General features: G+C 73.9%; 47 protein-coding genes and 2 pseudogenes (1 of these 49 only partly in view). 30 read left to right on the top strand and 19 right to left on the bottom strand.

What is annotated here, in order from left to right; genetic code table 11:
- Positions 1-146, top strand: the 3' portion of a protein-coding gene (locus ACWCYO_RS12615; protein WP_449784232.1) for an alpha/beta fold hydrolase. It extends 613 nt beyond the left edge of the window; only the last 146 of its 759 coding nucleotides appear in the window; its start codon lies off the left edge, out of view; the stop codon is at positions 144-146.
- Positions 147-295: 149 nt separating this feature from the next.
- Here ACWCYO_RS12615 and ACWCYO_RS12610 read toward each other — a convergent pair whose 3' ends face one another.
- Positions 296-1804, bottom strand: a complete 1509-nt coding sequence (locus tag ACWCYO_RS12610; RefSeq protein ID WP_449784231.1) for a PQQ-binding-like beta-propeller repeat protein — start codon at positions 1802-1804, stop codon at positions 296-298.
- 135 nt (positions 1805-1939) lie between these two features.
- On the opposite strand from ACWCYO_RS12610, the gene ACWCYO_RS12605 reads away from it, so the two are divergent.
- From ACWCYO_RS12605 to ACWCYO_RS12565, 9 genes are all read left to right on the top strand, one after another.
- The gene (locus ACWCYO_RS12605) at positions 1940-2680 is read left to right on the top strand and encodes a dienelactone hydrolase family protein (RefSeq protein WP_270142483.1); all 741 of its coding nucleotides are present in this window, start codon (positions 1940-1942) and stop codon (positions 2678-2680) included.
- A gap of 413 nt (positions 2681-3093) precedes the next feature.
- The gene (locus tag ACWCYO_RS12600) at positions 3094-3519 is read left to right on the top strand and encodes an urea transporter (protein WP_449784230.1); all 426 of its coding nucleotides are present in this window, start codon (positions 3094-3096) and stop codon (positions 3517-3519) included.
- A 98-nt stretch (positions 3520-3617) separates the two neighbouring features.
- Positions 3618-3923 carry an urease subunit gamma gene (locus ACWCYO_RS12595; protein ID WP_033349169.1) on the top strand — a complete coding sequence of 102 codons (306 nt, stop codon included), beginning with the start codon at positions 3618-3620 and terminating at the stop codon, positions 3921-3923.
- Positions 3924-3926: 3 nt separating this feature from the next.
- Positions 3927-4745, top strand: coding sequence for a sirohydrochlorin chelatase (locus tag ACWCYO_RS12590; protein ID WP_449784229.1), 819 nt, complete (start codon positions 3927-3929; stop codon positions 4743-4745).
- Between the two features lie 23 nt (positions 4746-4768).
- Positions 4769-5212 (top strand): urease subunit beta, encoded by a 444-nt coding sequence (locus ACWCYO_RS12585; protein ID WP_449784228.1) that lies wholly within the window; start codon positions 4769-4771, stop codon positions 5210-5212.
- Positions 5212-6936 (top strand): urease subunit alpha, encoded by a 1725-nt coding sequence (ureC, locus tag ACWCYO_RS12580; protein WP_270142475.1) that lies wholly within the window; start codon positions 5212-5214, stop codon positions 6934-6936. The genes ACWCYO_RS12585 and ureC overlap by 1 nt, the downstream gene beginning before the upstream one ends.
- Positions 6933-7637: an urease accessory protein UreF gene (locus tag ACWCYO_RS12575; RefSeq protein WP_270142473.1), complete on the top strand. Its 705-nt coding sequence runs from the start codon at positions 6933-6935 to the stop codon at positions 7635-7637. Before ureC ends, ACWCYO_RS12575 begins: the two co-directional genes overlap by 4 nt.
- A gap of 26 nt (positions 7638-7663) precedes the next feature.
- A complete protein-coding gene (gene ureG / locus ACWCYO_RS12570; RefSeq protein ID WP_449784227.1) occupies positions 7664-8284 on the top strand; it encodes an urease accessory protein UreG in 621 nt (206 codons plus the stop codon).
- On the top strand, positions 8281-9249 hold the full coding sequence (locus tag ACWCYO_RS12565; RefSeq protein WP_449784226.1) for an urease accessory protein UreD: 969 nt from the start codon (positions 8281-8283) through the stop codon (positions 9247-9249). Before ureG ends, ACWCYO_RS12565 begins: the two co-directional genes overlap by 4 nt.
- Here the strand turns inward: ACWCYO_RS12565 and ACWCYO_RS12560 are convergent.
- Complete coding sequence (locus ACWCYO_RS12560; RefSeq protein ID WP_270142470.1) at positions 9246-9716, bottom strand: MarR family winged helix-turn-helix transcriptional regulator; 471 nt, start codon at positions 9714-9716, stop codon at positions 9246-9248. The two genes, ACWCYO_RS12565 and ACWCYO_RS12560, sit on opposite strands and share 4 nt — an antisense overlap.
- 68 nt (positions 9717-9784) lie before the next feature.
- Between ACWCYO_RS12560 and ACWCYO_RS12555 the strand changes: the two genes are divergently transcribed.
- Together ACWCYO_RS12555 and ACWCYO_RS12550 are read left to right on the top strand one after the other, a co-directional pair.
- The gene (locus tag ACWCYO_RS12555; protein ID WP_449784225.1) at positions 9785-10660 is read left to right on the top strand and encodes an NmrA/HSCARG family protein; all 876 of its coding nucleotides are present in this window, start codon (positions 9785-9787) and stop codon (positions 10658-10660) included.
- 22 nt (positions 10661-10682) lie between these two features.
- Positions 10683-11009, top strand: coding sequence for a hypothetical protein (locus tag ACWCYO_RS12550; protein WP_449784224.1), 327 nt, complete (start codon positions 10683-10685; stop codon positions 11007-11009).
- Positions 11010-11021: 12 nt separating this feature from the next.
- On the opposite strand, the gene ACWCYO_RS12545 is transcribed toward ACWCYO_RS12550, so the two are convergent.
- The 3 genes from ACWCYO_RS12545 to ACWCYO_RS12535 all read right to left on the bottom strand — a co-directional run bounded on the left by ACWCYO_RS12545 (position 11022) and on the right by ACWCYO_RS12535 (position 13078).
- Positions 11022-11447 carry a protein-tyrosine phosphatase family protein gene (locus ACWCYO_RS12545; protein ID WP_449784223.1) on the bottom strand — a complete coding sequence of 142 codons (426 nt, stop codon included), beginning with the start codon at positions 11445-11447 and terminating at the stop codon, positions 11022-11024.
- An 8-nt stretch (positions 11448-11455) separates the two neighbouring features.
- Complete coding sequence (locus ACWCYO_RS12540) at positions 11456-11677, bottom strand: SDR family NAD(P)-dependent oxidoreductase (protein WP_333493443.1); 222 nt, start codon at positions 11675-11677, stop codon at positions 11456-11458.
- Positions 11678-11743: 66 nt separating this feature from the next.
- Positions 11744-13078, bottom strand: coding sequence for a LuxR C-terminal-related transcriptional regulator (locus tag ACWCYO_RS12535; RefSeq protein WP_449784222.1), 1335 nt, complete (start codon positions 13076-13078; stop codon positions 11744-11746).
- A gap of 163 nt (positions 13079-13241) precedes the next feature.
- Between ACWCYO_RS12535 and ACWCYO_RS12530 the strand changes: the two genes are divergently transcribed.
- On the top strand, positions 13242-14171 hold the full coding sequence (locus tag ACWCYO_RS12530; protein ID WP_270142464.1) for an NADP-dependent oxidoreductase: 930 nt from the start codon (positions 13242-13244) through the stop codon (positions 14169-14171).
- A gap of 176 nt (positions 14172-14347) precedes the next feature.
- On the top strand, positions 14348-15124 hold the full coding sequence (locus ACWCYO_RS12525) for an SDR family NAD(P)-dependent oxidoreductase (protein ID WP_449784221.1): 777 nt from the start codon (positions 14348-14350) through the stop codon (positions 15122-15124).
- 43 nt (positions 15125-15167) lie between these two features.
- On the opposite strand, the gene ACWCYO_RS12520 is transcribed toward ACWCYO_RS12525, so the two are convergent.
- The gene (locus ACWCYO_RS12520; RefSeq protein WP_449784220.1) at positions 15168-16070 is read right to left on the bottom strand and encodes an NAD(P)-dependent oxidoreductase; all 903 of its coding nucleotides are present in this window, start codon (positions 16068-16070) and stop codon (positions 15168-15170) included.
- 77 nt (positions 16071-16147) lie between these two features.
- Between ACWCYO_RS12520 and ACWCYO_RS12515 the strand changes: the two genes are divergently transcribed.
- A complete protein-coding gene (locus ACWCYO_RS12515) occupies positions 16148-16531 on the top strand; it encodes a MerR family transcriptional regulator (protein ID WP_270142461.1) in 384 nt (127 codons plus the stop codon).
- A gap of 56 nt (positions 16532-16587) precedes the next feature.
- Positions 16588-17364, top strand: a complete 777-nt coding sequence (locus ACWCYO_RS12510) for a GNAT family N-acetyltransferase (RefSeq protein WP_449784219.1) — start codon at positions 16588-16590, stop codon at positions 17362-17364.
- A 79-nt stretch (positions 17365-17443) separates the two neighbouring features.
- Here the strand turns inward: ACWCYO_RS12510 and ACWCYO_RS12505 are convergent, their stop codons facing one another.
- Positions 17444-19300, bottom strand: a complete 1857-nt coding sequence (locus tag ACWCYO_RS12505) for a hypothetical protein (protein WP_449784218.1) — start codon at positions 19298-19300, stop codon at positions 17444-17446.
- Between the two features lie 633 nt (positions 19301-19933).
- Between ACWCYO_RS12505 and ACWCYO_RS12500 the strand changes: the two genes are divergently transcribed.
- Positions 19934-20065 carry a hypothetical protein gene (locus ACWCYO_RS12500; protein ID WP_449784217.1) on the top strand — a complete coding sequence of 44 codons (132 nt, stop codon included), beginning with the start codon at positions 19934-19936 and terminating at the stop codon, positions 20063-20065.
- 43 nt (positions 20066-20108) lie between these two features.
- Here ACWCYO_RS12500 and ACWCYO_RS12495 read toward each other — a convergent pair whose 3' ends face one another.
- The 4 genes from ACWCYO_RS12495 to ACWCYO_RS12480 all read right to left on the bottom strand — a co-directional run bounded on the left by ACWCYO_RS12495 (position 20109) and on the right by ACWCYO_RS12480 (position 23988).
- Entirely contained in the window at positions 20109-21224 is a 1116-nt protein-coding gene (locus ACWCYO_RS12495; protein ID WP_449784216.1) for a PP2C family protein-serine/threonine phosphatase, read from the bottom strand.
- A gap of 145 nt (positions 21225-21369) precedes the next feature.
- Positions 21370-21792, bottom strand: a complete 423-nt coding sequence (locus tag ACWCYO_RS12490; RefSeq protein WP_270142454.1) for a MarR family winged helix-turn-helix transcriptional regulator — start codon at positions 21790-21792, stop codon at positions 21370-21372.
- Between the two features lie 54 nt (positions 21793-21846).
- Complete coding sequence (locus tag ACWCYO_RS12485; RefSeq protein ID WP_449784215.1) at positions 21847-23121, bottom strand: M48 family metalloprotease; 1275 nt, start codon at positions 23119-23121, stop codon at positions 21847-21849.
- Between the two features lie 117 nt (positions 23122-23238).
- Positions 23239-23988, bottom strand: a complete 750-nt coding sequence (locus ACWCYO_RS12480; protein ID WP_449784214.1) for a universal stress protein — start codon at positions 23986-23988, stop codon at positions 23239-23241.
- 272 nt (positions 23989-24260) lie between these two features.
- On the opposite strand from ACWCYO_RS12480, the gene ACWCYO_RS12475 reads away from it, so the two are divergent.
- The 3 genes and pseudogenes from ACWCYO_RS12475 to ACWCYO_RS12465 all read left to right on the top strand — a co-directional run.
- A complete protein-coding gene (locus tag ACWCYO_RS12475; RefSeq protein WP_449784213.1) occupies positions 24261-25415 on the top strand; it encodes a CapA family protein in 1155 nt (384 codons plus the stop codon).
- A 240-nt stretch (positions 25416-25655) separates the two neighbouring features.
- A complete protein-coding gene (locus ACWCYO_RS12470; protein WP_449784212.1) occupies positions 25656-29207 on the top strand; it encodes an NB-ARC domain-containing protein in 3552 nt (1183 codons plus the stop codon).
- Positions 29208-29396: 189 nt separating this feature from the next.
- Positions 29397-29626 (top strand): annotated as a pseudogene (locus ACWCYO_RS12465) (DHA2 family efflux MFS transporter permease subunit); the annotation flags it as partial.
- Positions 29627-29632: 6 nt separating this feature from the next.
- Here the strand turns inward: ACWCYO_RS12465 and ACWCYO_RS12460 are convergent.
- On the bottom strand, positions 29633-29953 hold the full coding sequence (locus tag ACWCYO_RS12460; RefSeq protein WP_449784211.1) for a hypothetical protein: 321 nt from the start codon (positions 29951-29953) through the stop codon (positions 29633-29635).
- Positions 29954-30271: 318 nt separating this feature from the next.
- On the opposite strand from ACWCYO_RS12460, the gene ACWCYO_RS12455 reads away from it, so the two are divergent.
- Positions 30272-30823: a Uma2 family endonuclease gene (locus tag ACWCYO_RS12455; protein WP_449784210.1), complete on the top strand. Its 552-nt coding sequence runs from the start codon at positions 30272-30274 to the stop codon at positions 30821-30823.
- Between the two features lie 165 nt (positions 30824-30988).
- On the opposite strand, the gene ACWCYO_RS12450 is transcribed toward ACWCYO_RS12455, so the two are convergent.
- Together ACWCYO_RS12450 and ACWCYO_RS12445 are read right to left on the bottom strand one after the other, a co-directional pair.
- A complete protein-coding gene (locus tag ACWCYO_RS12450; protein ID WP_270142444.1) occupies positions 30989-31186 on the bottom strand; it encodes a DUF397 domain-containing protein in 198 nt (65 codons plus the stop codon).
- Entirely contained in the window at positions 31183-31998 is an 816-nt protein-coding gene (locus tag ACWCYO_RS12445) for a helix-turn-helix domain-containing protein (protein WP_449784209.1), read from the bottom strand. The genes ACWCYO_RS12450 and ACWCYO_RS12445 overlap by 4 nt, the downstream gene beginning before the upstream one ends.
- Before the next feature lie 278 nt (positions 31999-32276).
- Between ACWCYO_RS12445 and ACWCYO_RS12440 the strand changes: the two genes are divergently transcribed.
- The 6 genes from ACWCYO_RS12440 (at position 32277) to ACWCYO_RS12415 (ending at position 45915) form a co-directional block, all read left to right on the top strand.
- Positions 32277-33134, top strand: a complete 858-nt coding sequence (locus ACWCYO_RS12440; RefSeq protein WP_405000615.1) for a DUF4132 domain-containing protein — start codon at positions 32277-32279, stop codon at positions 33132-33134.
- Positions 33131-38200, top strand: coding sequence for a hypothetical protein (locus tag ACWCYO_RS12435; protein WP_449784208.1), 5070 nt, complete (start codon positions 33131-33133; stop codon positions 38198-38200). Before ACWCYO_RS12440 ends, ACWCYO_RS12435 begins: the two co-directional genes overlap by 4 nt.
- Positions 38197-39342 (top strand): ATP-binding protein, encoded by a 1146-nt coding sequence (locus ACWCYO_RS12430; protein WP_270142438.1) that lies wholly within the window; start codon positions 38197-38199, stop codon positions 39340-39342. Before ACWCYO_RS12435 ends, ACWCYO_RS12430 begins: the two co-directional genes overlap by 4 nt.
- A gap of 2 nt (positions 39343-39344) precedes the next feature.
- On the top strand, positions 39345-43388 hold the full coding sequence (locus ACWCYO_RS12425; RefSeq protein WP_449784207.1) for a DUF5682 family protein: 4044 nt from the start codon (positions 39345-39347) through the stop codon (positions 43386-43388).
- A complete protein-coding gene (locus tag ACWCYO_RS12420) occupies positions 43385-45361 on the top strand; it encodes a hypothetical protein (protein ID WP_449784206.1) in 1977 nt (658 codons plus the stop codon). Before ACWCYO_RS12425 ends, ACWCYO_RS12420 begins: the two co-directional genes overlap by 4 nt.
- 101 nt (positions 45362-45462) lie before the next feature.
- Positions 45463-45915 (top strand): MarR family winged helix-turn-helix transcriptional regulator, encoded by a 453-nt coding sequence (locus tag ACWCYO_RS12415; RefSeq protein ID WP_270142434.1) that lies wholly within the window; start codon positions 45463-45465, stop codon positions 45913-45915.
- 69 nt (positions 45916-45984) lie between these two features.
- Here ACWCYO_RS12415 and ACWCYO_RS12410 read toward each other — a convergent pair whose 3' ends face one another.
- From ACWCYO_RS12410 to ACWCYO_RS12390, 5 genes are all read right to left on the bottom strand, one after another.
- Positions 45985-46560 carry a GTP-binding protein gene (locus ACWCYO_RS12410; RefSeq protein WP_270142432.1) on the bottom strand — a complete coding sequence of 192 codons (576 nt, stop codon included), beginning with the start codon at positions 46558-46560 and terminating at the stop codon, positions 45985-45987.
- Positions 46561-46637: 77 nt separating this feature from the next.
- Positions 46638-47021 carry a DUF742 domain-containing protein gene (locus tag ACWCYO_RS12405; protein WP_270142431.1) on the bottom strand — a complete coding sequence of 128 codons (384 nt, stop codon included), beginning with the start codon at positions 47019-47021 and terminating at the stop codon, positions 46638-46640.
- Entirely contained in the window at positions 47018-47449 is a 432-nt protein-coding gene (locus ACWCYO_RS12400; protein ID WP_270142429.1) for a roadblock/LC7 domain-containing protein, read from the bottom strand. Before ACWCYO_RS12400 ends, ACWCYO_RS12405 begins: the two co-directional genes overlap by 4 nt.
- Positions 47449-49617: a sensor histidine kinase gene (locus ACWCYO_RS12395; protein WP_449784205.1), complete on the bottom strand. Its 2169-nt coding sequence runs from the start codon at positions 49615-49617 to the stop codon at positions 47449-47451. Before ACWCYO_RS12395 ends, ACWCYO_RS12400 begins: the two co-directional genes overlap by 1 nt.
- A gap of 444 nt (positions 49618-50061) precedes the next feature.
- On the bottom strand, positions 50062-51381 hold the full coding sequence (locus ACWCYO_RS12390; RefSeq protein ID WP_449784204.1) for an acyl-CoA dehydrogenase family protein: 1320 nt from the start codon (positions 51379-51381) through the stop codon (positions 50062-50064).
- A gap of 428 nt (positions 51382-51809) precedes the next feature.
- Here ACWCYO_RS12390 and ACWCYO_RS12385 point away from each other — a divergent pair, with 428 nt between their 5' ends.
- From ACWCYO_RS12385 to ACWCYO_RS12375, 3 genes and pseudogenes are all read left to right on the top strand, one after another.
- On the top strand, positions 51810-52886 hold the full coding sequence (locus ACWCYO_RS12385; protein ID WP_449784203.1) for a GAF domain-containing protein: 1077 nt from the start codon (positions 51810-51812) through the stop codon (positions 52884-52886).
- A gap of 330 nt (positions 52887-53216) precedes the next feature.
- On the top strand, positions 53217-54788 hold the full coding sequence (locus ACWCYO_RS12380; RefSeq protein ID WP_449784202.1) for a lipase maturation factor family protein: 1572 nt from the start codon (positions 53217-53219) through the stop codon (positions 54786-54788).
- 296 nt (positions 54789-55084) lie between these two features.
- Positions 55085-56979, top strand: a pseudogene (locus ACWCYO_RS12375) (hypothetical protein); the annotation flags it as partial.

Here is a 56979-nt window from a genome sequence, read left to right as displayed (position 1 = left end):
GGATCGCCGCCGAACTCCCGGCCCTCCTCCCGAACGCCCGGCACCTCGAACTGCCCTGGGCCGGCCACCTTCCGAACCTGGAACGGCCGGAGGAGGTGACCGCGCTCCTGACGGACTTCCTGCGGGAGTCGTCGGCGGAGCGGTAGGGGCGGGCGCGGCCCGGAGCAGGAAGTCGGCGGGGCCGACTTCCTGCTCCGCCGTCGTAGGCGGTTCGCCGGAATCCGGGCGGCTCGAGCCGCCGCTGCTCGGGAGCAGTAGCCCGCCGAAGTCCATTCGATGATGGGCGAGTTGGCCGTCAGCGCGCTCCCTGGGCGAGCGAGCAGTCCAGGATCCGGCCGTCGCCCGTGCCCACGAGCAGCCGTCCAGGTCCGGCGATGGTGAGGGCGGTCGGTACGGCCGTGACCGCGCCGATCGTGAGGTGGTGGCGTACGGCGGTGCCGTCCCGCAGGTCGAGGGCGACGAGTTCGCCGTCCTCGTAGCCGACGTACGCGAAGCGCTCGTCGGCGTCGAGCGCGGTCGCCTTCCGGTCGGTCCGGAAGACCCAGAGCGGTGCGCCGCCGACCGCCTCGCGCCGCACCACGAACGAGCCGCCCGGTTGCAGGCCGCGGCCGTCGTACACGGTGCCGGCGTGGACCAGGCCGCCGTCCGGGAGTTCGACGCCGGGGCCGGCGAAGTGGGTCTCGCCGGGCGTGAAGGCGTAGCGGTACTGCCGGCGGAACGCCGTCCGGCTGGGCTGGTGCGGGTCCTCGCCGGGCGGGCCGTTGCGGCGAGGGTTCGGCAGGCCGGCCGTGGCGAGCCACTCCGTGCGGCCGCTCGTCCGGACGTAGGCCCGGCTGCCGCGTCGCACGTGCAGGCGGCTGCGCCCGCCGTTGCCGCCAGCGGGGACGAGCGCCGGCCGGCCGTCCCGGCACCGCACCAGCGACACCGGACCGGAGGGCTCGATCCGGCCGAGTTCCGCGCCGTCCGTGAGCGAGAGCCGGACCACGGTCTGCGCGGGCGCGTCCCACCCCCACGGCACCGGACCGGCCGCCCACGCCGACCGCCCGTCCCCGGCCACCACCAGGTCGCGGCCGCCCCACTCGTCCGGCACGGCCCACTGCCGTTCCCCCGAGGGCAGCCAGGACTCCAGCACGACCGGGTCGAGCGCGGCGAGGATCCTGCCGTCCGGCAGTTCCTCGACCGCGCGGACGCTGTGCCGCGGATCCCAGTCGGCGCTCAGCCCGGACAGCGCCTGGCGGGCGTCCTCCCGGCGGTCGGGGCGCGGAGCGGGCACCCGGGGGCCGGCGAGCTCCTCCGCGGTGATCGACCCGGGCGGCACGGCCCGCCAGTCGGGCCGGCGCACCACCGCGACGTGCCCGCTGACGTGCGCCTCGTAGTCCTGCCAGTCGTCCGGTGGTGACATCAGCACCCGCAGCGCCTGTTCGTCGAGCCACTCCAGGTCCAGCACCTCCCGGCCGGCCCAGTGCTCGAGGAGCGAGTCGGCGGCGCCCGTCTCCAGGTCCAGCAGCAGCAACTCGCCCTGGAAGTGGTACCCGCCGTCGTAGCTTCCGGTGCCGACGGCCAGGAGCGGGAGCCCGGGGTGGAAGGCCATCGTGTGCACCGGGTACCGGGAGTGGAGCAGGGCCCAGCAGGTCAAGTCGTCGGTGCCGTAGACGCCGACCGGCGAGACGACCCGGTGTTCGCAGGATCCGGCCACGGCCAGCAGGCCGCAGGGCTGGTCGGCGACGGCGAGGGCGGGTTCGCCGACCTCGGCGAAGGGGCGGTCGCCGAGGATCCGGTCGATGCGCAGGAGCGGGGTGGTCATGCGGATGATCGTCTCAAGGGGCGTTGTGCTACGGGAGTCGGGCACGAACCACAGGCCGGCGCCGCGCCCCGGCGACTGCCGGCCAGGCGGTGGAAAGAGCGGACTCGAACGTGTGTCGGGCGCCATCATGGGTGGGTGCACTTCACTTCGGAGACCAGCTCGGACGGCGTCTCGGAACGCCGCTTCGTCCATGACGGTGTGCCCGGCGTGCTCTGGCACCCGGCCGGATCCGCCCTCGGCGCACGGCCGTTGGTGCTGCTGGCGCACGGTGGCGGGCAGCACAAGCTGGGGCCGCGGGACCGGGCCCGGCGGTGCGCGGCGCGGTACGGGTGGGCGGCGGTGGCGATCGACGCGCCCGGGCACGGCGAGCGGGAGCGCACCGCGCAGGACGAGCGGTTCGCCACCGAGGTCGGGGAGTTGCTGGCGGCCGGGCGGCCGATCAGCGCGTGGGTGGCGCGGCACACGGCGGCGCTCGCGGAGCGGGCCGTGCCGGAGTGGCGGGCGGTGCTGGACGCGCTGGAGGCTCTGGACGGCGAGGGCCTCGGGCCGGTCGGGTACTGGGGGCTGTCGCTCGGGACGGTGATCGGCATCCCGCTCGCGGCGGTCGAACCGCGGATCCGGGCCGCCGTGTTCGGGCTGGCGGGCCACGCCTCGCTGGTGGAGTCGGCCGGGCGGCTGAGCGTGCCGGTGCGGTTCGTCCTCCAGTGGGACGACGAACTCCAGCCGCGCGAGGCGGCGTTGGCGCTGTACGGCGCGCTGGGTTCGCGGGAGAAGACGCTGCACGCCAACCCCGGGGGCCACCTGGCGGTGCCCGAGTTCGAGGTGGAGTCCGCAGAGCGGTTCCTCGGGTGTCATCTGCCCTGTGGAGCCCGCTGACGGACTCCGGCGCGGCTGCGCCCCGGAGTCAGCACGTTTCCGTCACACGCCTCCCGCGCTTCACGGTGTTCTCACGGCTTCGGGGGTCCACATTGTCGTGGTGACGGGAATTTGTCACATATTGGCCGGCGTGCTCGTATTCCGGCATCTGTCAGCGGTGAGTAAAACTTCGCAAAGAATTGCCCTCCTCAAGCGCCTGTCCGGAAGCTTGATTCAACAGAATGTTGCAGCTCAGAGGGGCGGTGGTCACGCTACGTGGATTTGGCATAACCGTCAGTTCCCGTTTCGGTCGGCAATCCGCAGGAGTACGGTTCCCAACGAATCGCCGAACGTACCGGGAATTGGTGCGCTGCATGGGTCAACAAAAGGGTGGGGAAGGGGCCTTCGGGGCCACCCGTCCGATATCCGTCAAGTTGGTCGCCGAAGTCCTGCGCGGTGTCGCCCAGGTCGATTTCATGCCGTCCGCCGTGTGCGGGCTCTTCTTCGTCGCCGCACTGTTCGCCGCCGGCTGGCAGTACGGCCTCTGCAGCCTGCTCGGCAGCACCGTCTCCACCGCCGTCGGGTACGGCCTCGGGCTGCGGCGGGAAACCGTCGAGGCCGGTCTGGTCGGGTACAACGGGTGCCTGGTGGCGCTCGGCTGGGCGGTGTTCCTCGGCCCGGGCCGCCCCGTCACGGTCGTGGTCGCGGCGCTGGGCGCCGCCGTCGCGGCGGTGCTGACCGCGGGGCTCGGCGCGATCACCGCGCCGTTCGGCGGCCACGCCTTCACATGGCCGTTCGTGCTGACCACCATGCTGTTCCTGGCGGCGGTACCGGTGATTCCCCGGCTGCGCCGGGTCTGATCCCGCGAGCGCCTGAACCCGGCATTCCGCCACCCAACTGCCCGGCATTTCATCGGACTTGCAATTCGTCGGTTTCTCGGAAAGGAGGAGTGGTTCCCGTGAATCTCTCCCCGCGTGAGATGGACAAGCTCTACATCTACGTCGTCGCCGATCTGGCCCGCAAACGCCGTGACCGCGGCGTCAAGCTCAACTACAGCGAGGCCTGCGCGCTGATCAGCGAGGCCATCATGGAGGGCGCCCGGGACGGCCGCACCGTCGCCGAGTGCATGGAGATCGGCAAGCAGGTCGTCAGCAACGCCGACGTCATGCCCGGCGTGCGCGAGATGCTGCCGCTGCTCCAGGTCGAGGCCGCGTTCCTGGACGGCACCAAGCTGGTCTCCTGCCACGACCCGGTGGGTGCCTGAGCGATGACCGCACCTCAGCCTGCGGTGGTCGTCCTGGCCGGCGGGCACGAGAGCGGCGGCGGCCGCGACCTGGCCGCCCTGGTCCAAGGCGAGCCGGCGGGACACGCGCCAGTGGTGCTCGCCGCGGCGACCGCCGGGAGGCCGCTCGCCGAAGCCGTCCGCTCGGCCCTGGCGGCCGGCGACGCACCGGTGTGCGTCGTCCCGATGACCCTCGGACGGGACCCGAAACTGGTCGCCGACACCGCCCGCGCCCTGCGCTGGCTCGCCACCGGCGAGGGCCGCGGACGGCTCGCGCTCACCGCGCCCTTCGGCGCCGCCGAGCACCTGATCGGCTGGCTGCGCGCCGCCGCGGCCTCGGCCGGCAACGGGGACGCCGTCCTCGTCACCGCCCCGGCGGCCGGCCCCTTCGAGGACGCCGAACTGTTCCGGATCGCCCGCCTGGTCCGCCAGTACGGGCGGCACCGACTGGTCGAGGTGGCCCTCGCGGGCGGCGACCCGAGCCCGGCCGAGGGCGCCGAACGCTGCCGCCTGCTCGGCGCGGAGAGGATCACGGCCGTCCCGGCCTCCTTCGGCCCGGCTCTGCCCGCCGGCCCGCTCGAGGGCGTACGGGACGGCGGCCCGCTGCTGCGGCCGTCCGCGATCGGCGGCGTGATCGCCGCCCGCACGGCGGCCGCGCTGCACCTGCTCGGCCATGGCGAGGACGGCATCCGGGCCGGTCTGGACGCCGAGCACGGCCACGGCTACGCCCACAGCCACGGCCCGGGCGAAAACCACCATCACAGCCACAGCAGCAACCACCCCCACACCCACACCCCCCACTGAACCGGCAGAGAGGAAGGCCAGCCATGTCTGGTGGCGCCGCGTACCTGTACGGCGACGACCCGGTGGAGATCAACGCCGGCCGAGCCAAGGCCACCATCACGGTCAGCAACACGGGCGACCGGGCGATCCAGGTCGGTTCCCACTACCACTTCTTCGAGGCCAACCGGGCCCTCGACTTCGACCGCAACGCCGCCTTCGGCAAGCACCTCGACATCCCGGCCGGCACCGCCGTCCGCTTCGAGCCCGGCGACACCAAGGACGTCACGCTCGCCGAGTTCGGCGGGCACCGCCGCCTGGTCGGCTTCAGCAACCTCGTGGACGGCGGCATCACCGCGCGCGACACCCGCGCCCGCGCCATCGACCGGGCGATCGCCCTCGGTTTCAAGGGCGCCAACCTCGACCACAAGGACGACGAACCCAGCGCGGGGCAGTACCGCACACACCACCGGAACGAAGGCGACCGCTGATGGCCATCCTGTCCCGCAAGCAGTACACCGACCTCTTCGGCCCCACCGTCGGTGACCGCTTCCACCTCGCCGACACCAACCTCGTGGTCGAGGTCGAGCAGGACTTCAACCAGGGCCACTACGGCGACGAGGCCGTCTACGGCGGCGGCAAGGGCATCCGCGACGGCATGGCCCAGGACCCGGCCGCCACCGCCGGCCAGGGCGCGCTCGACCTGGTCATCACCAACGTCGTCGTGCTGGACCCGGTGCTCGGCGTCGTCAAGGGTGACATCGGCGTCAAGGACGGCTTCATCGCCGCCGTCGGCAAGGCCGGCAACCCGCACACCCAGAGCGGGGTGCACCCCAAGCTGGTGATCGGCCCCGGCACCGAGGTGATCTCCGGCGAGCACCTGATCGCCACCGCCGGCGGCATCGACACCCACATCCACTTCATCGCCCCGCAGCAGGCGCAGGAAGCGCTGAGCAACGGCATCACCACCCTGATCGGCGGCGGCACCGGCCCGTCCGACGGCACCAACGGCACCACCTGTACGCCCGGCCCGTGGAACATCGGCCGGATGTACCAGGCGGTCGAGGACCTCCCGGTCAACGTCGGCCTGCTCGGCAAGGGCAACGGCTCGCTGCCGGGCGCGCTGCGGGAGCAGGTCGAGGCGGGCGTGTGCGGGCTCAAGGTGCACGAGGACTGGGGCAGCACCCCGGCGGCCATCGACAGCGCGCTGAGCGTCGCCGACGAGTACGACGTGCAGGTGGCCATCCACACCGACACCCTGAACGAGTCCGGCTTCTTCGAGGACACCCTGTCCGCGATCGACGGCCGCACCATCCACACCTTCCACACCGAGGGCGCGGGCGGCGGCCACGCCCCCGACATCATGCGGATCGCCGGCGAGCCCAACGTGCTGCCGTCCTCCACCAACCCGACCCTGCCCTACACCGTCAACTCGGTCGACGAGCTGCTGGACATGGTGATGGTCTGCCACCACCTCAGCCACGACATCCCCGAGGACGTCTCCTTCGCCGACTCCCGGGTGCGCGCCGAGACCATCGCCGCCGAGACCGTGCTGCACGACGAGGGCGTCATCTCGATCTTCTCCTCCGACTCCCAGGCCATGGGCCGGATCGGGGAGTCCTTCACCCGCGCCTTCCAGACCGCCCACCACTGCAAGGAGCAGCGCGGCAAGCTGGCCGGCGACACCGAGCGCAACGACAACTTCCGGGTGCTGCGCTACCTCGCCAAGCTCACCATCAACCCGGCGATCGCCTCCGGCACCGCCGAGCACATCGGCTCGCTGGAGCCCGGCAAGCTGGCCGACATCGTGCTCTGGCCGATCAACTCCTTCGGCGCCAAGCCCAAGATGGTGATCAAGGGCGGCGTCATCAACTGGGCCCTGATGGGTGACCCGAACGCCTCGCTGCCCACCCCGCAGCCGGTCTACTACCGCCCGATGTACGGCGCGTTCGGCCGGGCCAAGCAGGCCACCCGGATCAGCTTCATGTCCCAGGCCGCCGTCGACCTCGGCGTGCCGGCGCAACTCGGCCTGGACAGCCGGGTGTTGCCGGTGCGGCACTGCCGCTCGGTCGGCAAGCAGCACATGCTGCGCAACGACGCCCTGCCGAAGATCGCGGTCGACCCGGAGACCTACAAGGTCACCCTGGACGGCGAGCCCGCCACCATCGAGCCGGCCCGCGAACTGCCGCTCAACCACCTGTTCTACCTCGCGTGAGCAGCCTCCCGGGAGACGGGCTGGACGCCCTGCTGGTCAGCCTCCAGCTGACCGACTCCGCCTTCCCCAGCGGCTTCTACACCCTCTCGCACGGCCTGGAGGGCTACGCCCAGGCGAAGGCCGTCACCCCCGACACCGTGCCCGAGCTGCTCGCCGACCTGCTGCGGCACGGCGTCGGACCGTCCGACGCGACGGCGCTGGCGCTGGCCCACCGGGCCGCCTCGGAAGGCGACTGGGAACTGCTGGTCGAGCTCGACCAGCGACTGCACGCCACCAAGCTCAACCGCGAGCTGAGGCTCGCCGCCACCCGCACCGGACGCCAACTCCTGGACATCGCCCGGGAGTCGGTGGGCGGCGAGCCGCTCGAGCGGTACGCGGAACTGGTCGCCGCCAAGCGCGCCCCCGGCTGCCAGGCGGTGGCCGCCGGGGTCGCCTACGCCTCGGCCGCCGTACCGGTCGAACAGGCCGTCGCCAGCGACCTGTTCGCCTTCTGCGCCAGCTTCGTCGGCGCCGCGCTGCGGCTGCGGCTGACCGACCACCGCAGGGCGCAGGTGGTGCTGCGGGCCGCCGCCCCGGTGATCCGGGAGGTGGTGGCGGCCGCGCTGGTGCGGGAGCCGGCCGACCTCGGCGGCTGCGTACCGATCGCGGACGCGATGTCCGGGCGGCACGAGCGGGCCGAGGCCCGGCTGTTCGCGAGCTGAACACCCCTACGACCGAAGGAAATCCCATGACCGACAACGTGCTCCGGGTGGGCATCGGCGGACCGGTCGGCTCCGGCAAGACGGCGCTGATCGAGGCGCTGGTGCCGGTGCTGATCGCGCGCGGCCACCGCCCGGCGGTCATCACCAACGACATCTACACCCAGGAGGACGCCCAGCACGTCCGCCGCACCCTCGCCGGGGTGCTCGACCCCGAGCGGGTGGTCGGCGTCGAGACCGGTGCCTGCCCGCACACCGCCGTACGGGACGACCCGACCATGAACCTCGCCGCCGGGGCCGAGATGCTGGAGCGCTTCCCCGACGTCGACACCCTGCTGTACGAGTCCGGCGGCGACAACCTCACGCTGACCTTCAGCCCGGTGCTGGTCGACCTCTTCCTGTTCGTCCTGGACACCGCCGAGGGCGAGAAGATGCCCCGCAAGCGCGGCCCGGGCATCACCGAGTCGGAGCTGCTGGTCATCAACAAGATCGACATCGCCCAGTACGTCCGCGCCGACCTCGGCATCATGGAGTCCGACGCCCGCCGGGTGCGCGAGGGCGGGCCGGTGGTGCTCACCAACTGCCTGACCGGGGAAGGGCTGGAGTCCATCGCAGCCTTCCTGGAGACCTTCCGGAAGGTCGCGGCGTGACGGCTGGTCGCGGCGTGACGGCTGCACCGGTGGCCGCCCCGCCCCGGCTCGACCCCCGGCACTACGAGCCGGCCCGCGTCCCGTACGAGGTCCGCCGGCACGCCGGGACGCCCGACACCCTCGCGGTCGGGCGCCCCGGCAAGGTCGGGCTGCTGGAACTGGCCTTCGAGCGGATCGGCGGGCGCACCGAACTCACCGGCCACTACCAGAAGTCGCCGCTGCAGATCATGCGCCCGCTCCACTTCGACCCGGCCCGCCCCGACCTCGCCGTCACCCTGCTGATGTCCACCGGGGGCGGCATCCTCCAGGCCGACCGGCTGCGCACCGACATCCGCTGCGGCGCCGACACGGCCGTCCACCTGACCACCCAGGCGGCCACCAAGGTCTACCGGATGGAGCACGACTACGCGACCCAACTGGTCAACCTGGCGGCCGGGCCGGGCGCCTACGTGGAGTACCTGCCCGAGCCGGTGATCCCCTTCGTCGACTCGCGCTTCTACCAGCGCACCGTCCTGACCGTCGACGCCGGGGCGACGGTGCTGGCCGGCGAGACCGTGCTGGCCGGCCGCCTCGCCCGGGGCGAGCGCAACGCCTACCAGGTGTTCGCCTCCGACCTCGAAGTGCGGCGCCCGTCAGGAGAGTTGGTGGCCCTGGACACGGTACGGCTGGAGCCTGCCGGGGGCGGCGTGGCCGGCCCGGCCGTGCTCGGCGGGCACGACGTGATGTCCAGCCTGTACGTGCTCAGCCCGCTCGCCCCGGCGGCCCGGATCGCCGACGTGCTGCACGAGGCGCTGGCGGGGAGCGGACTGCTGTACGGGGTCAGCGTGCTGCCGCAGGACAGCGGCGCCTGGCTGCGGCTGCTCGACTCCGACACCCGGGCCTGCGCGGCCGCCCTGCGGGCGGCCTGGGACGCGGTGCGGCGGCTGCTGATCGGGGCGCCGGCGCCGGACCTGCGGAAGACCTAGCGGTCCTGGTCGGCGAGGCGGGCGATCTGCCGGTGGCTGAGCTCGACCGTACGGTTCATGTGCCTCAGCAGGAAGGCGAGTTCGTCCTCGCTGTCCTCGGCGAAGACGGCCGCCCAGTCGGCGCCGAGGCTGCGCCACACCTCCCCGAAGCGGGTCAGCGCCTCGGGGAGGACGGCGACCAGCACCCGGCGGCGGTCCGCCTCGTCCCGCCGCCGGACCACCAGGCCGGCCTTCTCCAGCCGGTCGACCAGGCGGGTCGCCGAGCCGCTGGTGAGCCCGGTCAGCTCGGCGATCCGGCCGGTGGTGACCGGGCCGTCCTCCAGGGTGAGCAGGTTGAGGCACTGGACGTCGGTCGGGTGCATGCCGAGGTGGTCGGCGACGGCCTGGTTGAACAGCACGTAGGAGGCCAGGTAGCGGCGTGAGACCGGCCAGAGCCGGGCCATCAGCTCGTCGCGGGTGGGCGTCATGGGGCCAGGGTAACCGGCCGACCGGAAATAAGTTGCGCCACGCAGAGATCTCTTCATATATTGACTGCATGACGCAGATAAATGCCAAGCTTCCCGTCGCCGTCACCGGCGCCACCGGCGCCCAGGGCGGCGCAACGGCCCGCGCCCTGCTCCGGACCGGATGCCCGGTCCGCGCCCTCACTCGCGACACCGACTCCGCATCCGCCCGCGAACTCTCCTCGCTCGGAGCCGAGTTGGTGCGCGCGGACTTCGACGACCCGGCCTCGCTGACCGCCGCCCTCGACGGCGCCGGCGCACTGTTCGCGATGTCCAGCCCGTTCGGGACCGACCTCGACACCGAGGTCCGCCAGGGCATCGCCCTGCTCGACGCGGCGGCCGCCACCACCGGCCTGCGGCACGTCGTGTTCACCTCCGCCACCAACGCCGACCGCTCCACCGGTATCCCGCACTTCGACTCCAAGCAGCGCATCGAACAGCACCTCGCCGGCCTCGACCTGCCCTGGACCGTCATCGGCCCGGCCGCCTTCCTGGACAACTACGCCAACGACTGGACCCTCGAGTCCCTGCGCGAGGGCGTCTTCCACCTCCCCATGCCGCCCGGCGTCCCCCTCCCGGTGATCGCCGCCGAGACCATCGGCGCCTTCGCCGCCCACGTCCTCACCCACCCGGACGCCTACGCGGGCAAGCGCATCGACATCGCCTCGCAGTGGTGCACCGGCGAACAGATCGCCGCAGCGATCACCGCCGCCAGCGGGCGGCCGATCCGCTGCCAGGAGGTGCCGCTGTCCGTCGTCGAGACCTACTCCGAGGACCTCGCCGCCATGTTCCGCTACTTCCAGGAGGTCGGCCTCGACATCGACACCGACACCCTGTACGCCGAGCACCCGACCGTCGAATGGCGCAGCTTGGAAGACTGGGCCGCCGGACAGCCCTGGGACCTGTGAGGCGCGGGCGTATCGTCGCCGGGTGAGATCGAAGAGAGCACGCCGCATCCACGTCGACGGCCATGACTACCGCTGGGTGGTCCGCCTCCGCGACACCGCCCACGTGGACGTGCGCATCTGGCTCGACCGGCCGGGCGGGCCGTACCGGCCGCTCCTCGCGACGCGGCGCTTCGACAACCCGTGGCTGCACTACGGGGTGCTGCTGACCGCCCCGCCCGAACGGATCGACGAGGTCTTCCGGTTGGAGCCGGTCAAGCCCGCCCTGGTCGCCGACCTGATCCGGGCTGGCCTCGAGGCCGGTTGGCGGCCGGAGGAGAGGGGCGCCGCGCTGGTCCTCGCGGAGGAGTGACGGGCATCGAGCCTAGGCCAGCCGTTCCACGAACTTCCGCTGCCAGGGCGTCTCCACCGCGTGCCGGCTGTAGTGCTCCCGCACGTACGCGACCGCCTCCTTCGCCAGTACGCCGTCCAGCACCGCGATGCACGCGAGCGCCGTGCCGGTGCGCCCCCGTCCGCCCGCGCAGGCGAGTTCGACGCGTTCGTCGGCGCACCGCTCCCAGGCCTGCCGGAAGGCGTCGGCCGCGTCCGCGCGGTCCGCCGGCAGGCGGAAGTCGGGCCAGCGGACCCAGCGGCTCTCCCAGGGCAGGGGCTGCGGCTCGCGCCCCAGCAGGTAGATGCCGAAGTCGGGCGGCGGCCCGGGCGGCAGCGGGTTGCGGACGCCGCGGCCGCGCAGCAGGCGGCCGGAGGGGAGTTGCAGCACGCCGGGGGTGGAAGGGTCCCAGGTGGTCATGTCAGCTCTCAGATGCCGGCGTGGCCGATGAGCTTCAGGCTGCGCTCCCACAGTTCCGTCCGGGCCCGCTGATCGGCGATCTCCTCGGCCGTGCGGTCGAGCCGGCCCTGGTCGCGGCCGTGCAACAGGACGGTGTCGCCCTCGGCGGCGAGGCGGTGGGCGAGGGCGCGGCCGAGGCCGTCGGTGGCACCGGTGATGAGGATGGTCCGCGGTGGGGCGGGCGGGGTCATCGGGACTCCTGTCATCGGCTGCCATCGGCTGTGGCGGCCGTCATCGGGCGGGGCGGCGGAACCGGTTCAGGATGCCACGTGCAGCCGCGCGGCGCCGGGCATCCCGGCGCGGTGGGCCAGCGCGGCCGCCTCGCCGCGCGAGCCGACGCCCAACTTGGCCAGGATGTTGGCGACGTGGAACTTCACCGTGGATTCGCTGATGTGCAGCGCCGCGGCGATGTCCCGGTTGCGGCGGCCCTGCGCCAGCTGGTCGAGCACCTCCAGCTCGCGGGGCTGGAGCCCGTCCAGCGGGTCGGTGGCGGCGGTGGGCGAGGGCAGGCCGAGCGGCAGGTCGACCGTCACCGTGGTTCCCCAGCCGGGGACGGATTCGACGTCGTAGCGGCCGCCGAGGGCGGCGATCCGGTCGGCGGTGCGGTGGACGGTGAGGGCGTCGGCGGCGAGCAGCCCGAGGCCGTCGTCGCGCACCACCGCGCGCAGTGCGCCGTCCGCCGCGAACTGCCAACTCAGGTGCAGCCGGGTGGGTTTCTCCTGGTCCAGCATCAGCATGACGGCGACCCGCACGGCGTCCCGGGCGGTGTGGGCGGTGTCCGCGGGGACGGACCGGGTGGCGTCCGCCGGGGGCGCGAGGTCGAGCCGGACCCGGGTGTGCCGCAGCAGCGGACGCAGTTCGCGGGCGAGCCGGGCGAAGGCGGCGTCGGCGGGTTCCTCGCTGAGGGCCCGGTCGAGGTCGGCGGCGCGGCGCAGGTCGAGCAGGGCGGTGACGGCGAGTTCGGTGGCGGCCCGGCGGGCGGCGGCGTCGTCCAGGTCGGTCGAGCGCAGCGGGGCGAGGACGGCGCTGAGCGCCGCGCCGTGGGTGCCGGTGAACTCGGCGATCGCCCGGGCGCGGGCGTTGGCGGCGGCCCGGGAGACCGCCGCGTGGGTGGGGGCGGCGTCGGTGGCGCGGTGGTCGGTGTGGGCGACGGCCAGCTCCCAGAACCGCTGGAGCAGGGCGAGCGCGCGCGGGTCCACCGGGTCGGCGTGCGCCCGGACGAGGACCAGGACGGCGCTGCCGTCGCTGCCCGGGCCGGTCGCGGCGGTCACCACCACCGGACGTACGCCTCCGGCGAGTTCGCCCTCACCCTGCCAGGGGTGACCGGTCGCGGTCGTTCCGGCGGCGTGCTCGGCCAGCCGGGACAGGTCCAGTCCGGTGACCTGGTCGGCCAGTTCGGGAGGCCCGTAGGCGTGCGTGGGGGAGAACGTGCAGATGCCGTTGAGCTGCGCGATCACCTCGTACGGCACGAGCGTGGCGATCACCTCGCCGAGCCGCCGCAGCACGTCCGGCCGGGGGGTGCGCAGCACCTCGACGGCCCGGGCCAGGGCGTCCTCGGGGCGGCTCCAGTGCTCCTGCCAGGTCTGGTCCATGCCTCGACCCTAACCCGTGGCGGCCGGCGGCGGCCCGTCCCTTCGGCCAGGTCGAACCGTCCGAAAGACCGGCCGGGCGCCGGGCCGTGACGTCGCAGCATGGAAGTCGTCGGAAGCAACCAACCCCCGGGACGACTCCCGGAAACCGCAAGGGATTCCTGCCATGACCAAGGCGATCGCCTTCCCGCAGTACGGCGGCGCGGACGTGCTGCGCACCATCGACGTCGAGCTGCCCGCCCCCGGGCCCGGCCAGGTCCGGGTCGCGGTCCGCGCGGTGGGTGTCAACCCGATCGACCACCGGCAGCGCAGCGGCGAGCTGCACTCGCTCTTCCCGGCAGTCTTCCCCGCCGTGCCCGGCTACGAGGTGTCCGGCGTGGTCGAGGCGGTCGGCGCGGAGGTGACCGGCTTCGCGCCCGGCGACGAGGTGTTCGGCGGCCTGATGGGCGGCGGCTACGCCGAGCAGGCGCTGCTCGACGCGGACGAGCTGGCGCTCAAGCCCGCCACGCTGAGCTGGGAGGAGGCCGCCGCGATCCCGGTGGGGGCCGAGACCAGCGAGCGGGCGCTGGACGTCCTCGGCGTCCGGCCGGGGGAGACCCTGCTGGTGCACGGCGCGGCCGGCGGGGTCGGCACGGTGCTGCTGCAGTTCGCCCGGGCGCGCGGCATCACCGTGGTCGGCACCGCGAGCGAGGCCAACCACGCCCACCTGCGCGAGCTCGGCGCGATCCCGGTGACGTACGGCGAGGGCCTGGCCGAGCGGGTGCGGGCGGCCGCCCCGGGCGGGGTGGACCGGGCGTTGGACGCGGTCGGGAAGGGCGACGTGCTGCCGCTGTCGATCGAGCTGACCGGCAGTGCGGACCGGGTGCTGACGATCGCGGACTTCGCGGGCGCCGCGCAGTACGGCGTCCGCTTCAACGGCGGTGCCGAGGGCGTCGAGTCCTACCACCGGCCCGCCTTCGCCGCCGCGCTCGCCCTGCACGAGGCAGGCACCCTGCGGCTGCCGCTGCACCGGGTGCTCCCGCTGGCGCAGGCGGCCGAGGCGCACCGGATCAGCGAGCACGGGCACCTGCGGGGGAAGATCGTGCTCACCGTCTGACCCGCGGGGCACGGGGGTCCCGACTGACCCGCGGCGCGGGTGCTCACCGACTGACCCTCGGCGCGGGTGGTCCCGTCCGACCAGCGGCGCGGATGGTCCCGTCCGACCAGCGGCGCGGATGGTCCCGCCCCGCCGAAACCCGGTGCCGCGCCGCCGCGCTCGGTAGAGTCCCGTCCATGGTGACTTTGAACGCGGCGGGGCGGCTGGCCGGCCGCTCCTGCGTGGTGACCGGCGCGGCCAGCGGCATCGGCCGGGCCGTCGCCGAACGCTTCGTCCGGGAGGGCGCGTCGGTGGTCGCCACCGACCTGGACGCGGAGGGGCTGCGCCGCCTGGCCGGGCGGTTCCCGGACGCCGTCAGCACGGTGGTCGGGGACGTGGCCCGAGAGGAGGACGCCCGACGGATGGTCCGGGCGGCCGTCGAGCGGCACGGGCGGCTCGACGTGCTGGTGGCCAACGCCGGGGTGATCCCGCTGATGGAGATCACCGAGGCCACCGCCGAGGACTGGGACCAGGTGATGGCCGTGGACGGTCGCGGCATGTTCCTCACCTGCAAGTACGCGATCGAGGCGATGACCGCCCAGGAACGGCCCGGCGGCTCGATCGTCTGCCTGTCCTCCATCTCCGGCGAGGCCGGTCAGCGCGGCCAGGCGGTGTACGGGCCCGCCAAGTTCGTCGCCTCGGGGCTGACCAAGCACCTCGCCGTCGAATGGGCGGATCGCGGCATCCGGGTCAACGCCGTCGCCCCCGGCACGATCGCCACCGAGCGGGTCGCCCGGCTGCGGGACGAGCCCGGCGGGACGGAGTACCTGGAGGCGATCGAGAAGCTGCACCCGATGGGCCGCCTCGGCGACCCGGCCGAGGTCGCCGCCGCCGTGCTCTTCCTGGCCTCCGACGACGCCTCCTTCATCACCGGGGCCGTCCTGCCGGTCGACGGCGGGTACCTGGCGCAGTAGCGGGCTGCTGACCGTAGGGCTCCTGACACTACGGCTCCTGACACTAGGGCTCCTGACGGGCGAGCAGTTCGACCAGCGCCGACACCCCGTCGGCCCCGTGTCCGGCCTCGACCGCCCGCCGGGTGACCGCGAGGGCGGCGTCCAGCACGGTGGTGTCCAGCCCGCGAGCCCGGGCGGTGTGGGCGACGTGGGCCAGCCCGGCCTCGGCGGAGGACACGCTGCTGCGGTCGCCGGGGTGGCGGCGCTCGTCCGCGCGCGCCGCGTAGTCCCTGATCAGCGGTGGTAGCAGCTGGGACAACCCCTGGGCGTACGGGACGAGTTCGGCGCCGCTGAGGCCCTCGGCGCGGGCCAGTGCGAGGGCGTGGACCCAGCCGTGCACGGTGGTCCAGAACAGGTCCAGCAGGGCCGCGTCGAAGGCCGCCGCCCGTCCCGGGTCCGTGCCGACGTGGCGAACGGTGCCCAGGGCGCGCAGGGTCGGCTCGTGCGCGGCGAAGGCCTCGGGGTCGCCGCTGAGCAGCAGGGTGCCCTCCGGGCGGCCGATGGTGGGGGTGGGGGTGAGGATCGCGGCGTCGAGGAGGCGGTGGCCCCGGGCGGTGGCGTCGGCGGCGTCGGCCCGGGCGTCCTCGGGGGTGATCGAGGTGGCGTTGACGACGGTCCGGCCGCGCAGCGCCTCCCCGGCGGCGGCCAGCACCGCCCGGGCAGCCGGCTGGTCGCGGACGCACAGCAGCACCAGTGGAGCCTCCGCCACGGCCTCGGCGGCGCTGCCCGCCCGCCGGGCGCCCAGCGCGAGCAGTTCGGTGTCCCGGCCCGGGGTGCGGTTCCAGACGGTGACGCAGTGGCCGGCGGCCAGCAGCGCCCCGGCCAGTGCCCGGCCCATCGGGCCCAGGCCCAGCACGGCAACGGCGGTGCCGGAAAAGGGGGTTGAGAAGGATTCTCGGTTCGGCATGGCGGTTACGCTAGACCCTCACGCCGACGGCAGAGTCAAGGCCGGAGCCCGTCGGCCGGTCGATCGGAGGTGCCGCGATGCGGATCGGAGAGCTCGCCCGGCGGACCGGGGTCACCCCGCGCGCCCTGCGCTACTACGAGGAGCAGGGCCTGCTCACCCCCGAGCGCCGCCCCAGCGGCTACCGCGAGTACGGCGACCGGGACGTGGACACCGTCCACGGCATCCGCACCCTGCTCGCGGCCGGTCTCAACAGCGCCGCGATCGCCGAGATCCTCCCGGGCCTGCCGCTCCCCGGGCAGCGCCGACCCGGCCCGACCTGCCCGCAACTGCTCGACGGCCTGGCCCGGGAGCGGGCCAGGATCACCCGGCGGATGGACGAACTCGCGGCCGCCCGGGCGATCCTGGACACGATCACGGGCGCGGCGGCGCCGAGCGAGGTGATCCGCACGCCGCGGACCTGACCCGGCGGGACGGAAAACCGCTGGCGCGCGCTCCCGTGCCGTGCTGGACTGGTCGGATGGATCGTGATCATGTACTCGCCTTGTTCGACCAGCGGATCCGGCGCGACGCGCAGCCCGACGGCCCCGGCGTCCGCGTCGAGCGCGACGGCGCCGTGGTGCGCCGGGTGGGCGGGGAGCACGCCTGGAACGGCGTCGTCTGGTCGGGCCTGGACGCGGCCACGGCGGACGCCGCGATCGCCGCGCAGGTGCGCCACTTCACCGAACTGGGGCTGGAGTTCGAGTGGAAGACCTACGCCCATGACCGCCCCGCCGACCTCGGCCGGCGGCTGCTCGCGGCCGGGTTCACCGCCGAGCCGGACGAGGCGCTGATGATCGCCCGGATCGCGGACCTGCCCGCCGGCCCGGGGCTGCCCGAGGGCGTCCGGCTGGAGCCGGTGACCGACCCGGCCGGGGTGGACCTGGTGGTCGCGGCCCACGAGCAGGCCTTCGGGACGGACATGCCCGGCCTGCGCGAGCGGATCCTCGACCACCTGCGGCACAGCCCGGACACGCTCAGCCTGGTCGTCGCGATGGCCGGGGACCAGCCGGTGAGCTCCGCCCGGATGGAGCTGAACCCGGGCACCGGCTTCGCCGGACTGTGGGGCGGCGGCACCGTCCCCGCCTGGCGCGGCCGGGGCATCTACCGCGCCCTGGTGGCCCACCGCGCCCGCCAGGCCGCCGAGCTCGGCTACGAGTACCTGCAGGTCGACGCGAGCGACCAGAGCCGCCCCATCCTGGAGCGGCTCGGCTTCGCGCGGCTGAGCACCACCACGCCGTACAACTACCAGCCGTAGGAGCACGGAGGCCTGGCGAGCGGAAAGGGCCCGGCCCCCGGAGCGGCGGACACCGGGGGCCAGGAGTTCACGGTCCGGCTCAGTGCAGCGGGACCGCCACCGCCGTGACCTGCTGCTGTTGCAGGTGGGCGGGGTTGGTGCCGTCGTCGTAGGTGGTGACCGACGTGGTGTAGTCCGTCGTGCCGCCGATGACGTTGCCGAAGTAGTCGCCGATGAAGGTGCTCGAGCCCTCGACCGGGGAGTCCAGCTGCGGGTCGAAGGAGTGGGCGCTGAGGCGCAGGTTGTGGCCCAGCGGGCCGAGCGTCGGATCGTAGAACTGGACGCTGGTGTCGACGCAGTAGTCGGTGGCGCCGTAGGGCGCGCCCGGGTGCTTGGGGTTGGCGGTGTCCAGGGCCAGCCCGGCGGCCCGGGCCTCGGCGGTGCCGGCGGCGGCGCAGGCGAGCCGGCGGTCGTAGAAGGCGACGCTCACGGTGCCGTCGGGGCCGGTGGTCAGGTTGGGCTGGAACTCGTCCACCGGGGCGGCGTTGTCGTTGACCCGGATCGGGGCGCTCCAGCTGGCGCCGCCGTCGTAGGAGGCGGTGAGCAGGACGTTCACCACACCGGTGGCGTAGTCCTCGTACGCGACGTACAGCGGGTAGTGGCCGTTCACCGGCCGGCTGCCGAGGGTGAAGGTGTCCTCGATGCCGTCGCGGAAGGTGGTGTTGGCGTACGAGCCGGGCGGCGGGGTGATGGTGCCCGGCAGGGTGGAGACGGTGGTCCAGGTCTGCCCGCCGTCGTGCGAGGCGTCCAGGAAGATCGCGTCGCAGCAGAGCCGGTGCGCCGGGTCGGAGTTGGTGAGGGTGGTGTACACCGTCCCGTCCGGGGCGACGTGGGGCAGCAGGTAGGTGGCGCCCTGCGGGGTGTTCGGCGGCTCGGGCAGCGCCTGCGGGGTCGACCAGTCGGTGTGGGTGCCGTCCGGGCGGGCGTCGGCGTACGCGACGTACGGCACGGGGGTCTTGTTGTGGAAGTCCACCCACATCGCGTAGATGCGGTTCAGGTGCGGGCTGTTGGGGTTGGTGTCGACGGCGATCCACTGCTTGTCGGGGCCGTTGCCGATGCTGTCGTAGGTCGCGACGAAGTCGGGGTGGCCGCCGCGGGTGGTCAGCCACTGGGTGGCGGTGGTGGCGCCGTGCGGGCGGACCGCGACCGAGATGGCCTGGGAGGCGACCACCGGGTTGGCCTCCCGGGAAGTGCCGACGCTGAAGTCGTGCGAGCCGTCGGCGTTGTAGAAGAACTGGTAGGGCAGCAGCAGCGAGTAGTAGTTGCCCCAGGTGTCGAAGGCGCCCACCGGGTCGGTGTTGTCCGTCCAGCCCTCGTAGCCGGGGATGTGGCCCTGCACCGGCCAGCTGTGCCCGCCGTCGAAGGACTCGAAGAAGCCCAGCAGGTGGTTGTAACCCTCCGCGCTCACCACCCACTTGGAGGCGCCGATCAGGTGGTTCGGGTTCGTCGGGTCGACCCGCAGGTCCGACTCCGAGTGCCCCTTGACCAGCATCGGCGTCGCCGCCGGGTAGCCGGGGTTGCTGCCGACCTGGGTCGGGTACGGGCCGGCCGCGCCGGTGTCCTCACCGGTGGTCGCACCGCCGGCCGGGCACGGTGTCATGCCGCTGTAGCCCTCCGCCGGGCCGCTGTTGGCGGCGTAGGGCACCTCGGGCCGGAAGCAGCTGGTCCGGGCGGAGGTGGCCTGCACGTTGCTCACGGCGTTCGCGGCCTGGCTCGCGGCGTAGGCGGCGTCGCTCTGGGTGCCCTGGGGGAGCGCCGGGGCGGCCGTTGCGGTGGTGGCGGCGTTCGCGGCGTTCGCGGCGTTCGCGGCGTTCGCGGTGGAGGAGGAGAAGGGGGAGAGTAGCGAGAGGCCGAGCAGCGCCGGGCCGAGCAGTAGAGCGATTCTTCGGTTGCGCAACGGGGATGCCTCCTGCGGTCTGGGGGTGAACCTGGGGCAGTGCCTTTGGAGTTGACGGAGGGCCCCGGTGGGACCGGGTGGGCCACCGGTGCCTCGCGGCCCGATGACGGTACGGGTGCGGGGCCCCGTCAACAAGGGCGGGAGTGGGAAGTTGACGTCCCGTTTGCCGGGGATGGGGACGGGCATTGCGTCCGGCGCGGGATTTGTCGGGAGTCCGTCGGGCCCTGGCGCCGGCCGCCAGGCGGTGCGGGAGCGGTCCGGCTACGGTGCGAGCGCGCCGACCGGACGGCCGGGCGGTACGGACCAACGGGAGGTAAGGAGTTGAGCGCGAACCGCCCCGGCACCGGCTCCCCCGGCTCCCCAGAGAACACCACCTCGCCACCGGAATCGTCCCCGCCGACCCGGTCGCCGCCAAGGCGGAGATCACCGCCGACTGGGAGAAGTTCTTCGACCCGGCCACCCCGATCGCCGGCGAGGCGGAACTGGTCCAGGGCGGCGACATGCTGTTCCCGGTGCTCCAGGCTTCGCGCAGGACCCGCGGGTGGGCCAGGTGAAGGCGAAGGTGAACGACGTCGTCTTCGTCGACGCCGCCGACGCGACCGTCCTTTCTACGCGCTCTCCCTCCAGGGCAACGTGGTCGAGCCGAACGCGAGCGGGCAGGCCGTCGCCGAGAACGGCACCTGGAAGGTCGCCCGCTCGACCCTGTGCGGGCTGCTCACCCAGGCCGGCAGCGCCAGTGCCACCGCCGTCCCCGGATGCAGCTGACCGCCCCGACGCCAGGCCGGGCCGTCGGGCCCCGGCCGAGCGGCTAGTCGGTGCCGGCCGGGAGCCGCTCGACCACCACCATCGCCGCGTCGTCGTCCAGGCGTCCGCCCACGTGGGCGAGGAGGTCGCGGCGGAGGCGGTGGAGCAGCACGGACGGGCGCTCGGACTGCCAGGCGGCGACGCGTTCGGTGAGGGGGTAGAAGCGGCGGCGGGCGTCGCGGGCCTCGATCACGCCGTCCGTGTAGATCAGCAGGCGGTCGCCGGGCTCGAACGGGAAGGTCTCCGCTTCGTACCCGCTCGGGGCCAGTTCGCCGAGGCCGAGCGGGGGCGCCGGGGAGCGGGCGATGAGCGGGCCGAGTCCGTAGGAGTGCAGCACCAGCGGGGGCGGGTGGCCGCAGTCGATCATGTGGACCACCGGGTCGTCGTCCGGGATGTCGAGCAGGACGGCGGTGATGAAGGACTCGCCGGTGTCGTCGGCGCCGGCGTCGCCCGAGGTTCTGCCGCCGAGCCGGCGTCGTCGGGCCTCCCGGGCCTGCTCGGCCAGCTGGGTGAGGTCCCAGGAGACGCTGCCGTCCAGGTACGCGGCCAGGCTCGGCAGGTCGGCGTGCAGGTGGGCGGCGGCGCGGAAGGCGCCGAGCAGCAGGGCCGCGTCGCCGAGCGAGGAGAGCCCCTTGCCGCGGACGTCGCCGACCAGCAGCCGGGTGCCGGTGGTGGTCCGGGCGGCCGCGTACAGGTCGCCGCCGACCTGTGCCTCGGCCTCGGCGGCCAGGTAGACGGAGGCCAGGTGCAGCGGCCCGATCCGTTCCGGCAGCGGGCGCAGCAGCACCCGTTGGGCGGCCTCGGAGACCAGCCGCACCCGGGCCAGTTCGCGTTCGTGCCGCTCGCGCAGCACCCGCAGGCCGACGATCAGCGCCGAGACGATCACCTGCGCGCCGAGCTGGGTCTCGATGTTGGCGCTGGTCAGGCCGTCCCGGACGGCGCCGATGACGGTGAGCGCGGCGAGGGCGAGCAGGGCGACCCGGGCGGTGGCCCGGGGGCCGGCGAGGGAGGCGGTGAGCGCGGGGGCGACGATCAGCAGCGGGCCGAGGTGGATGCTCGGCGGAGCGAGGATGTCGACGACGGTGATCAGGACGATCAGTGCGAGCGGCAGTGCCGTCATCACGCGGCGGTCGGGCCGCCAGGAACGGCGGCGGGCGCGCGGACGCGGCTCATCGGGACGCTGCCGGAGGGGCACCTCTCCTCTGTACACCGTGGGGGTGGTGGGGCGCACCCCGGAACGGGGCCGGACCTTGAGGGGCCCCGGGTCAGCCCTCCTCGCCGTAGCGGGCGAGGTAGGCGGCGAAGCGGGCGACGTCCTCGTCGGACCAGTCGGTGAAGCGGGTGGTGAAGGCCAGTCGGCGCTGCTCGTTGGCGTCCCGCAGCAGGGTGAGCCCGGCCTCGGTGGCGCGCAGGATCTGGCCGCGCTGGTCGTCCGGGTCGGCCTCGCGGCGCAGCAGGCCGAGCCGCTCCAGGGCGGTGACCTGGCGGCTGACGGTCGACTTGTCGAGCATGAAGTGGGCGGCCACGTCGGCGGCCCGGCAGCCGCCGCGCTCGGTGATCAGGTCGAGGATGCTGTACGTGACCAGGGAGAGGTCGGGGTGCAGCTGGGAGGCCTTGTGCCGGGCACGGCGGGCGAAGGCGGTCAGCTCGCGCTGGATGGTGTCGATGGACGACTGGCGGCCGGGCACGGCGTTCCTACCTCCTTGAGGCTTGCTGAGGCTTGCTGCAGGAAATTTGTTGCACTATACAACGGATTTGCCGGGAGTAGTACGCGGCGGCGTCGCCGACCCACCGGCCGGGGTGCTCGCCCTCCGTTCCCGTCCGGCCTGCCAGGCGCGGGCGGCCGCGATCCGGCGGGTCGCACTCGGATGAGTGGCGAACAGTAGCTCAAGCACCCATGGCGGGTCGACATCCGAGACGTTCACCACGGCCAGTCTGCGCTGCATCGCCGCGAACTGCTCGACGTCCCCGGTCAGTTCGAGCGCGTGGCGGTCCGCCCTGGCCTCGATCCGGCGGCTCACCGCGCACTGCGCCGGGCCCGACAGGGCACCGATCAGCGCCGCGAGCGCGGCCAGCAGCGGCAGCGCCCGGGGATCGGCCGCGTCGTCCGCCCCGGCGGCCGACAGCAGCGGGTGCCAGTCGGTCAGCAGGCCCAGCAACGCCACCGCCACGGAGGCGCCCACCGCCCCGAGCACGGTGCCGATCGGCAGGTCCCGGTGCTTGACGTGCCCCAGCTCGTGCGCCACCACCAGCTCCACCTCGCGCGGCTCGGCGGTCGACAGCAGCGTGTCGTACGCGACGATCCGGCGGGTCGCGCCCAGCCCGGAGACGTACGCGTTCAGCGCGGTGGTCCGCCGGGAGGCGTCCGCCACCAGGACGTCCCGGACCCGGACGCCGTCCCGCTCGGCCAGCGCCAGCAGCGCGGTGCGCAGCTCGCCCGCGGGCATCGGGGTGAAGCGGTTGAACACCGGCTCGATCAGCAGCGGGTGGAGGAAGGACAGGGCGGCCGTCAACAGCGCCGCCGCGCCCGCCGCCAGGAACCACCAGTGCCGCGGCGACCAGGCGGTCAGCGCGAACAGGCCCAGCACCAGCGGGAGGACCAGCAGCAGGGTGAGCGCGAGCGACCGCACGGCGTCCATCGCCCAGCCGGCCCAGCCCTGGGTCACCAACCCGTACCGTGCCCGGACGGTGCGCACCCCGGCACCGAAGGGCAGCTGCAGCGCCTGGCCGAGCAGCACCAGGGCCGCCGCGCCGGCCAGCACCTCGGCCGACCGGGAGCCGCCGAACCAGCGGCCGGTCGCCGTCACCAGCGCGGCACCGGCCGGGGTGAGGCCGAGCACCAGGGTCAGGGCCAGGCCCGCCAGGCGGCCGCCGAGCGCCCACGGCAGCTGGGCGCGGCGCAGCGCGCGGCCGCGGGCGCGCTCGGCGGGGGTGAAGTCGGGGGCGGCGGTCGTGGCGGCGCTCGCTTCGGCGGTCGCGTTGGCGGTCGCGTCGGGGCCCGGGGCGGGTGCGTTCATCGGCGGGTGTGGCTCCGGCGGGGGATGAGGGGGCGTGGTTCGGGTGAGCGGGCGTCGCGGTTCAGCATCTCCTACCGCGCCCGGCCTGCGCTCACTCCTCGTGCTCACTCCAGCCGTTCACTCCTCCTCCGGGCCGGTGGCGTTGTGGACGCCGGCGCGCAGCAGCTGGTGGCCGAGGTCGACCAGGGCGCGGCCGACCGCGAAGTCGTCGCCGACCGCCGGGGCCGGGGTGTCACGGGGGTTGCGGCGGGCCAGGGCGTCGCTGTGCAGGACGTTGCCGTCGGCGTCCAGCACGGCGTGCACCCGGGTGGTGTCCCGGTCCTCGACCACGTGCAGGCTGATCTGCCAGTCCTTGGTGCGGACGGCCCCCGGGGCCTGCTCCCCGGCCTCGGTGGCCACGGGCGGCGGGGCGGAGGCCGTCCCCTCGGACCGGACGATCACCACCGGGCAGACCCCGTGCACCGCGCAGCGGGTGGACACCGAGCCGAGCAGCGTCCGGGCGAAGGTGCCCCGGCCGCGGCTGCCCAGCACCAGCAGGTCGGCGCCCTCGGCCGCCTCCAGCAGCACCTCGGCGGCGTGCCCGAGCACCAGGCTCTCCCGGACCTCCACCGGACGCTGCGGCCCGATGACCTCGTTGACCTCGGCGGTCAGGGTGCGGCGGGCGGCCTGTTCGAAGCCCTCGTCCACCATCGGCGCGAACCAGCCGTACAGCGAGGGGTACTCCCAGGCCGCGACCGCGTGCACGGTGGCCCCGGTGAGGACCGCCTGGCCGACCGCCCAGCGCAACGCCGCCTTCGACGGCTCCGATCCGTCGATCCCGACCACGATCCGGCGCTCCAGGCCGGGGGCGGGTTGGTTGCTGGCCATCACGTACCTCCTCCGGCGCCCAGGCGTGACCGCCCAGCTGCGCCTCCTCTCCACGCTGCGCGCCGCCCGGGCGGTGCGCCAGGGACACCGTGGCCGGGTGGGGGCGGGGGATTGGGACGGGCGGGCCCGGTCGCACGTGAGCGAGGGAACGACGGCTGCGGAACGGCTGCTGTGCCCTTTCGTGTCCGGAATGTCGTGGGTGCGGGCTCAAGTGGTGGCGATTCGGTGGCGTAGGCTGACCGCTCTTGCATCGACTCCGGGGGGAACCACTCATGCGCCGTGCCGCGGCCGCCGTCGCCGTGTTCGTCGGGCTGACCGCCGTCGCCGCCTGCGGGCCGGACGACCCGAAGCCCGCCCCCGCCCCGACCGCCGCCGCGCCGGCGGCCTCCGCCGCCGCACCCCCCTCCGCCGCAGCCTCCGGCACCGGCCCGGCCCCGGCCCCCACCAAGGGCGGCGCGCCCCGCCCGGACGGCACCATCACGGTCGCCTTCGCCGGGGACGTCCACTTCGAGGGCCGCACCCAGCCCCGGCTGTCCGTCCAGCCGCCCGAGACGGCGCTCGGCCCGATCTCCCGCACCCTCGCCGACGCCGACCTGTCCGTGCTCAACCTGGAGACCGCGATCACCGGGCGCGGCGCGCCGGAGCCGAAGACGTACACCTTCCGCACCGCGCCCCAGGCGCTGTCCGTGCTCAAGGACTCCGGCGTGGACGTCGTCTCGATGGCCAACAACCACGCCGTCGACTTCGGTGCCGACGGACTCGCCGACACCCTGGCCGCCAAGGACTCCTCGCCCATCCCGGTGATCGGCGTCGGGCACAACGCCAAGGAGGCGTACGCCCCGTACCTGACGACCGTGCGCGGGGTGAAGGTCGCGGTGGTCGCCGCCAGCCAGGTCGAGGACATCACCAACCAGAAGTGGCGGGCCGGCGCCAACAAGCCCGGCATCGCCTCGGCGCTGGACGTCCCCGCGCTGGTCTCGGCGGTGCAGGCGGCGAAGAAGGAGGCCCCGGTGGTGCTCGTCTACCTGCACTGGGGCGAGGAGGGCAAGGCCTGCCCGACCGGCGCGCAGACCGCCATCGCCAAGAAGCTCGCCGCCGTCGGGGCCTCCGCGGTGGTCGGCACCCACGCCCACACCATGGTCGGCTCGGGCATGCTCGGCAACACCTACGTGGGGTACGGCTTCGGCAACTTCCTCTGGTACGGCACCTCCGACTACGCCTTCTCCAACGAGACCGGCGTCACCACCCTCACCCTCGCCGCCGACGGCAAGGTCACCGGCGAGGCCTTCGCCCCGGCCACCATCGACGACAAGGGCATCCCCCAACCCGTCACCGGCGCCGCCGCCGACGCCGCCCTCAAACGCCGCGACGGCCTGCGCGGCTGCGCCGGCCTCACCCCGCCCCCGGCGGCTCCGGCTTCGCACTGACGCCCGTCCGTGCGTAGGCGCCGTCCCTGACACCGCCCACTGACGACCTCCCGGGCGGGGCGTCCTCGCCGCCGCCCGCGCGGCGCTGACGCCGAACCCGGCATTGCCGCGGCCGACTTCACCTCCGAGGTCAACAGCGACGTGGTGGCCCGAGGGGGAGCAAGCCAGGACGTGTGCGGTTGTGGGCACGACTGTCGGTGAGGTTTGGCATGCTGGGCGTGACCTGAAAGGGGGCGGTAGATGGGCGGGACCGACACCGCACGGGGCATGGGGTTCCAGACGGCTTGTGCCCTGTTGCAGCTGATCCGGACGCCGGAGCAGTATCCGGAGGCGGACTCCTTCCGGGTGGAAGGCGCCGACGAGGCTATCGACTTCGAGGTGCGGGACGCGGAGGGTCGGCCGCTGCTGCTGGCCCAGGCGAAGACGCGGGTCGAACCGGGTACGTGGTCGGGTGGCGAACTGCTCAGGCTCGTTCGCCGCTGGGGAGCGGCGGATCCCGACGGTTCGGCGGTGCTGAAGTTCCTCTCGGACGCCCCGGTCCACCCGTCGGGCCAGGCGCTGCGGGATGCGGCGGCGCGAGCCCGTGCGGTGGGGGAGCCGGAGCGGTGGCTCGCGGAGTGTGCGGGGCTGTTGCCGGCATCGGTCACCGTGGTGGCCGAGGACCACGCGTTGCTGCGGCGGTTGGAGATCGACAGCCGGATCGGCCCGTGGGAGCAGATCCTCGACCAGGCGCGGCTCGAGCTGCTGCGGCTGTCACCGGTCGCGATGGTGGCTGCGGAGGTGGACAGCACTGTCGACGCACTGTTCCTGAAGATGTTCGAGTGGTCTGCGGATCGCCATCTCGCCCGCCGGACAATCCGGTTGGACGAACTTCCTGGGCTCCTGCGCGGCCGCCGAGTTGCACCTGCGGCGGAGGCCGGCAAGTCATTCGGGCGGGTCCGGGCGCTGTTCCGCGATGTTCCCTCTGCGGCGGGTGTGCGCGGCCGGGAGCGGGAACTGACGGCGCTGCGGGAGCGTTTCGGGCGGGAGCCGGAAGCGGGCGCGGTCCGAGTGGTCGTGTCCGGCCTCGGTGGCATCGGCAAGTCGAGTATCGCCCGGCTGTACGCCCACCAGCACCGGGAGGCCTACGAGTTCGTCTGGTGGATCCCCGCAGACACCCGTGAGGAGGTTCTCGCCGCGTACCGCCGGATGCTCGCGGAGGAGCAGCAGGAAATCGGGGCAGCTGACGACGCGGAGGTGCTTGCCCTGGTCGGCCTGCGATTGACGCGGCTGGGCTCGCGACTGCTGCTCATCTACGACAACGTCGTCGGTCGGGATCAGCTGAACGGGCTGCTGCCGGCGTGCGAAGGCACCGACATCCTGGTCACCACCCGTGACTCGGCCTGGGCTGCGGCCGAGGGCGGGCTGGTGGTGGAACGGATGACTGCCGAGGAGGCGACGGCCTGGGCGGGCGAGCGGCTGCCGGGTGGCACGACAGCCGAGGCGTCGCGGTTGGTCGACGCGGTGGAGGGCATTCCGCTCGCGATCGCCCAGGCCACCGGCTATATCGCGGCGACCCAGTGCCCGGTGGATGCCTACCTGGTGGAACTCGCCAATCTCAGAGCCAGGTTGCTCGACGATCCGGGGTTCGTGCCGATGGACTACCGCGCGACGCTGACCGCGACGGTGGGCCTGAGCGTGCGGAAGGTGATCGCCCGCGCGCTGCAGGCGCCCAAGGAGTCGGGGCGGTACCTCGCCTCTGAGGTTTTGGCTCGCTGCGCCCTGCTCGCCCCGGACTTCATCCCGCTCCACCTTGTGACGCCGGACCTACCGAGCGGGGCTACCGTCTACGGCGCGGTGGCCGAGCTGCGCAGGTTCTCGCTCGTCGACCCCCGGGACGGCACGCTGGCGATCCACCGCATTGTCCAGGAGGTCGTCCGGGCGATGCTGGACGGCGAGGCCGTGGCCATGATGCAGGAGCGGTTCCAGGAGAGGCTGGTGACGCGGCTGAGGGACGGCATGAAGCAGCAGGAGTGGGCCGACGTCGCCACGCTGATCGAGCACGCGGTTCACGTGGCGCAGAACGTGCGGAGCGGCGGTAGGGGAGACGACGGTACTGTCGCGCTGTTGAGCAACGTCGCCGGAGCGATCATGACCGTCCACGGTGATTCGGCACGGAGCGAAGCGCTGTTACGGCAAGCGCTGGAGATCATCGAGCATTCCCCCGACGGGACGCTGCGCGATCCGGTCTACCGGCGGGCTGCGACCATGACCGCGCTGGGCCAGTGCCTGTACAACCAGTGCCGATTCATGGAGGCCGCACAGGCGGCCGGAGTCGCCCGGGAGCTGTTGGAGGGCGCCGATGCGCCTGATGTGCTCGGTGCGGAACTCGCCGAGAACCTGCTCATGGCCCACACCACCGAGATGCAAGCAGCGGTCGCCATGGATCGGTTCGCCGAGGTCGCCCATGCCAATGCCAGGATTGAAAGGGTTCTGCGGAGCCTGGACGTGGCGCCGGCGGTTGCCTTCCACACCCGGCTGGAGCGGGCTCAGATGCTCGTGTGGATCAAGAACTGGACCGACGCCGCCCAGGTGATCGAACAAGCCAGGACGGGCACCCCGCCGACAGCGGCGGCGAAGGCGGAGCTGTCCTTCCTGGACGCCATCATCAAGGCGTCGACAGGCCGATTGGAAGAGGCCCTCGCCCTGACCGCGAAGATTCCGGAGCCCGCCGAACAGGTCGCCGTGAACGTCCTGCGCCACCACGCGGACCTGTTGGTGGACGTGGCACATGCCCTGATGACCGGTAGCCAGGCCAGGCACGACCAGGGGCTGACCGCCGAGGCCTGGATCCTGCAGGCCGCGGAGTCGATGATCGACAGGGCCGAGGTCCTACTGAGGGCTCACACCGATGGCGGGCCGGAGGTCCTGGCGACGGTTGTGCACCGCCGCGCGATCCTCGCGTTGACCCGGCACATGGTGGGGCACGTGGATGGGTTCTCGGAGTGCCGCGCTCTCATGAGGGAGAGTCTGGACCTCTTCGAGGCGGCAGGGCAGACGGACGTTCCCCTGGCGATCAACGCTCGTCGCTTCCTGGAGCTCGACGAGGGCGCCCTGGACAGTGCCCCCGGCGAGGAGGACCGCGTGGAAGGGCCTGCCCTGGTACCGCTGCCGTCGTCCAGCGTGGGCGGCCAGTACCGGATGGCCGAATTCCCCTGGCGTAAGGCGGCTCGGCTTCACCTGTTGGTTCCGCCGGATGCGCGCCCGCTGTACCGGCTGATCGGAGCTGCCGCCTATCACCTGAGCGGGCAGCCCGCGCCCTCGTCTGCTTTCGTCTCCCTGGCGTTCGCCGCAGCGTTGCGATCCCTGGGGCAGAGGAGTCGGCTGGTCCCCGCGACAGTGCGGGTGGTCCCGGAGGGTGGCGAACCGCTCGACCTGCCGGTGTGGGAAATCCCGCCGATGGCCATCGGCGACCAGCAGGTTCTGGGGCACGTGGTCGTCTGGTGTGAAGACTCCGGCCGGCTGGTGGACCTGGCCCTGCGGCTCGGTCAGAGCTGGTTCGCGCCTGATGCCGTGGAGCGCGAAGTCTTCACGGCACCTGTGGTCCTCCCCGCGTTGATGTTCGACGATCTGCTGGGCACCAGGATGGGGACCCATCGGAATGGGCACCGGCTCGAATATGAGCTCCGCCCCGACTGGGATGACCTGCTGGAAGCCGCGATCGCGTGCGTCGACCAGGCGGCGGTCGACGCCTTCGCGCGGGTCTTGGTCTCATCGGCGGCCGTGGTAGCCGAGACCGATCCGGGCAGCTGAGTCGCCCGACTCCCCCCCGATCGCCGCCGTGGCCCGGGCGCTGGCCGTCCAGGGGGCCGTCGTCGCGGCGGTGGACCGGAATGTCCGGTCCGCTGGGCTCGCTCGCGGCGGGGTGTGCCGCAGCGCATCCGTATGTGCTGGATGTTGCTGACGCAGTCGAGTTGATCGAAAGTCAACTCGTCGTGATTCGGGGTGCTGGCCGCCTCCCAGGTGGTCGACCGGCTGCTGCCCCGCCTCGGCCCGCGCCGCCTCGCCCGGCCCGCCCTGCTGCTGGCCGCGGCGGTCCTCGCCACCCTCGGATTCGCCGAAGGACCGTGGGCCGTAAGGACATTGATGTTCGCCGTCGGCCTGGTCCTGGGCACCGCGTACTCACCAGCCAGATCGCCGGCTTCGCCGACGTCCCACCACCCGCCACCGGCTGAGGCTCACCTCGTCCGGCCGGGCGCCCCCACCGCCCGGCCGAACCACCACACCGACCCGAGCAGCGTCGCGCCGGGCGCGATCCCGGTCGCCAGCGCGACCACGGCCGCCGAGGCCCCGCAGAACGCCAGCACCAGCCCGAGCGCCCCGCACGCCGCCAGCCCGACGCCGAGCACGTGCATCGCGGGTCGCCGCCAGGCCACCGCAATCCCGAAGAAGTGCACGCCGACCACCAGGGCGACCCACCCCACCGTCGCCTCCGGGGTGTGCAGCACCTTGTTGATCACCGCCAACCCGGCGACGATCGCCACCACCTCGGCCACCACCAGCCAGTACCGTCCCCCGAAGCTCGCACCCTGGGCTCGCCCCCGGACCCGGCCACCTGCGGACGGCGCCGCCCGAGCAGCACCAGAGCGAGGAACGCCGCCCCCCGACCACCCGCAGCGGGACGGCCACCCCTGTCGGCAGCGCGCCCGCATTGGCCTCGACGAAGATGAGCCCGAAGCCCGGGCCGATGAGCCGGCCAAGTTGATCTCTGTTCACGCCGGTCAGCACCCCGGTCGAATGTCCGTTCGGGCCGGCGGGGTGGGCTGCTGATCTGCCGCTACTCTCGTACGTGTGGCAGGAGCACTGGAGGAGACCGCATGGATCCTGAGCACTACCGCCTTCTCGAAGAGACACGGCGCAGCCTCCCGGACGGCTTCAAGGTCGAGCTGTCCGGCGACGTCATCGTCATGCAGGCGTCGCCCTCCTCGATCCACCAGTTGAACCTTTCGATCGTGCAGCGCCAGTTCGACGTGCACTGCCCGGTCGGCTACTTCACGAGTGGAAACAGCGACCTCTCGTCGCCTGGGGTCGGCGCCGTTCGCAACCCGGACCTCACCTACCTACCCGAGGACGTGATCGATCTGGCAGGACACAACATCCCTGCCGAGCTTGCGTTGATCGCAGTCGAGGTCGTGTCGCCGTCCAACCCCGATAACGACTGGTCGGGAAAGGTCCGCGACTACCCCCGCATGGGCTTCCCGCTCTACCTGATCATTGACCCACGGCAGAAGTCGGTGACCCTGTTCTCGGAGCCGAACCACGACCGCTACCACACGAGGACCGAGCGGGAGTTCGGTGAGTCGATCCACATCCCCGAACCGTTCGACTTCGACCTGGACCTGTCGCGCCTCGTCCCCTATCGGGACTGACCTCCAGGCCGGATGCGGCGGCGCTGGGCGGCCGCGCCCCGTCCGGCAGATCGGCTACCTGTTCCCGCAGCTCGTCGGCGGCGTGCGTTATGCCGCTGCCCGACAGCTGACGGTGCGCCTACTCGTCGGGGAGGCGCGCTCCACGGTGTCTCCTGCGCGGTGGCCTCAGCCCGCGTGGGGCGATTCGTTCTGAGTGAAGGCGAGGAAGTCCGCCCAGGCCTGGGCGGTGAAGGCGAGTTGGGGGCCAGTCCTGTCCTTGGAGTCGCGGACGCGGACGGTGCTCGAGGTGAGGGCGATCTCGACACAGGCACCGCCCTCGGTGTTGCTGTAGCTGGACTTGAACCAGGTCAGCGCATCGTTCATAGCTCCTCCAGCAACTCGCTGATCAACTTGGTCGAGGCCTCGGGATCGAGTGCCTGCCGGAGGATCATTTCATGGCGATGACTGAGGATGCTTACCCTGGCAGGGTCTGCGTGGAGCATGCCCAACGCCTGGCCCTCCTCATACGCGAGCCGCTGGTGCTCGGCTGTTTCCAGAAGGATGAACTGCCCGTTCAGACCAGGGTGAATTCCTCGGGATGGAACCACTTGAACCGTGATGTGGCGCGCCCCGCTGACAGTCAGAACGTGGCGCAGTTGTAGGTGGTGGGCTTCGATAGTTGTGAGGGGCCGTCGTAGGACGCCTTCTTCGATCAGAAAGTTGAAGGCTCTGGTCTGAACCTTCAGCATTTCCTGGCGTTCCAATCTAGCAGCGACTCGCGTCTCGACGGTCTCGTCATCGAGTGGTGGCCAGTGGGAGTTGAGGAGCGTTCTTACGGTCTCCTCGGTCTGCAACAGGCCCGGAAAGAAGTGGTTCTCGTACCAGTTGAGTGCTACGGCCTCGGCTTCATACATCATGTAGTCCTCGGCGGACGACGGATATTTCTCCGGCTTCAGGTAGTCCGCTCCCGCCATCAGGATCCCCTTCGCGCCGCACATTTCGTCCGCCACCCGCAACAGGTGCAGCGAGGGCTTCCGCCGGCCCGCCTCCATCGATCGCAGGCTCTCGTAGCTGTACCCGGCTTGTGCCGCCAGATCCTCGCGGCTGACGCCGGCGCGCGCCCGCCACAACTTGATCTGGTCGCCGCAGTACTGCCACGACATCGGTGGCGGCGTGGCGGACGAGGACGCGTTCATGGCTGACCCCCCAAGGTCATCCGGTGCGGGCTCCCGACGTTAGGCGCCCGGCGGCTCGGGGGTGTGCGAATCGACCGAAATCGTCCATGTAGGTGACTGTCGGCCCGGGCCACGTCTGCCTCATCCTTTCTTCGCTCACTCGTTCGAGTGGTTTCAACTCTGCTGCCCACCGCGAACCTCCCCCCGCCCGTCGCGTTGTCAGTACCCCTCGCTACGTTCCTCGCATCGCTGGTCAGCAGGCGATCAGAACGACGTTCCCCGGTGGGAGGAGTACGGCCGTGGCATGGGTGGAGACGGGCGCGGGAGGGTACCGCGTCGCGCTCGACGACGAGGGCAGGGTGGTGTGCCGCAACGCTGCGGGGCGCGCGCTCAAGTCCGTGCCGTCGAAGCTCGGTGACGACCCGGTGGTCACCCAGCTCAAGCAGCTCGCCGAATGGCTCGCCGCGCACGAGCGGCGCTGCCAGGAGGACGTCGAGCGGTGGATGGTGCGCTCGCTGCCGGTGCCCGCCGCCGTGCTCGCCGCCGTCTGGGCGGACGACGCCTGGCGGGCGGTCCTGCGGGACGTCGTGGTCACCGGCCCGGACGGCGCCGTCGCCGGCTTCCTGCGCGACGCCGACGCCGAGCGCGGCCTCGGCCTGGTCGACCTGGACGGCGACACCGTCCGCCTCACCGACGGCGAGGTGCTGATACCCCACCCGGTGCTGCTGCCGGACCTCGACGACCTGCGCGAGTTCGCCGTCGAACTCGGCGTCTCCCAGCGCGTCCAGCAGCTCTACCGCGAGGTCTGGCACCGGCCCGAGGAGCCCTCGGCCGGCACCGAGGTCTCCACCTACGCCGGCGGCCGCTACCGCGAACTGCGCGAGCTGGTCGGGCGCTGCACCCGGCTCGGCTGCCGGGTCCGCGGCGGCTCCGCGGTGCAGCCGATCACCGAGGGCGGCCGCACCGTCGAGGCCCGGGTGTGGGTCGGCGACTACTACGAGTACGACGCCTGCGAGACGGGCGCGCTGAGCTGGGCCGGCCCCGACGGCCGGGCCCTGCCGCTCGCCGAGGTCGGACCGGTCGCCTGGTCCGAGGGCATGAGGATGGCCGCCGCCCTGTACGCGGGCCGCACGATCGAAGGCGAGGAGCCCGCATGACCACCACCGTCCCGAACCAGGGCGCCGCGACGCCCGAGGCGCTGCTCGACGCCGGCGCCGTCCTCCCGCCCGGCACGCTGCCCGGCGCCGGTCGCCCCGACAGCGCCGCCGACGTGCTGACCGCCCGCGGCTACGCCCACCCCGCCCTGGACGGCCGCCGGATCGTCCGGCTGGTCCCCGGTGCGCTCGGCCAGGCCGAGGACCTCGCCCTGGAGTTCCTCGGCCTCACCCCCACGGGCGAGCCCGTCGAGGTCGGCCAGGTCCGCCAGGAGGCGCTCGGCTTCCCGGCCTGGGCGCTGGTCCACGACCCCGCCAACGGACACCACGCGCTCGCCCTGGTCAAGGAGTTGGAGCGGCTGGCCCGCCAGGCCCGGTCCAAGCCCGGCGCCGCCAAGGACGGCTTCGAGGCGCTCGCCACCCGGCTCGGCCGCGCCGTGCCGCACTTCCTGCCCACCTTCTGCGAGGAGGTCGGCCGGATCTTCCTCGCCCACGACAACCGGACGTACGCCGCCGCCTGGTTCGGCAAGGCCCGTGAGGCCGAGCGCACCCACAACCTGGCGGTGGACGAGGAGCGGCTGCGCGCCGTCTTCCTGGAGTTCGCCCTGGCCGGCGCGCTCACCGTCAAGTCCCTGCGCCAGTACGTCAAGGAGCTCGCCCAGCGGCTCGACCCGCTGACCGCCTGGCAGCGCTTCCGCCAGCTGTGCACCGAGCGCTCCGCCGCCGGCATGGCCCCGTACGCCGGCGTCGCCGAGGACGCCCGCGCGCTGATCCGGGCCGCCGGGCTGGACCGCGCCGAGCACGAACGGGCGCTGCTGGCCGAGCTGCTGGACTCCCCGGCGGTCACCCGGGCGCCCGCCGCGTTCTGGAAGTCCTGGCACGGCGCACTGGTCGACCTGGGCCGGCGCGAGGCCGCGGTCCGCACCCGCCTGCTGGAGCTGCTGCCCGACCCGGCCGCCGCCGGCACCGACTCCGCCCAGCACGACACCGCGTGGCTGGCCGTCCTCGCCGAGACCGGCGCGGAGGAGCTGCTCACCGGCGCCCGCGCCGAGGGCGCCGAGCCCGCCGCCGCCTGGCTCCAGCGCTGGTGCCACCACCTCGGCCGCGGCTGGCGCAGCCGCCCCAGCTGCCCGGCCACCCTCGCCCTGGCCGGGCGGATGGTCGAGCGGCTGCGTGCCGACGCCGTCGCGGTCGACCTCTTCACCGGCATCCGCGCCAGCCACACCCGACTCGACCTGCTGAACCTCCTGCTGGCCGCCGGCGTCCCGGTCGCCGACCCACCGGCCGACCTGGGCTTCGACCTGCGCGAGTGGGTCGGGCAGAGCGGCCCCGACGCCGCCGCCCTCAGCGCCGTCGCCGCAGACGAGCGCTTCCGGCCGCTGCTGCGCCGCGCCGCCCCGTCCGCCTGGGACCCGGCCGTCCAGCACCAGGCGGCCGTCCTGCCGCTGCTGGAGGAGCTGTTCACGGAGTGGGCCGAGGAGCGCGCCGACGAACTCGCCGCCGTCCGCGGCCTGGCCGGCGCCGACGACCTGGTCCGCTCACTGACGCAGTTCCGCACCGCCATCCGCACGGTCGCCCCGGCCGCCGCCGAGAAGATCGCCGCGCTCGACGTCACCGGGCTGCTCACCCGCGCCCTCGGCGCCGGCATCCTGGACGAACTCGGCTGGCCCGCCCTGGAGGAGGCGCTCGGCCGGCTCGCCGACCCGCCCGCGCCCGACGCCCTCCCGGACACCGCCCCCGGCCACCGCGCCTGGGGCCTGAACGACCTGATCGTCGAGGACGCCTGGCCGTACCTGATCCTCGCCCGCCGCGACCGGGCCATCGTGGTCGGCCCGCAGGGCACCGTGCTGGAGCACACCCTGCGGCTGCCCAAGCCGGCCCAGCACCGGAACCGGCCCCGGCTGCGCTTCGTCGACGGCGAACTCCTCGTCATCTGGTACGAGGACGGGAAGCAGCAGGCGTACTGGTCCAGCCGGCCGGACCGGACCTTCGAGCTGGAGGGCCCGAGGATCGCCGGCTACCACTACGGCGACCGCCACCCGGAGGTCGCCTCCCTCCCGCTGCCCGGCGGCGGCCGCACCACCGGCACCCGCCCGCTCCACCCCGGCGACACCCGGCTGCCCGAGGAACACCCCGTCCTCGGCGACGGCACCGGCTACTGGACGCTGCGCCACGCCCCGGGCGGCGGCCCCGTCCTGCGCGAACTCGACCCGGCCACCGGCACCCTGGGCCGCACCGCCGAACCGCCCGTGATCGCCGCCACCGCCGGGGCGGGCCCGCTCGTCCTCGGCAGCACCGGTCTGCTGCCGCTGCAGCCCGGCCTGGAGGGCACCCCGCTCGGCACCGACGGCACCGTGCTCGGCAGCTGGGTCCGCCGCGACCCCGGCCGCGCCGTCACCACCTTCACCGCCGACGGACAGCGGATCGCGCTGCCGCTGAACGACCGCAACGACACCCACGTCCTCCCGGTCGGCCGACTCGCGCTGCCCGGCGCGCAGGGCCCGGTGGTCAGCCGCACCCGCGAGTTCCTCGAGCTCGGCCTGCCCGACCTCGCCGAACGCTCCGACCGCACCGCCGACCTGCGCTCCTGTCGAGCGGGTGAACTCGCCGCCGCCGGTACGGCGCTGGTCCCGCCCTACGACCACTGGCACGCGCTGCGGCCCCGCGACGAGGCCGGCTCCCGGGTGCTGCGCGCCCTGACCACCGAGCAGGCCGCCCGGCTGATCGACCTCGCCTGGCCCGTCGACACCGAACCCGTCCCCGAGGACGAACAGCGCTGGCTGACCGTCCAGGGCGTCCGGCGCCCGCTCGCCCAGCGCGGCGAGGCCCGCAACAGCCTGCCGGTCGAAGCGGTCGGCGCCGCCCTGCCCGGCATCACCCACCCGCGGCTGCTGGCCGGCGTCGCCGGCCTCGCCCGGTTCGCCGCCGACCTGCTCGACCGGACCTCCCGGTTCCTCCCGCAGCCCGACGCCGAACGGCCCGCCAAGGCCGAGGCCGCCGAGTGGCGGCCCGAGCACGGCCGCGACCACGAACTGCGCGCGGCCGTCGGCGCCGTGCTGCCCGGAATCGGCGGCTTCGGCAGCGGCTGGGGTGCCTCCGACCGCTGCTGGACGCTCAACAACCTGCGCGCCGTCAGCGCCGTCCTCGCCGACCCGCCCGCCGCGAGCGGCGAAGGCTGGAGCACCCCGACGACCATCAATGTGCAGGGCGGCGACGCCAACCACGGCTGGCTGCACCTGCTCGGCCGACTGGACGTCCTGGCCCACGCCGTCGCCGCGCCGCTCACCGAACCGGCCCACCGCTCCTCCCTGGTGCTGCTGCTCGGCGAGCTCACCAAGGGTCCGCTCGCCGACCGCGGCGCCACCCTGCGCGAGATCGTCCTCGCCGAACGGACCGACGCCACCAAGACCGGTCGGCCGGCCACCCACCGCCAGGGCGAGGTGCTGCGCCGGGGCGAGCGCACCGTGGTCATCCTCGGCTACCAGCGCCAGTACACCGACGGCACGGTGCACTGGCTCGCCGTCGACCATGACCCGAGCGGCGAGTTCGGCCCGGTCGCCCACTTCACCACCGTCCGGGAGCGCGGCACCGAGGAGCGGGTCAGCGCCGCCTGGATCGCCAAGTTCTGGCGGGTCGCCGCCCTGCGCCGGGCCGTCCCCTGGGACCAGGCCCGGGCCGCCGCCTTCGCCGACCTCACCGGCATCGGCACCGCCCGCGCCACCCTGCTGCTCAGCCCGCCGCCCGGCCTCCTGCAGTGGGGCAACGCCTCGCTGCCCGCCGAGTACGGACTCAAGCCCGCCGAGGTCAAGGCCGCCCAGCACTGGCTGCGCGGACACGACCACCTCGGCATCGCCGCCGTCTGGGCCGCCCTGCTGCCCGCCGACGACCCGAAGCGGCTGTGGACCGAGGGCCCCGACCTCGCCGCCGGGGCCGAGGCCTGGATCCGCCGCTTCGGACGGCTCGTCACCCTCCCCGAGGAGGCTCAGGCCACCGTCCAGGGCCTGCCCATCACCACCATCGAGGCGGTGCTCAACCCCGGCCACACCCCTTGGCTGACCGGCACCACCACCTTCCGGCTCACCAGTGACGGGCAGGGCACCCCCCGACTGGTCCCCGAGGACGCCTCCGCCGTCCCCCACTCCGGCGCACTGGGCACCACCATCCGCGCCCTGCGCTGGCTCGCCTACCACCTGCCCGCCGACAACCCGCTGCGAGCCCGGCTGCCCGAGGCCGCCGCCGGGCTGCGCGCGCGGCTCGCCGACCCCGAACTGCTGCTCGGCTTCGATCTGGTCCGCACCGCCAAGGGCGCTTCGGTGGCCGCCGTCCTGCGCAGCCACTGCGGACTTCCCGCCGAGGGCGGGGCGGACCCGGACGGACTGGTCCGCTGCGGCCCCGCGCTCGTCCTCACCCCGAACCACGCCGAGTTCGAACAGGTCTGGCTGCGCCCGGCCGGGTTCACCGGTCCGGACGACCCGCTGCTCGACGTGCTCCTCGGGTTGGCCGACGACTACTGGTTCGCCCCCGAGCTGGCCGCCGTCAAGTCCGTGCTGAGTGGTGAACCGGAGCGCCTGGCCGCCTCCGCCGACGCGGTGACGGCCACCGGCGACGGCCCGGCCTGGCTGCAGAACCCGCAGCTGTCCGCCCCCGAGCTGGTCGCCGAGGTGGCCCGCACCCACGGCCTCGGCGAGGACGCGGCCGCGCTCCACCTCCAACTGCTCGCCCTGCCCGACCCGACCGACCGCAACACCGCTCGCTGGACGGGCTGGAAGCCCGCCCGGCTCAAGCGCGCCCGCGCCGAACTCGCGGCCTCCGGACTGGTGTTGGAGGCCAAGCGGGCCCGGGCCGGCCGCAGCCTCTTCCTGCCCGGCGGCTGGCAGGAGGCCAAGGCCCCCGCCCTGCCGGTGGAGACCTGGAAGGCCGCCCTGTACGAACTGCCCACCCACCAGCCGGTGCTGCCGCACCTGCCCGTCCCCGAGCTGTTCGCCCTCGCGTGGCGGCGCACCGTCGACGGCGACGCCCCCGGCTACGAAGAGCTCCAGACCAGCAAGCGCAGGAAGGCCCGCCGATGACCCCCACCGAGACCATCGCGACCCCGGAACGGCAGATCGTCCCGCCCGAGGAGAAGCACGCCGCCGAACTGGAGTTCCTGGCCGCCCACGACAGCGGCCCGCGCCCGCCCGGCTGGCGGCTCACCCCGCGCGCCGTCGTCACCTTCGTCATGGGCAGCGGCGGCGAGAAGCTCAAGGCCGGGCGCCGCGGCCTGGTGATCGAGCCCAAGTTCGTCGGCGAGCGCGCCCTGGTCGAGCGCTGCGTCGTCACCCTCGCCGGGGAGCGCGGCCTGCTGCTCGTCGGCGAGCCCGGCACCGCCAAGTCGATGCTCTCCGAACTGCTCGCCGCCGCCGTCTGCGGCACCAGCGCGCTCACCGTCCAGGGCACCGCCGGTACCACCGAGGACCAGCTCAAGTACGGCTGGAACTACGCCCTGCTGCTCGCCAAGGGCCCCAGCCGCGAAGCCCTCGTCCCCTCCCCGGTGCTCACCGCGATGACCACCGGAGCCGTCGCCCGGGTCGAGGAGGTGACCCGCTGCCTGCCCGAGGTGCAGGACGCCCTGGTCTCCCTGCTCTCCGAACGGCGCGTCGCCGTCCCCGAGTTGGCCGGCACCCCGGACGGGCAGCTGCACGCCGCCGCCGGCTTCACCCTGATCGCCACCGCCAACCTGCGGGACAAGGGCGTCAGCGAGATGTCCGCCGCCCTCAAGCGGCGGTTCAACTTCGAGACGGTCGGCCCGATCGGCAGCCTCGCCGCCGAGGTCGAACTGGTCCGCCGCCAGTCCACCACCGCCGTCGCCCGGGCCGGCGCCGGCTACGCCGTCGACGACGCCGTCCTGGAGGCCCTGGTCACCGCCTTCCGCGACCTGCGCACCGGCCGCTCCACCGAGGGCTGGGAGGTCGAGCGCCCGTCCACCGTGATGAGCACCGCGGAAGCCGTCTCCGTCGCCACCGCGCTCGGCGTCACCGCCGCCTACCTGCCCGACGGCGGCGACCTCCTCGGCCGCCTCCCCGGTCAACTCCTCGGCGTCGTCCGCAAGGACGACCCGGCGGACGCGGCCCGGCTGCTCGGCTACTGGGACGGCCCGGTCCGCCGCCGCGCCGAACAGGGCGCCGCCACCTGGCGCACCCTGTGGGACCTCCGCTCGGCGCTGGAGGCCTGACGATGACGAGCAGCGCGGTGAAGCCCACCCCGGACGGTCCCTGCGGGGTCGGCGCCGACCCCGGCGTCGGTACCGACCCCGCCAGCGACCCGGCCACCGACCCGGCCACCGACCTCGACGTCCGCACCGAGGCGGAGCGGCTGGCCGGCTCCGGCACCGACCGCCCCGGGCCCTACCTGATCGGCGTGCGCCACCACGCGCCCTCCCTCAGCGCGGCCCTCCCCGCGCTGCTCGACGCCGCCCGTCCCGAGGCGGTCCTGATCGAACTGCCCGCCGAGTTCCAGCCCTGGCTCGACCTGCTCGCCGACGAGGCCACCGAGGCCCCGGTCGCCCTCGCCGCCGCCCCGGCCGGCCCGGACGACCCCGGCCGGCTCGCCTTCTACCCCTTCGCCGACTTCTCCCCGGAACTCGTCGCCCTGCGCTGGGCCCGGCGCCACGGCGTCGAGGCCATCGCCTGCGACCTCCCGCTCGCCCACCGCACCGCCGCCGACGGCACCCGTGCCCGCCGCGGCCCGACGGAAGGACGGGCGGAGGGTCCGACGGAAGGACGGGCGGAGGGCCCCGCGTCCCCCGGCGTGGCGGACGCGCTGCGCCACCGTCTCACCGGCCGAGACTCCGACGAGGACCTGTGGGACCGCCTGGTCGAGACCGCCGCCCCCGGCTCCACTCCGGAGGCCGTCCGGCGCGCCGGCCTCCTGGTCGGCTGGGCCCTGCGCCACGACGCCGAGACCGGCCCCGGCGTCGACCCGTACGACCTGCGCCGCGAGGCCTGGATGCGCGCCCGCATCCACGCCGCCGCGGCCGACGGACGCCGGATCGCCGTCGTCGTCGGCTCCTTCCACGCCCCCGCCCTGCTGGACGGCCCGATCACCCCCGAGGAACCGGCCGCCCCCGACGACCCCGGGCACGTGCTCTCCCTGATCCCGTACACCTACCCGCTGCTCGACGCCCGCTCCGGCTACCCGGCGGGCATCCGCGACCCGGAGTGGCAGCACACCGTCCTCGACGCCGGCGGCGACCCGGAGCGCCTCACCGAGGCGCTCACCGCCACCGCCGTCCGGATCTGCGCCGCCCTGCGCACCCAGGACCACCCCTCCGGCCCGGCCGACGCCCGCGAGATCGTCCGCCTCGCCGGCGACCTCGCCCGGCTGCGCGGCCACGCCGCCCCCGGCCGCGGCGAACTCGTCGAAGCCGTCCAGACCGTCCTCGCCCAGGGCGAACCCCTCGGTCGCGGCCGGGCCGTCGCCCGAGCCCTCGAACAGGTCCTGGTCGGCACCCGCACCGGGCGCCCCACCCCCACCGCCCCGCGCAGCGGGCTCGCCCCCGCCGTCGAAGCCCTCCTCGCCGAGCTCGGCCTCCCCGGCCCCGTCGACCCGGGCCCGCGCGAGCTGCGCCTCGACCCGCTGCGCAGCCCCCTCGACCGCCGCCGCGAAGTCCTCCTCCACCGCCTCACCGCCTGCGGCGTCCCCTACGCGGAGCCCGTCCCCACCACCGGCCCGGGCGGCACCGAAACCCTCGGCACCCGCTGGCGCCTGCACTGGACCCCCACCGTCGCCGCCCTCCTCACCGTCGCCGGCACCCGCGGCGTCACCCCCGCCCAAGCCGCCGAGGGCAACCTCCGCACCCGCCTCAGCGAGGACCCCACCCCCCGCGAGATCATCGACGGCCTCACCGCCGCCGCCTCCTGCGCCCTCCCCGCCCTCACCACCACCCGCCTCACCCAACTCACGACGACCCTCCCCACCAGCGCCACCCTCCCCGACCTCCTCGACGCCCTCACCCTCCTCGACCGCCTCGTCGCCGGCCACTTCCCCGGCCTCGCCCCCCGGCCGTCTCACACTCCACCCCCGCCCACCGACGGCGGCGACCCGGCCGACGCCGGCTCCGCCACCCCAGCCGGGCCCACCGGGGCTGCCTCCGGCAGTGCTGGATCTGCCGCCGCGCTGCCGTCCGGCGGCTCGGCGGTCGCGGGCAGTTCGGGTCGTGCCGGCTCTGCCGTCGCGTACCCGCAGGCCGGGCAGGCCATGGGCGGCGCTCTTGGTGACGGCGGTTCCGATCCGGGGGGTCCGCTTGCCGGGGTGGCTCACCCGGAGACCCTGGCCGGGGCTGCCTCCGGGCTCGTTTCCGTTGCCGGGGCAGGGACTTCCGACGACTCACCGGTCGCGTTTGCTGGCGGTGATCCAACATCAGACTCCAACACGAGCGTTGAGGGGTCTGCCGCACGCCCCCTGCATGCTGCCGCGGAGCTGCTGACCACTGCCGCGGTGCGGCAGGTGGAGGGGCTGGGCGGGTCGGACGATCCGGCGGATGCTCGGGCCTTGGTGGAGTTGGCGCGGCGGGCCGATCGGCTGGGCGGGGTGCGGCTGGGCTACGTACTGGGTGAACTCGCGGAGCGGGGGAGCCCGTTGGTGCGGGGTGCGGTCGGGGCGGTGCGGGTGCTGCTGGGGCAGGAACCGGCCGGGGTGTTCGGCGGGCGGGCCGCGTCCTGGGTGGACGGGGCGACCGACCCGCGGACGCGGGAGGCGCTCGGGCGGGCGTTGGTCGGGTTGTTGAGCGCGGCCGAGGGACTGTTCGACAGCGCGCCCGAGGCACTCGAACCCGTGCTGGAGCGGGTCACGTCACTGCCGGACACCGCCTTCCTGGACCGGCTGCCCGCGCTGCGCGGCGGTTTCGACACGCTCAGCCCGGCCGCCCGTGACCGGCTGCTGGCCCTGGTCGAGGAGCGCCTCGGAACCCGGCTCGCCGCGCTGCCCGAGGCGGTCGACCCCGTCGTGGTGGCGAGTTGGGTCCGCGCGGACCTGGCCGCCCGCGCGGTTCTCGCCCGTCGGGGGCTGGCACCGCTGCCACCTCCGGACGCCGTTCCGGAGCCGACCCCGCAACCCGTGCCCGTACCCGCACCCATACCCGAACCCGCCGCCACGCCCCCGGGCACCGGGCCGCACGCCCTCACCCCCGCCGATCGCTGGCGCCTGCTGCTCGGCCGCCCCGGCACCGGTGGTCTGACCGGCCGCAGCGCCCGACTCGCCACCGCGCTCGACGAGTTGTACGGCAGCGGGCACGGCGAGGGTTCCGGCCCGGGCCTGGGCGACCGGGGCGGTCGCGAGGCGCCCTTCCCCGGGGTGCGCGAGTGGGCCGAGGAGCTGGAGGCGCTGTTCGGTCCGGGTGTGCGGGAGGAGGTGCTGGCGGCCGCCGTCGCCCACGGCCGGACGGACGTCCTGGAGGCGATCGACCCGTCCGCCGTCCGTCCGTCCGTCGACCTGCTGCGCACGGTGCTGGACCACGCGGGCGGCCTGCCCGAGGCCCGGGTCGCGCGGCTGCGCCCGCTGGTGCGGCGCCTGGTGGACGAATTGAGCCGTGAGCTGGCGACCAGGCTGCGCCCGGCGCTGACCGGGATCAGTGTGCCGCGCCCGTCCCGGCGCCCGGGAGGCGGGCTGGACCTCCACCGGACCATCCGGGCCAACCTCGCCACCGCCCGGCCCGCACCGGACGGTTCCGGCACCGTGATCGTGCCCGAGCGTCCGGTGTTCCGTACCAGGGCGCGGCAGGCCAACGACTGGCGGCTGATCCTGGTGGTGGACGTGTCCGGGTCGATGGAGGCCTCCACGGTCTGGGCGGCGCTCACCGCCTCGATCCTGGCCGGGGTGCCCTCGCTGAGCACCCACTTCGTCGCCTTCTCCACCGAGGTCCTCGACCTGACGGAGCGGGTGGCGGACCCGTTGAGCCTGCTGCTGGAGGTGCGGGTCGGCGGCGGCACCAGCATCGCGACCGGGCTGCGGTACGCGCGCGAGCTGGTGACGGTGCCGTCGAGGACGCTGGTCGCGGTGGTCAGCGACTTCGAGGAGGGCGGCCCGGTCAACGGGCTGCTCGCGCAGGCCCGGGCCCTGGTGGACTCCGGCGTTCACCTGCTCGGCTGCGCGGCGCTGGACGACACCGGGACGGCCCGGTACTCGAAGTCGGTCGCGGGGCAGCTGGTCGCGGCCGGTATGCCCGTGGCGGCACTGAGCCCGCTGGAACTGGCCCGCTGGGTGGGGGAGAAGGTCCGTTGAACGCGACGACGAACGCGACGACGCACGACAGCGAGTGGCCGGGCGTCCGGCCCGAGGTGGTCGCCGAGGTGGTGTCCGGGCTGAGCGCCCGCCTGCAGAAGCGGCTGGACGGCGCGGCGGCGAAGCTGGCGCAGCGGGCGATCAGCCGAGCGGGCGACGAGTGGCGGGTGCAGGTGGACGAGGAGGCCCTGCTCGTCCTGCACGCCCCGGGCGGGGTGATCGCCGACCCGGCCGACGTCCGGTGCGGCTGCCTGCTGGCCCCGGCCTGCGTCCACCGGGCGGCCGCCGTCACCCTGTGCCCGCTGGCCGAGCCGACCGATGTCGGCGAAATCCCGGAAACCCCCGAACCCGAGACGCCCGAGACGCCCGAGGTACCCGAGGTACCCGAGGTACCCGAGGTACCCGAGGTACCCGAGGCACCCGCCCCCACCGCCCTCACCCCGCCCGAACTGGCCGCCGCCCGTCACCTCCACCAGGCCTCCTGCGCCCTGCTGGCCGCCGGGGTGAGCGGAGCGGGCGCCGTCGCCCAGGCCGAACTGCTGCGCGCCGCCCACCGGGCGCGGGTGGCGGGGCTGTACCGTCCGGCCGCGGCGGCGGTCGCCGTGGTGACCAGGGTCCGGGCGGCGCGCTCCGGCGCGCCCGACCACCGGCTGGCGGACCTGGTGGCGGGCCTGCGTGAGCTGCTCGGCCTCACCGTGGCCCTGACCATGCCGGTCACCACCCCCGACCCGGCCCCGCTCGCCGCCCTGCGCGGCACCGCGCGCCAGTCCTACGCCGAGGAGGGCGGCCTGCGGCTGTACGGGCTGTTCGCCGAGCCGGTGCTGACCGCGACCCACGCGGGCGCGGTCAGCTGGGCGGTGGACGCCGGCGGCCGACTCAGTACGGTCGCCGAGGTGACTCCGCACGGTGATGCCGCGACCGCCGCCCCGCTGGCGGTGGGGGCCGGCAACCGTACGGTCCGGCTGGGCGATGCCGCGCTCAGTCACCGCGAGTTCAGCCGCGCCGGGCTGGCGGTCCAGGGCGCGACGAGGTCGGCCGCCGGACGGCTGGGCGCCGGGGCCTCCGTCCGGGCGGTCCGCGCGGCCGGGGCGGACTGGACGGCGGAGCCGGTGGCCCGGCTTTGGTCCGAGCCGCCCGCCGCGCAGGTGGCGCGGGCCCTCGCGGCGCAGGAGCTGCCGTACGAGAGCCGCCCGGCCGGGAGCGACCTGCTGTTCCTGGACGTCACCCTGCTGGGCGTCGCCCCGACCGGCCCCGGCGGAGCACCCCAGCTGCTCGCCCGCGCCGCCGGGAGCGACCTGGTGATCGCGCTGCGCCCGGGGCACGAGCACCCCGACCTGGCCTTCCGGGTCAACCTCGCCCTGCTCGCCACCGCCCCCGGCCTGCGGCTGCGGCTGATCGGCCGACTGGAGCGCGCCGAGCGCCCGGAGCTGCGCCTGCTCGCGATCGGCACGCCCCCGGACACCGCAGACCGGCCCGGGCCCGACCAGCCCGGGCCCGACCAGCCCGGACCCGTGCGTCTCGCGCTCTCCGCAGACTGGGCGGGCCGGGCCAACCTCGGCCTGGAACGCCTCCAGACCGCCGACCTCCAGACCTCCCACCATCCGGCGGGCCCCACCACGGAGCTCCCCACCGCAGCCCCGGACGGCCCGCCGGTGCACGTGCTCGGCCGCCGGGTGGAGCAGACGGTGACCACCGGCCGGTCCGCCCTCGCCCCGAGCGCGACCACGGCGGCGGCCGACCGGAGCCTGCTGCGCGCCGCCGGGCTGGCCACCGCCGCCCAGCTGCTGGACGGTCTGCGGGCCGCCGCGGCGAACCAGCGGCGGGATGTCTTCGGTCGGATCGTCCCGGACGATCACGACGCCTTCGCCACCGCCTGGCTGGCCGCCGCCGACTACACCGAGGCGTTGGCCACCGCGCTCTGCTCCGCCGCCTGGGGAGCCGACGGACCGGACGAACCGACGCCAGGAGCCTGAATCGAAGTAATTGCAGAGACCGATAATGCGCGCAAACTGGCATACTTGCGGGAGAGCAGATAGCACAGAGCAGACCGGCGAACGCGAAGGGAAGGCGAGCCATGTCCATCCGCGACGACGCGGCCGAGGTCCGGGCCAGTGGCTGGCGAACGCTCGCCGCACTGCACGGGCTGATCGACGCCGCGCTGGAGAAGGCGCTCCAGACGGAGCACAAGCTCTCGGTGGTCGAGTACACGGTGCTCGAGGCACTCTCCCGGCAGGACGGCTGGCACATGCGGATGCAGCAGTTGGCCCGCGCCGCCGCGCTGAGCAGCAGCGCCACCACCCGGCTGGTGAGCCGCCTGGAGGACCGCGGCCTGCTCGGCCGCTACCTCTGCGCGGACGACCGGCGCGGCATCTACACCGAGCTGACTCCGGAGGGCCGCGCCCTGCTGGAGGCCGCCCGCCCGGTGCACGACGCGACCCTGGAGGCGACCCTGGCGCAGGCCGCCGAACTCCCCGAGCTGGCCCCGCTGGTGGACGCGCTCGCCGAGCTCACCCCGGCGAAGGCGTAGCCCCCCGGCACCCGAACGCCGGCCCGTGAAGGGCCCGTACGCGGGAACCGGTACGCCGGGAGGTGGCCCTCACCGCCGTCCGGCGGCCAGTGCGTCCCGGTGCACCCGGTCGAGCAGGGCGAGCAGCAGTTCCTTGCTGGACGCCCGCTCCCGGACGTCGCACAGCACCACCGGCACCTCCGGCCCGAGGTCGAGGGCGCGGCGGACGTCCTCCGGGGTGGCCTCGCGGCGGCCGTGGAAGCAGTTGACCCCGATGGCGAACGGGATGCCGCGCTGCTCGAAGAAGTCCACGGCGGCGAAGCTGGATTCGAGCCGCCGGGTGTCCGCGAGGACGATCGCGCCGAGGGCGCCGAGTGCCAGGTCGTCCCACATGAACCAGAACCGGAACTGCCCCGGCGTGCCGAAGAGGTAGAGCACCAGGTCCTCGCGGATGGTGATCCGCCCGAAGTCCATCGCCACCGTGGTGGTGGACTTGTCCTGGACGCCCTCGAGGCTGTCGACCCCGATGCTGGCGCGGGTCATCCGTTCCTCGGTCTGCAGCGGTTCGATCTCGCTGACCGAGCCGACCATGGTGGTCTTCCCGACGCCGAAGCCGCCGGCGACGAGGATCTTGACCGCGCCCGGCACCAGGCTCTTGGTCGTCAATTCGGGTCTCCTGGAAGGGAACTGGAAGTTTCGAGGAGGGGCGGGGGAGGGGGCGGGGACGTCCGTCCGGCCGTCCGTCAGAGCCGGCGGACACCCTCGATCACGGCCTGGATCAGCGAGACGTCCGGGGCCTCGGCGAGCTGGACCGGGGCCCGGGTGAGGATCAGCCGGGCCTCCGCCAGATCGTCCAGCAGCACCTTGACCACGCTCACCGGCAGGTCCATGGTGGCCGCGATCTCGGCCACGGCCAGCGGACGTTCGCGGCACAGGTCGAGGATCGCGGCCGGTTCGGGGGTCAACCGGCTGGTGTCGGTGCGCGGGTCGGCGGTGACCACCAGGGTGATCAGCGCGAAGCCGTCACGGACCGGGCCGGTGCGCCCGTTGGTGATCGCGTAGGGGCGGACCAGGTGGCCGGCGTCCTTGTCGTAGAACCAGCCCTCGTCGGCGTCGGCGGAGGTCACGCACCGCCACCCACGACGGCCTGGCCCGCGTCGCTGCGCGGCGCCGCGGTGAGGTACTGGCCGACCTGCTTGACCAGCATGTTGATCTCGTAGGCCATCAGTCCGGCGTCCACCTGCTCGCTGGTGAGCACGGCGAGCCGCGCGCCCTGTCCGGCGGTGGTGACGAACAGGAACAGCTGGTCCATCTCGATCACGGTCTGCCGGACCCGCCCGCCGTTGAAGCGGTGCCCGGCGCCGCGGGCCAGGCTCTGCAGGCCGGAGGCGACGGCGGACAGGTGCTCGGCGTCGGCCCGGTCCAGGCCCTGGGACATGCCGACCAGCAGGCCGTCCTCGGAGAGGACGATGGCGTGCCGGGTCTCGGGTACCCGCGCCACCAGCTGGTCCAGCAGCCAGTTGAGGTCGCGCTGGGTGTCGGTGTGCTGCGTCATCACTGCTGTTCCTTGGCTTCCTGAACGGCGGAGGCTTCCGCGGCCCCCTCGGGGGCGGAAGCTGCGGCCGGGTGGGGGGCGATGGCGGGCGCGTCCGGTTCGGAACCGGCCGCGCGGGCGCTCCGGGTACCGCGCTGGATGGCGGCCATGGTGGCGCGGGACCGCGCCGGCGAGGGGTCGTCGGCCTCGCCGAACCGCGGACCGGTCAACGCGCCGGGGACGGCGGGGACGGCCTGGGCCCCGTACGGCACCGCCGTGCCGGACGGCGGGGCGAGCGAGGACGGCGACGACGATGCGGGCGACGGCGGCATCATGCCGCCGGGCGCGTTGGCCTCGCGGAGCTGCTCGGCGAGGCTGGCGTTGCGGACCCGCTGCGGCAGGACCCGCGGGGTGCGCAGTTCGCGGTCCGGGCCGTGCTCCACGTGGTCCTCCTGCGGGCGTTCGTGGGTGGGCGTCGACCGGTCGGCCGGAACCCCGTCGAACGCTGCCGCCGACTCCGCGGGACGTCCGCCCGGGAGAGGCCCGTCCGCGAACTGCCCGTCCGCGTGCGGACCCTGGGCGCCGCCGACGCCGGCAGCTCCGGCGAGTCCCGCCAGGAGCTCCGCCGACGGACCGGACGGCAGGTCGTACGGACGCGGTAGCGCGGGCCGGGGCACCACCACGGCGCCGGGCAGCCCGGGGATCTCGGCGCCGACCGGGAGCCCGGCGTCGGGTACGGCCCCGCCGCCGTCACCCCCGACCCCATCAGCACCGATCACCTCACCGGGAGCCGCATCACCGGGAGCCGCATCGCCGGGAGCCGCATCGCCGGAAGCCGCATCGCCGCCGACCGCATCACCAGCAGCCGCAGCCCCGACCGCAGCGCCAGGATCCGGTGCCCCGGCCGCTCCGCCGCCGAGCAGTCCGCTGAGCACTCCCGCCAGCGCACCCGACAGCTCCTCGTCGACCCCGCCGAACTCCCCGTCCGACGGCCGCGGTTGCGGCACCGGGGTCCGGGTCACCCGCGCGCCGGACGGTAGCCCGGGCACCGCGGCCGGCTGCTCGGCCTGCTCCAGCAGCACCGACGGCACCAGCACCACGGCCCGGGTCCCGCCGTACGGCGAGGGCCGCAGGGTGACCTGGATGTCGTGCCGGGCGGCCAGCCGGGCGACCACGAACAGGCCGAGCCGCAGGTCGTCGCCGAGCGCGGAGACGTCCAGCTCCGGCGGGTTGGCGAGGTACTCGTTGAGCCGCTCGTACTCCTCCTCGGTCATGCCGAGGCCACGGTCCTCCACCTCGACGGCCAGGCCCTTGGGGACCTCCTGCGCGGAGACCTGCACCTGGGTGTACGGCGGGGAGAAGGTGGTGCCGTTCTCGATCAGCTCGGCGACCAGGTGGATCACGTCGGCGACGGCCTGCCCGCTGAGCGAGGTGCGCGGCACGCCCTGGACGACGACCCGGGCGTAGTTCTCGGTCTCGGAGACGGCGCTGCGCAGCACGTTGACCACGGGCACGGCGTTGCGCCAGCGCCGGGCGGGCAGCGCGCCGCCGAGGATGACCAGGTTCTCGGCGTTGCGCCGCATCCGGGTGGCCAGGTGGTCGACCGCGAACAGTTCGCGCAGCAGCTCGGGTTCCTCGTGTTCGCGCTCCAGCGCGTCGAGCATGCTGATCTGCCGGTGGATCAGGATCTGGGTGCGTCGGGCGATGTTGAGGAAGACCTTCTTCGTCCCCTCGCGGCCCTGGGCCTGGTGGACGATGGCGGCGACGGCGGCCTGCCGGACGGCGGCCAGTCCGTCGGAGGTCTGCTGGACCTCGTCGCCGATCCGCCGGGAGGGCGTCCAGGTGGGCGGGGTGGGCACCGGTTCCCCGGCGCGCAGCCGGTCGACGACCTCGGGGATCTCCTGCTGGGCGAGTGCGAGGGTGTCGGTGCGCAGTCCGGCCAGCCGGGCGGACAGCGTCCGGGCGGCCTGGACGCCGCGGATCAGGCTGACCAGCAGCACCAGGGCGACGACGGCGGTGCCGGCCACCAGCGCGGTGCGGTTCCCGGCGTCGCGCAGCAGGTAGGCGGCGTAGCCCCAGGCGGCGGCGAGGCCCAGGCTGGGGACCAGCACGAGGGCGAGGAGCGAGCTGCGGAGGGAGCCGGACCGGCCGGCGCGGTGGCCCGTGCGGGGGGCCGATATGCCTGGCATCTGATTCCTTGTTGCAGGGCCGAGTTGCAGGCCGGGTCTCGGGTCCGAACGGCGGGTCGGCCCGGGCGGCCCGGACCGGGCTTCAGGGCGCCGAGGCCGGTGTCGCCGGACCTGGTGACGTGGTGTCACCGTCCGGGCGGGGTGCAGCACGGCCGCCGACGGCAGGAAACCTATCAGTCCCAGGTGCCCTTATCGCAACATCAACTGACGACATCTGAACGGTTGATGGCCGTGCCGACCGGTTCCGGTCGGAGCGTTCGCCGACGGAACGCCGCAGCTCAGCACGGTCGTCGCGAAGCGGGAACGGCTCTCCGGGGGCCTGGTGGAGCCTCCCGGAGAGCCGGTCAGGAACAGGTCAAACCGTTGTCATGCCGCGGCTCCGATGGGCGGGTCCGCCGGGCGGGTGCTTCGTCCGCCGGGGATCAGTCCGCCGCGCAGGCCGGGTCAGCTCGCCGCGGAGAACGGCACCACCCGCGCGCCCCGGACGCCCCGCCCGTACCGCCCGTGTCGTCCGAACCGCTCGTCCGCCTCGTTCACCGAGGCCCGGTCGTACTCCAGCGCGTTGAGCTCGGTCCACGCCCAGCTCGCCAGGTCGGACAGCTCGGCCGACCACTGCTTGCCGTACGTGCCCGCCGCCACCTGTCCGAGCCGCAGTTTCTGTACGTCCGAGGTACCGGCCGGGGCGTAGACGTGGGTGGCGTCCCGCAGGTAGCGCAGGACGTTGTGCTCCTCCTGGGTGCCTCGTGCGGCGAAGATCTCCATCGCCTGGCGCGCCGAGTCCATCGCGTACTCGGTGTTGATGAGCTTGGCGTTCATCAGCTCGGCGTCGCAGGCCTTGCCGCGGTCGAGCAGGTACGAGGCGTGGTAGGCGGCCAACTTGGCCGTCATCAGCCGGGACTGCATCTCGCCGAGCTTCAGCGCGATGCTGTTCAGCTGGCTGATCGGCTTGCCGTAGAGCACCCGCTCCTCGGCGTAGCGCACGGTGTCCTCCACCACGGCGACGTGGATGCCGAGCGCGACGGCGCCGAGGTTGAGCCGGCCGTACAGGGTGGAGGAGGAGTAGGCGACGTCGAGGCCCTGCCCCTCCACGCCGAGCCGGTTGCCGACCGGGATCCGGCAGTCCTCGAACACGAGCTCGCCGAAGCTGAAGCCGTGCAGGCCGCCCTGGGTGCCGGTCGCGCCGGCGCGGAAGCCGGGCCGGTCGCTCTCGACCAGGAAGGCGGACAGCCCCCTGCTGCCCTGACCGGTGCGGAGGACGACCCCGTGGACGTCGCCGATGTGCGAGTTGCCGACGAACACCTTGCGGCCGTTGAGCACGTACTCGTCGCCCTCGCGGCGGGCGGTGCCGGCCATGCCGAGCACGTGGCCGCCGGACTCCGGCTCGGTGACCGCGATCGTCGGGAGGGACTCACCGGACGCGAACTTCGGCAGCCAGGCGCGCCGTTGGGCGTCCGAGCCGAAGTGGAGGACCTTGGCGACGCCGAGCTGCGAGGCCTGGGCCATCGCGCCCATCGCGCCGCTGACCCGTGCCAGCTCCTCCACGATGACGGTCTTGGCGAGGTGGCCCAGCCCCAAGCCGCCGAACTCGCGCGGGATCGTGACGCCGATCCAGCCGCGGCGGGCGATCTCCCGCGAGAGCTCGAACTCGATCTCCCGGTCGGCCTCCATCCTGGCCACCTGAGGACGCACCTCCTTCTCCGCGAACTCACGGACTTCCGCGCGGAGGCTCTCGTGCCGCTCATCGGTGAAGTAGTCCATCGCCATGTTCGGTCCTCTCGTTCCTGTGAGTGGTCGTGCCTCCGTTCACGCCGTAGATGCCGCTCCGGCCGCTCCCCCGGCGAGATGAGGGTGGGGGTGTGGAGGTGTGGCGGCGCCGATCGCGTCGAAGCCATCGGTGCATGCGGACCTTGGATCGGGTCTCCCGTGGGGCGGGGAGACTACCGTCCGTGTCTTCGGCAGGGCTCATTGTCATATGTGCTTATGGGATCCACACATAGCCGATCTTGGAATGGCGAGATTCGGCCCGTCCTTTTGTCAACAGGTTTTGTCGCGGCGCTCGCTGGGGAGTGGGCTATCCCCGCTCCGCCGGCTCGCCGTGGGTCGCTCACGTGCTGCTTTGACTGCCAATCAGCAACGACGGCGATCGGTCCCGGTAGCACCGCGGCGCCCGGATGTCTGATTACATGTGCGCCATGACTGATGTGATGAGCACTCAAGGCCAGTTCCCGGGTGCTGCCGGGGAGTCCGAGCGGACCCGAAGGCTGCGCGGCCTGGGTCTCAACGAACCGTCCGCGGACGAGGCCTTCGACCGCTTCGCCCACCTGGCAGCCAGCATCACCCGCGCTCCCATCGCGATGGTCAACTTCATCAACGACGAGCGTCAGATGTTCCGGGGGCTCTACATTCCGCCAAACTCCGGCGATGCCGCGGCCGAAGAAGGCGCCTCCTGGGCGGATCGGGGCATCGCCTTCGACCTTCCCACCCGGCAGATGCCGCTGAGCCACGGCTTCTGCCCGCACGTCGTCGCCCAGCGCTCGCCCCTCGCGCTGGACGACATCCTCGCCTACCCCCGGTTCGCCGGGAACCCCGTCGTGGACGAACTGGGCGTCCGGGCCTACCTCGGCGCCCCGCTCGTCGACGACACCAACACCGTCATCGGCACCGTCTGCGTCCTCGACCGGGAACCCCGGCAGTGGGGGCGCGAGCGCCTGCGCGACATCCAGCACCTCGCCGAGGCGCTGCTCTCCGAGATCAGGCTGCGCGACAACCTGCTCGCCCAGCAGCAGGAGATGTTCGCGGCCTTCGACGGCTCCCCGTTCCCCATCATGCTGACCGACGGCCCCGGCCAGGAGATCCGCTACGCCAACGCCCAGCACGCCGACACCTTCGGTGCCCCGGTGGCGTACGGATCGATCGGCGCGGCCTACCCGCAGCTCGGCGCGGCCGGCCTCCAGCAGGCCGTCGCAGAGGCCCACCACACCGGGCGCGCCACCGTCCTCAACGACGTCCGGGTCCAGTCCGGCCGCCCCGAGGCGCAGCGCATCCAGCAGGTCTTCAGCTTCACCTGCACCCCGCTGCGGTCGGCACGCACCGGCCAGGTCAACGGCGTCCTCACCGTCGGCATGGACGTCACCGCCCAGTCCCGCACCGAGGAGGAACTCGGCACGCTGGCCGCGCTGCTGGTCGACCGGCTCCAGCAGAACGGCGCCGCGTCCACGACCGGTCGGCCGGGCATCGTCGGCGGGTCGGGACTCGTCCTGCCGAGCTGAGCGGCCGACCGTCGCCCCGTGCGCGGCAGCGCGGCCCGCGGCCGCACCCGCCGGCCGCACCATCAGTACCTTCCGAACCATCAGTACCGTCCGAACCGTCCACCCCCGTGGCGGGGCGCCTCTCACCCCCGAGGAGAGGCACCCCGCCGCGCTGCCGTCCGGGGCGACTCCCGGCCGGCAGCGCGGCCGGCCGGGAGTTCGCCCACGGCAGTTCGCCCACGGTCGTAGCTGCACCCGGTCGCCGACTCGCCCGCCGCCCCGGGCCGAGCGGGTGAACCGTGCGTCGCCCCTGCCCCGGCCGGGCCCGGCGGCGGCCCGCCGATGGTAGGCATGGGCCGCATGGACTGGACGGACTGGTTCGCCGCCCCCGACTACTGGCTGAGCCGACTGCTCGTCCAACGCCTGCTCGCCGGCCTCTACCTGATCGGATTCCTCGCCGCCGCCGCGCAGTTCCGCGCCCTCATCGGCACCGACGGAATGCTGCCGGTGCCCCGGTTCACCGCCCGTGTCCCGTTCCGCCAGGCACCCGGGATCTTCCACCTCCACTACAGCGACCGCTTCTTCGCCGCCGTCGCCTGGAGCGGAGCCGCGCTGGCCGCCGCCGTCGCCGCCGGGCTCGGCGACGCCGTCCCGCTCTGGGCGTCGATCCTGGCCTGGGCGGTGCTCTGGGTCCTCTACCTCTCCATCGTCAACGTCGGGCAGACCTGGTACTCCTTCGGCTGGGAGTCGCTGCTGCTCGAAGCGGGCTCGCTGGCCGTCTTCCTGGGCAACGCCTCCACCGCACCGCCCACACCAGTGCTCTGGCTGATGCGCTGGCTGGTCTTCCGGGTCGAGTTCGGCGCCGGGCTGATCAAACTGCGCGGCGACAGCTGCTGGCGCGACCTGACCTGCCTGCGCTACCACCACGAGACCCAGCCCATGCCCGGACCGCTCAGTTGGTTCTTCCACCACCTGCCCGACCCGCTGCACCGGGTCGAGGCGGCGGCCAACCACCTCGTCCAACTCGTCGTCCCGATCGGCCTGCTGCTCCCGCAACCGGTCGCCGGCTACGCGGCCTGCGCCGTGATCGCCACCCAGCTGTGGCTGATCGCCTCCGGCAACTTCGCCTGGCTCAACTGGCTGACCGTCGTCCTCGCCCTGGCCGCCGTCGAACCGACCCGCCTCGGACTGCCCGGTCACGCCCACGACTTCCCCGCCGCCCCCGTCTGGTACGAGGCACTGGTGAGCGCGGTGACCGCGGCCGTCCTGGTGCTCAGCTACTGGCCGGTGCGGAACATGCTCTCGCGCGGCCAGGTGATGAACCGCTCCTTCAACCGGCTGCACCTGGTCAACACCTACGGCGCCTTCGGCAGCGTCAACCGCCTCCGCCAGGAGGTCGTGATCGAGGGCACCGACGAAGCCGTCCTCACCCCGCACACCGTCTGGCGCGAGTACGGCTTCAAGGGCAAACCCGGCGACGTGCGCCGGCTCCCGCGCCAGTACGCCCCCTACCACCTGCGGCTGGACTGGCTGATGTGGTTCGCCGGCATCTCGCCCGCCTACGCCCGCCCCTGGTTCCTGCCCTTCGTGGCCCGTCTGCTGACCGGTGACCGGGCGACCCTGCGGCTGCTGCGCCACAACCCCTTCCCCGACGCCCCGCCGACCCACGTCCGGGCGACCCTCTACCTCTACCGGTTCACCGGATGGCGCGAACTACGGGAAACCGGCGCGTGGTGGCACCGCACTGCGTTCCACGAGTACCTCCCGCCGGTCGACCTGCCCACCCTCGGCCGGGCCGGCTTCCGTCCGCCGCTCGGCCGGCCGGCCCGCGGCACCCGCGAGGTCCGGCTCGACCGGCTGCGGCGCCCGCGCCCGCCCAGGGCCGACCGCCCGGGCCGGCCGCCCGGCGACCAGCCCCGGTGACCAGCCCGGTCGTCCGTCCGGGTACCCCGGCCACCCCTCCGGGCACCCGTACGGACCAGTGCCGTACCACCCGGGCGGGCCTCCCGGGTGGCGGCCAGGCGGGCGGTATGGCACACGACACCGGCCCGTCCGGCGGTGGGTGCGTGCAAGGCTCGAACGGGCACCCGTATTCTGGGCCTCCACAACCGACGGCCCGACCGCGCTGCCCCCGGCCCCGCTCCAGGGGCACCCCGCGCAACCGGTCCGTCGCCCCCTCGCCGCCAGCCCCGCCGTCGTCGCCCAGAACCGGACCTCACATGACAGTGCTTCACTCGCGCAACGCCGACGCAGCCGACCCGGCGGACGTCGCCGACGCCGCAGACGTCAAGGACCCCCAGGACGCCGCCGCGGAGCCCGACCTCCGCGAAGACCTCGGCCGCTACGCCGAACTCGGGGCCTTCACACTCAGTGCCGACACCCACGCCTGGTACGCGGCCGTCGACACCGTCGCCACCCCCGAGGACGCCCGCGCCGCCTCCACCGCCCTCGCCGAACTGCGCGGCCGCGATCTCCAGCAGACCTGGGAAGCCGTCACCGCCCTGGCCGCCGAGGTCAAGCTGGACGAACCCGACACCGTCGCCAAGACCGCGCTGCTGGTCGAGATGCTCCAGCGGGTGCACCGCACGTCCGCCATCCTCACCACCGCCGCGTACGACGCCGACCTCGTCGCCCTCGCCGCCGCCACCGCCGACAGCACCTGGCGCCGCGAGAACGGCGTCAAGCTCTCCTGGCTGCGCGGCCGCTCGCTGCGCAAGCAGGCCACCGCCCTCGCCCACGACCGCAAGGTCCGCCGGGAGGACCTGCACGAGGCGCTCACCTCCGCCGAGATCGAGCGCCGCGCCTGGGCCGCCCTCGCCCCCGCGGGCACCCTCCCGAGCGTGCCCGCCGACGGCGCCCTGGTCGAGCGCACCGCCCAGGCCTTCGAGCCGATCAACACCAGCCTGCGCGACCTCGCCCGCCTCCTGCCCGACCACGACCTGGACGGGCTCGCCTTCGCGGAACTCGTCGACCTGGTCGAGCGGCTCGCCGCCGACGAGGGCACCCTCTACCGCCTGCCCACCATCCGCGCCCTGCGCGCCACCCTCGAGGAGGCCGGCCTCGCCGACCTGCTCGCCGAACTCGCCGCCGCCAAGGCCGACCGCCGCGCCGCCGAGGCCGCGTACACGGCGCGCCAGGCGCTCGCGGGCGGGCAGCGGAACGGGCTCGCCGAGCCGGTCGCGGAGGAGGCGGACGCCGCGGCCGAGGTCGAGGCGTCCGACGTCGAGGCGTCCGACATCGAGCTGCCGGATGCCGAGCTCTCCGATGCTGATGCCGAGGCCGCCGCGCGTCAGGCGCTGGCCGGTGGGCAGCGCGACGGACTGGGTGAGTCGGTGGCCGAGGAACTGGTTACCGAGGAGGCCGACGTTGCAGCTGATGTCGAGGCGTCCGACGCTGAGCTGCCGGACGCCGAGCTCTCCGATGCCGAAGCCGATGCCGAGGCCGCCGCGCGTCAGGCGCTGGCGGGCGGGCAGCGGGACGGGCTGACGGAGGAGACGCCGGTTTCGGTGACGGCTCCGGTCGAGGAGGCCACTGAGGTTGAGGCTGTGGTCCCGGCTGATGTGGAGGCCGGGACCGAGGTTGTTGAGGTGGCATCGGGTTCGGACACCGAGTCCGCTGTGGTCGAGTCGGCTGCGGTCGAGTCCGCGGTGGTGGAGGACGTGACGGAGGAAGCCCCGGTCGCCGTGGTGTCCCTCCCGGCGCCCTCCCCGGCCGCCGACGACCTGGTGGCCGCCGCGACCGCCGCACTGGCCGAGGCCGCGGCGGTCGAGGCGGCGGTTGAGGCCCAGGCGGTCGAGGCAGAGGAGCCCGCTGCTGAGGTCGTGGCCGAGGTTGAGGTCGAGGCCGAGCCGGAAGCCGTCGCGGTCCAGGCCGCTGTGGAGGCCACTGCCGTCGAGGTCGTGGAGCCGGTGACCGAGGCGGAGACCGTCGAGGAGGCTCCGGCCGTGGTGGCCGAGGAGTCCGAGGCCGTCGCCGAGGTGCCCGCCGTCGAGGCCGAGGAGCCGGTCGAAGCTGTGACTGCCGAGGAGTCCGAGGCCGTCGCCGAGGTGCCCGCCGTCGAGGCCGAGGAGCCGGTCGAAGCTGTGACTGCCGAGGAGTCCGAGGCCGTCGCCGA

It is taken from the genome of Kitasatospora sp. NPDC001683 (assembly GCF_053596495.1).
The sequence above is the reverse complement of the archived record's forward strand: the minus strand, read 5'-3'. Positions and strand labels throughout refer to the sequence as shown.

Bases quoted from the DNA above. Each gene is read 5' to 3' on its own strand.
- ACWCYO_RS12610 (WP_449784231.1), bottom strand. From the start codon at position 1,804: ATGACCACCCCGCTCCTGCGCATCGACCGGATCCTCGGCGACCGCCCC.
- ACWCYO_RS12590 (WP_449784229.1), top strand. From the start codon at position 3,927: ATGACCGCACCTCAGCCTGCGGTGGTCGTCCTGGCCGGCGGGCACGAG.
- ACWCYO_RS12585 (WP_449784228.1), top strand. From the start codon at position 4,769: ATGTCTGGTGGCGCCGCGTACCTGTACGGCGACGACCCGGTGGAGATC.
- ureC (WP_270142475.1), top strand. From the start codon at position 5,212: ATGGCCATCCTGTCCCGCAAGCAGTACACCGACCTCTTCGGCCCCACC.
- ureG (WP_449784227.1), top strand. From the start codon at position 7,664: ATGACCGACAACGTGCTCCGGGTGGGCATCGGCGGACCGGTCGGCTCC.
- ACWCYO_RS12560 (WP_270142470.1), bottom strand. From the start codon at position 9,716: ATGACGCCCACCCGCGACGAGCTGATGGCCCGGCTCTGGCCGGTCTCA.
- ACWCYO_RS12555 (WP_449784225.1), top strand. From the start codon at position 9,785: ATGACGCAGATAAATGCCAAGCTTCCCGTCGCCGTCACCGGCGCCACC.
- ACWCYO_RS12545 (WP_449784223.1), bottom strand. From the start codon at position 11,447: ATGACCACCTGGGACCCTTCCACCCCCGGCGTGCTGCAACTCCCCTCC.
- ACWCYO_RS12540 (WP_333493443.1), bottom strand. From the start codon at position 11,677: ATGACCCCGCCCGCCCCACCGCGGACCATCCTCATCACCGGTGCCACC.
- ACWCYO_RS12535 (WP_449784222.1), bottom strand. From the start codon at position 13,078: ATGGACCAGACCTGGCAGGAGCACTGGAGCCGCCCCGAGGACGCCCTG.
- ACWCYO_RS12530 (WP_270142464.1), top strand. From the start codon at position 13,242: ATGACCAAGGCGATCGCCTTCCCGCAGTACGGCGGCGCGGACGTGCTG.
- ACWCYO_RS12525 (WP_449784221.1), top strand. From the start codon at position 14,348: ATGGTGACTTTGAACGCGGCGGGGCGGCTGGCCGGCCGCTCCTGCGTG.
- ACWCYO_RS12520 (WP_449784220.1), bottom strand. From the start codon at position 16,070: ATGCCGAACCGAGAATCCTTCTCAACCCCCTTTTCCGGCACCGCCGTT.
- ACWCYO_RS12515 (WP_270142461.1), top strand. From the start codon at position 16,148: ATGCGGATCGGAGAGCTCGCCCGGCGGACCGGGGTCACCCCGCGCGCC.
- ACWCYO_RS12510 (WP_449784219.1), top strand. From the start codon at position 16,588: ATGGATCGTGATCATGTACTCGCCTTGTTCGACCAGCGGATCCGGCGC.
- ACWCYO_RS12495 (WP_449784216.1), bottom strand. From the start codon at position 21,224: ATGACGGCACTGCCGCTCGCACTGATCGTCCTGATCACCGTCGTCGAC.
- ACWCYO_RS12485 (WP_449784215.1), bottom strand. From the start codon at position 23,121: ATGAACGCACCCGCCCCGGGCCCCGACGCGACCGCCAACGCGACCGCC.
- ACWCYO_RS12480 (WP_449784214.1), bottom strand. From the start codon at position 23,988: ATGGCCAGCAACCAACCCGCCCCCGGCCTGGAGCGCCGGATCGTGGTC.
- ACWCYO_RS12475 (WP_449784213.1), top strand. From the start codon at position 24,261: ATGCGCCGTGCCGCGGCCGCCGTCGCCGTGTTCGTCGGGCTGACCGCC.
- ACWCYO_RS12470 (WP_449784212.1), top strand. From the start codon at position 25,656: ATGGGCGGGACCGACACCGCACGGGGCATGGGGTTCCAGACGGCTTGT.
- ACWCYO_RS12455 (WP_449784210.1), top strand. From the start codon at position 30,272: ATGGATCCTGAGCACTACCGCCTTCTCGAAGAGACACGGCGCAGCCTC.
- ACWCYO_RS12450 (WP_270142444.1), bottom strand. From the start codon at position 31,186: ATGAACGATGCGCTGACCTGGTTCAAGTCCAGCTACAGCAACACCGAG.
- ACWCYO_RS12445 (WP_449784209.1), bottom strand. From the start codon at position 31,998: ATGAACGCGTCCTCGTCCGCCACGCCGCCACCGATGTCGTGGCAGTAC.
- ACWCYO_RS12435 (WP_449784208.1), top strand. From the start codon at position 33,131: ATGACCACCACCGTCCCGAACCAGGGCGCCGCGACGCCCGAGGCGCTG.
- ACWCYO_RS12430 (WP_270142438.1), top strand. From the start codon at position 38,197: ATGACCCCCACCGAGACCATCGCGACCCCGGAACGGCAGATCGTCCCG.
- ACWCYO_RS12425 (WP_449784207.1), top strand. From the start codon at position 39,345: ATGACGAGCAGCGCGGTGAAGCCCACCCCGGACGGTCCCTGCGGGGTC.
- ACWCYO_RS12415 (WP_270142434.1), top strand. From the start codon at position 45,463: ATGTCCATCCGCGACGACGCGGCCGAGGTCCGGGCCAGTGGCTGGCGA.
- ACWCYO_RS12400 (WP_270142429.1), bottom strand. From the start codon at position 47,449: ATGACGCAGCACACCGACACCCAGCGCGACCTCAACTGGCTGCTGGAC.
- ACWCYO_RS12395 (WP_449784205.1), bottom strand. From the start codon at position 49,617: ATGCCAGGCATATCGGCCCCCCGCACGGGCCACCGCGCCGGCCGGTCC.
- ACWCYO_RS12390 (WP_449784204.1), bottom strand. From the start codon at position 51,381: ATGGCGATGGACTACTTCACCGATGAGCGGCACGAGAGCCTCCGCGCG.
- ACWCYO_RS12385 (WP_449784203.1), top strand. From the start codon at position 51,810: ATGACTGATGTGATGAGCACTCAAGGCCAGTTCCCGGGTGCTGCCGGG.
- ACWCYO_RS12380 (WP_449784202.1), top strand. From the start codon at position 53,217: ATGGGCCGCATGGACTGGACGGACTGGTTCGCCGCCCCCGACTACTGG.